The organism is Acidimicrobiales bacterium, from assembly GCA_022452145.1.
In the GTDB taxonomy this organism is placed as follows: Bacteria; Actinomycetota; Acidimicrobiia; order Acidimicrobiales; family MedAcidi-G1; genus UBA9410.
Genome location: JAKURY010000016.1, coordinates 1 through 52,866 on the forward strand (window position 1 = coordinate 1; position 52,866 = coordinate 52,866).

General features: G+C 69.9%; 54 protein-coding genes and 1 tRNA gene. 27 read left to right on the forward strand and 28 right to left on the reverse strand.

Annotated features, from left to right (window positions below; translation table 11 throughout):
* The 3 genes from MK177_07180 to MK177_07190 form a co-directional block, all read right to left on the reverse strand.
* Window positions 1-1,156, reverse strand: a 1,156-nt coding sequence (locus tag MK177_07180) for a biotin/lipoyl-binding protein (GenBank protein ID MCH2427101.1), incomplete at its 3' end; no start/stop codon positions are given.
* A gap of 55 nt (window positions 1,157-1,211) precedes the next feature.
* Window positions 1,212-1,973 carry a hypothetical protein gene (locus MK177_07185; GenBank protein MCH2427102.1) on the reverse strand — a complete coding sequence of 254 codons (762 nt, stop codon included), beginning with the start codon at window positions 1,971-1,973 and terminating at the stop codon, window positions 1,212-1,214.
* On the reverse strand, window positions 1,973-2,839 hold the full coding sequence (locus MK177_07190) for a hypothetical protein (GenBank protein ID MCH2427103.1): 867 nt from the start codon (window positions 2,837-2,839) through the stop codon (window positions 1,973-1,975). The genes MK177_07185 and MK177_07190 overlap by 1 nt, the downstream gene beginning before the upstream one ends.
* Window positions 2,840-2,954: 115 nt before the next feature.
* Between MK177_07190 and MK177_07195 the strand changes: the two genes are divergently transcribed.
* Window positions 2,955-4,187, forward strand: a complete 1,233-nt coding sequence (locus tag MK177_07195; protein ID MCH2427104.1) for a hypothetical protein — start codon at window positions 2,955-2,957, stop codon at window positions 4,185-4,187.
* Window positions 4,188-4,260: 73 nt separating this feature from the next.
* Here MK177_07195 and MK177_07200 read toward each other — a convergent pair.
* The 6 genes from MK177_07200 to MK177_07225 form a co-directional block, all read right to left on the reverse strand.
* A tRNA-Ala gene (locus tag MK177_07200) sits at window positions 4,261-4,334 on the reverse strand.
* 61 nt (window positions 4,335-4,395) lie between these two features.
* Window positions 4,396-4,866: a hypothetical protein gene (locus tag MK177_07205; protein MCH2427105.1), complete on the reverse strand. Its 471-nt coding sequence runs from the start codon at window positions 4,864-4,866 to the stop codon at window positions 4,396-4,398.
* A 120-nt stretch (window positions 4,867-4,986) separates the two neighbouring features.
* Complete coding sequence (gene moaC, locus MK177_07210; protein MCH2427106.1) at window positions 4,987-5,418, reverse strand: cyclic pyranopterin monophosphate synthase MoaC; 432 nt, start codon at window positions 5,416-5,418, stop codon at window positions 4,987-4,989.
* A gap of 53 nt (window positions 5,419-5,471) precedes the next feature.
* Complete coding sequence (moaA, locus tag MK177_07215; GenBank protein MCH2427107.1) at window positions 5,472-6,455, reverse strand: GTP 3',8-cyclase MoaA; 984 nt, start codon at window positions 6,453-6,455, stop codon at window positions 5,472-5,474.
* Between the two features lie 57 nt (window positions 6,456-6,512).
* Window positions 6,513-7,712: a molybdopterin molybdotransferase MoeA gene (locus MK177_07220; GenBank protein MCH2427108.1), complete on the reverse strand. Its 1,200-nt coding sequence runs from the start codon at window positions 7,710-7,712 to the stop codon at window positions 6,513-6,515.
* Between the two features lie 13 nt (window positions 7,713-7,725).
* Window positions 7,726-8,301: a glycerol-3-phosphate acyltransferase gene (locus tag MK177_07225; protein MCH2427109.1), complete on the reverse strand. Its 576-nt coding sequence runs from the start codon at window positions 8,299-8,301 to the stop codon at window positions 7,726-7,728.
* A 107-nt stretch (window positions 8,302-8,408) separates the two neighbouring features.
* Between MK177_07225 and MK177_07230 the strand changes: the two genes are divergently transcribed.
* The 3 genes from MK177_07230 to MK177_07240 all read left to right on the forward strand — a co-directional run bounded on the left by MK177_07230 (window position 8,409) and on the right by MK177_07240 (window position 9,348).
* Window positions 8,409-8,846, forward strand: a complete 438-nt coding sequence (locus tag MK177_07230) for a zinc ribbon domain-containing protein (GenBank protein ID MCH2427110.1) — start codon at window positions 8,409-8,411, stop codon at window positions 8,844-8,846.
* A 92-nt stretch (window positions 8,847-8,938) separates the two neighbouring features.
* The gene (locus MK177_07235; GenBank protein MCH2427111.1) at window positions 8,939-9,157 is read left to right on the forward strand and encodes a hypothetical protein; all 219 of its coding nucleotides are present in this window, start codon (window positions 8,939-8,941) and stop codon (window positions 9,155-9,157) included.
* On the forward strand, window positions 9,121-9,348 hold the full coding sequence (locus tag MK177_07240) for a hypothetical protein (GenBank protein MCH2427112.1): 228 nt from the start codon (window positions 9,121-9,123) through the stop codon (window positions 9,346-9,348). The genes MK177_07235 and MK177_07240 overlap by 37 nt, the downstream gene beginning before the upstream one ends.
* Window positions 9,349-9,382: 34 nt before the next feature.
* Here the strand turns inward: MK177_07240 and MK177_07245 are convergent, their stop codons facing one another.
* From MK177_07245 to MK177_07255, 3 genes are read right to left on the reverse strand one after another with little or no spacing between them, the layout of a single operon-like run.
* Window positions 9,383-10,195 (reverse strand): undecaprenyl-diphosphate phosphatase, encoded by an 813-nt coding sequence (locus tag MK177_07245; protein MCH2427113.1) that lies wholly within the window; start codon window positions 10,193-10,195, stop codon window positions 9,383-9,385.
* 19 nt (window positions 10,196-10,214) lie between these two features.
* Window positions 10,215-11,555, reverse strand: a complete 1,341-nt coding sequence (locus tag MK177_07250) for a TldD/PmbA family protein (protein ID MCH2427114.1) — start codon at window positions 11,553-11,555, stop codon at window positions 10,215-10,217.
* 1 nt (window position 11,556) lies between these two features.
* Window positions 11,557-13,038: a TldD/PmbA family protein gene (locus MK177_07255; GenBank protein ID MCH2427115.1), complete on the reverse strand. Its 1,482-nt coding sequence runs from the start codon at window positions 13,036-13,038 to the stop codon at window positions 11,557-11,559.
* A 34-nt stretch (window positions 13,039-13,072) separates the two neighbouring features.
* Between MK177_07255 and MK177_07260 the strand changes: the two genes are divergently transcribed.
* From MK177_07260 to dxs, 3 genes are all read left to right on the forward strand, one after another.
* Window positions 13,073-13,453: a thioesterase gene (locus MK177_07260; protein ID MCH2427116.1), complete on the forward strand. Its 381-nt coding sequence runs from the start codon at window positions 13,073-13,075 to the stop codon at window positions 13,451-13,453.
* A gap of 35 nt (window positions 13,454-13,488) precedes the next feature.
* Window positions 13,489-14,313 (forward strand): phosphatase PAP2 family protein, encoded by an 825-nt coding sequence (locus MK177_07265; protein ID MCH2427117.1) that lies wholly within the window; start codon window positions 13,489-13,491, stop codon window positions 14,311-14,313.
* Between the two features lie 115 nt (window positions 14,314-14,428).
* Window positions 14,429-16,258, forward strand: a complete 1,830-nt coding sequence (gene dxs, locus MK177_07270) for a 1-deoxy-D-xylulose-5-phosphate synthase (protein MCH2427118.1) — start codon at window positions 14,429-14,431, stop codon at window positions 16,256-16,258.
* A 28-nt stretch (window positions 16,259-16,286) separates the two neighbouring features.
* Here the strand turns inward: dxs and MK177_07275 are convergent, their stop codons facing one another.
* Window positions 16,287-16,931 carry a NifU family protein gene (locus MK177_07275; GenBank protein ID MCH2427119.1) on the reverse strand — a complete coding sequence of 215 codons (645 nt, stop codon included), beginning with the start codon at window positions 16,929-16,931 and terminating at the stop codon, window positions 16,287-16,289.
* Between the two features lie 72 nt (window positions 16,932-17,003).
* On the opposite strand from MK177_07275, the gene MK177_07280 reads away from it, so the two are divergent.
* The 6 genes from MK177_07280 to MK177_07305 all read left to right on the forward strand — a co-directional run bounded on the left by MK177_07280 (window position 17,004) and on the right by MK177_07305 (window position 24,753).
* Entirely contained in the window at window positions 17,004-17,720 is a 717-nt protein-coding gene (locus tag MK177_07280; protein ID MCH2427120.1) for a crotonase/enoyl-CoA hydratase family protein, read from the forward strand.
* A 41-nt stretch (window positions 17,721-17,761) separates the two neighbouring features.
* Window positions 17,762-18,787 (forward strand): ferrochelatase, encoded by a 1,026-nt coding sequence (gene hemH, locus MK177_07285; GenBank protein MCH2427121.1) that lies wholly within the window; start codon window positions 17,762-17,764, stop codon window positions 18,785-18,787.
* 55 nt (window positions 18,788-18,842) lie between these two features.
* A complete protein-coding gene (locus MK177_07290; protein MCH2427122.1) occupies window positions 18,843-19,157 on the forward strand; it encodes a hypothetical protein in 315 nt (104 codons plus the stop codon).
* Window positions 19,158-19,308: 151 nt separating this feature from the next.
* On the forward strand, window positions 19,309-21,726 hold the full coding sequence (locus MK177_07295) for a DNA topoisomerase 4 subunit A (GenBank protein ID MCH2427123.1): 2,418 nt from the start codon (window positions 19,309-19,311) through the stop codon (window positions 21,724-21,726).
* A gap of 2 nt (window positions 21,727-21,728) precedes the next feature.
* Window positions 21,729-23,915, forward strand: coding sequence for an ATP-binding protein (locus MK177_07300; GenBank protein MCH2427124.1), 2,187 nt, complete (start codon window positions 21,729-21,731; stop codon window positions 23,913-23,915).
* A gap of 10 nt (window positions 23,916-23,925) precedes the next feature.
* Entirely contained in the window at window positions 23,926-24,753 is an 828-nt protein-coding gene (locus tag MK177_07305) for a PD-(D/E)XK nuclease family protein (protein ID MCH2427125.1), read from the forward strand.
* A gap of 10 nt (window positions 24,754-24,763) precedes the next feature.
* Here the strand turns inward: MK177_07305 and MK177_07310 are convergent, their stop codons facing one another.
* Window positions 24,764-25,024: a hypothetical protein gene (locus MK177_07310; protein MCH2427126.1), complete on the reverse strand. Its 261-nt coding sequence runs from the start codon at window positions 25,022-25,024 to the stop codon at window positions 24,764-24,766.
* 47 nt (window positions 25,025-25,071) lie between these two features.
* Window positions 25,072-25,905, reverse strand: a complete 834-nt coding sequence (locus MK177_07315) for an AAA family ATPase (GenBank protein ID MCH2427127.1) — start codon at window positions 25,903-25,905, stop codon at window positions 25,072-25,074.
* Between the two features lie 97 nt (window positions 25,906-26,002).
* Here MK177_07315 and mutM point away from each other — a divergent pair, with 97 nt between their 5' ends.
* Together mutM and MK177_07325 are read left to right on the forward strand one after the other, a co-directional pair.
* Entirely contained in the window at window positions 26,003-26,824 is an 822-nt protein-coding gene (gene mutM / locus MK177_07320; protein ID MCH2427128.1) for a bifunctional DNA-formamidopyrimidine glycosylase/DNA-(apurinic or apyrimidinic site) lyase, read from the forward strand.
* A 54-nt stretch (window positions 26,825-26,878) separates the two neighbouring features.
* Window positions 26,879-28,501, forward strand: coding sequence for a DUF3048 domain-containing protein (locus tag MK177_07325; GenBank protein MCH2427129.1), 1,623 nt, complete (start codon window positions 26,879-26,881; stop codon window positions 28,499-28,501).
* Window positions 28,502-28,549: 48 nt separating this feature from the next.
* Here the strand turns inward: MK177_07325 and map are convergent, their stop codons facing one another.
* Both map and MK177_07335 read right to left on the reverse strand, forming a co-directional pair.
* Window positions 28,550-29,491 carry a type I methionyl aminopeptidase gene (gene map, locus MK177_07330; protein ID MCH2427130.1) on the reverse strand — a complete coding sequence of 314 codons (942 nt, stop codon included), beginning with the start codon at window positions 29,489-29,491 and terminating at the stop codon, window positions 28,550-28,552.
* Between the two features lie 50 nt (window positions 29,492-29,541).
* Window positions 29,542-29,997, reverse strand: coding sequence for a MaoC family dehydratase (locus MK177_07335; protein ID MCH2427131.1), 456 nt, complete (start codon window positions 29,995-29,997; stop codon window positions 29,542-29,544).
* Between the two features lie 142 nt (window positions 29,998-30,139).
* Between MK177_07335 and MK177_07340 the strand changes: the two genes are divergently transcribed.
* Window positions 30,140-31,048 (forward strand): cation diffusion facilitator family transporter, encoded by a 909-nt coding sequence (locus tag MK177_07340; protein ID MCH2427132.1) that lies wholly within the window; start codon window positions 30,140-30,142, stop codon window positions 31,046-31,048.
* On the forward strand, window positions 31,045-31,773 hold the full coding sequence (locus MK177_07345) for a GDSL-type esterase/lipase family protein (protein ID MCH2427133.1): 729 nt from the start codon (window positions 31,045-31,047) through the stop codon (window positions 31,771-31,773). The genes MK177_07340 and MK177_07345 overlap by 4 nt, the downstream gene beginning before the upstream one ends.
* A gap of 50 nt (window positions 31,774-31,823) precedes the next feature.
* Here the strand turns inward: MK177_07345 and MK177_07350 are convergent, their stop codons facing one another.
* Window positions 31,824-32,528, reverse strand: coding sequence for a VIT1/CCC1 transporter family protein (locus tag MK177_07350; protein ID MCH2427134.1), 705 nt, complete (start codon window positions 32,526-32,528; stop codon window positions 31,824-31,826).
* A 64-nt stretch (window positions 32,529-32,592) separates the two neighbouring features.
* On the reverse strand, window positions 32,593-33,291 hold the full coding sequence (locus MK177_07355) for a hypothetical protein (GenBank protein MCH2427135.1): 699 nt from the start codon (window positions 33,289-33,291) through the stop codon (window positions 32,593-32,595).
* Between MK177_07355 and MK177_07360 the strand changes: the two genes are divergently transcribed.
* A complete protein-coding gene (locus MK177_07360; GenBank protein ID MCH2427136.1) occupies window positions 33,269-33,658 on the forward strand; it encodes a hypothetical protein in 390 nt (129 codons plus the stop codon). The two genes, MK177_07355 and MK177_07360, sit on opposite strands and share 23 nt — an antisense overlap.
* A 2-nt stretch (window positions 33,659-33,660) precedes the next feature.
* Here the strand turns inward: MK177_07360 and MK177_07365 are convergent, their stop codons facing one another.
* The gene (locus MK177_07365; GenBank protein MCH2427137.1) at window positions 33,661-34,563 is read right to left on the reverse strand and encodes a DMT family transporter; all 903 of its coding nucleotides are present in this window, start codon (window positions 34,561-34,563) and stop codon (window positions 33,661-33,663) included.
* Window positions 34,564-34,712: 149 nt separating this feature from the next.
* Here MK177_07365 and MK177_07370 point away from each other — a divergent pair, with 149 nt between their 5' ends.
* Window positions 34,713-35,882, forward strand: a complete 1,170-nt coding sequence (locus MK177_07370; GenBank protein ID MCH2427138.1) for an acyl-CoA dehydrogenase family protein — start codon at window positions 34,713-34,715, stop codon at window positions 35,880-35,882.
* Window positions 35,883-35,920: 38 nt separating this feature from the next.
* On the opposite strand, the gene MK177_07375 is transcribed toward MK177_07370, so the two are convergent.
* From MK177_07375 to MK177_07395, 5 genes are read right to left on the reverse strand one after another with little or no spacing between them, the layout of a single operon-like run.
* On the reverse strand, window positions 35,921-36,589 hold the full coding sequence (locus tag MK177_07375) for an aquaporin (GenBank protein MCH2427139.1): 669 nt from the start codon (window positions 36,587-36,589) through the stop codon (window positions 35,921-35,923).
* Between the two features lie 43 nt (window positions 36,590-36,632).
* Window positions 36,633-37,553 carry an NAD(P)-dependent oxidoreductase gene (locus MK177_07380; GenBank protein ID MCH2427140.1) on the reverse strand — a complete coding sequence of 307 codons (921 nt, stop codon included), beginning with the start codon at window positions 37,551-37,553 and terminating at the stop codon, window positions 36,633-36,635.
* A gap of 11 nt (window positions 37,554-37,564) precedes the next feature.
* Window positions 37,565-39,196 (reverse strand): citramalate synthase, encoded by a 1,632-nt coding sequence (gene cimA, locus MK177_07385; GenBank protein MCH2427141.1) that lies wholly within the window; start codon window positions 39,194-39,196, stop codon window positions 37,565-37,567.
* Window positions 39,183-40,103: a branched-chain amino acid transaminase gene (locus MK177_07390; GenBank protein MCH2427142.1), complete on the reverse strand. Its 921-nt coding sequence runs from the start codon at window positions 40,101-40,103 to the stop codon at window positions 39,183-39,185. The genes cimA and MK177_07390 overlap by 14 nt, the downstream gene beginning before the upstream one ends.
* A 43-nt stretch (window positions 40,104-40,146) precedes the next feature.
* Window positions 40,147-41,151, reverse strand: coding sequence for a 3-isopropylmalate dehydrogenase (locus MK177_07395; protein MCH2427143.1), 1,005 nt, complete (start codon window positions 41,149-41,151; stop codon window positions 40,147-40,149).
* A 216-nt stretch (window positions 41,152-41,367) separates the two neighbouring features.
* On the opposite strand from MK177_07395, the gene MK177_07400 reads away from it, so the two are divergent.
* Together MK177_07400 and MK177_07405 are read left to right on the forward strand one after the other, a co-directional pair.
* The gene (locus tag MK177_07400; protein MCH2427144.1) at window positions 41,368-41,841 is read left to right on the forward strand and encodes a transcription elongation factor GreA; all 474 of its coding nucleotides are present in this window, start codon (window positions 41,368-41,370) and stop codon (window positions 41,839-41,841) included.
* Window positions 41,841-42,722 carry an alpha/beta hydrolase gene (locus MK177_07405; GenBank protein ID MCH2427145.1) on the forward strand — a complete coding sequence of 294 codons (882 nt, stop codon included), beginning with the start codon at window positions 41,841-41,843 and terminating at the stop codon, window positions 42,720-42,722. The genes MK177_07400 and MK177_07405 overlap by 1 nt, the downstream gene beginning before the upstream one ends.
* 179 nt (window positions 42,723-42,901) lie before the next feature.
* Here MK177_07405 and MK177_07410 read toward each other — a convergent pair whose 3' ends face one another.
* The gene (locus MK177_07410; GenBank protein MCH2427146.1) at window positions 42,902-44,389 is read right to left on the reverse strand and encodes a hypothetical protein; all 1,488 of its coding nucleotides are present in this window, start codon (window positions 44,387-44,389) and stop codon (window positions 42,902-42,904) included.
* A gap of 130 nt (window positions 44,390-44,519) precedes the next feature.
* Between MK177_07410 and MK177_07415 the strand changes: the two genes are divergently transcribed.
* From MK177_07415 to MK177_07425, 3 genes are all read left to right on the forward strand, one after another.
* Window positions 44,520-45,437, forward strand: a complete 918-nt coding sequence (locus MK177_07415) for a LysR family transcriptional regulator (GenBank protein ID MCH2427147.1) — start codon at window positions 44,520-44,522, stop codon at window positions 45,435-45,437.
* Window positions 45,434-46,783 carry a methylmalonyl-CoA carboxyltransferase gene (locus MK177_07420; protein MCH2427148.1) on the forward strand — a complete coding sequence of 450 codons (1,350 nt, stop codon included), beginning with the start codon at window positions 45,434-45,436 and terminating at the stop codon, window positions 46,781-46,783. The genes MK177_07415 and MK177_07420 overlap by 4 nt, the downstream gene beginning before the upstream one ends.
* A gap of 253 nt (window positions 46,784-47,036) precedes the next feature.
* A complete protein-coding gene (locus tag MK177_07425) occupies window positions 47,037-48,305 on the forward strand; it encodes a citrate synthase (protein ID MCH2427149.1) in 1,269 nt (422 codons plus the stop codon).
* Window positions 48,306-48,335: 30 nt separating this feature from the next.
* Here the strand turns inward: MK177_07425 and MK177_07430 are convergent, their stop codons facing one another.
* Both MK177_07430 and MK177_07435 read right to left on the reverse strand, forming a co-directional pair.
* Window positions 48,336-49,319, reverse strand: coding sequence for an NAD(P)H-quinone oxidoreductase (locus tag MK177_07430; GenBank protein MCH2427150.1), 984 nt, complete (start codon window positions 49,317-49,319; stop codon window positions 48,336-48,338).
* Entirely contained in the window at window positions 49,319-50,506 is a 1,188-nt protein-coding gene (locus MK177_07435) for an acyl-CoA dehydrogenase family protein (protein ID MCH2427151.1), read from the reverse strand. Before MK177_07435 ends, MK177_07430 begins: the two co-directional genes overlap by 1 nt.
* A gap of 65 nt (window positions 50,507-50,571) precedes the next feature.
* On the opposite strand from MK177_07435, the gene MK177_07440 reads away from it, so the two are divergent.
* The 3 genes from MK177_07440 to MK177_07450 all read left to right on the forward strand — a co-directional run.
* A complete protein-coding gene (locus tag MK177_07440) occupies window positions 50,572-51,765 on the forward strand; it encodes a M20 family metallopeptidase (GenBank protein ID MCH2427152.1) in 1,194 nt (397 codons plus the stop codon).
* 2 nt (window positions 51,766-51,767) lie between these two features.
* Window positions 51,768-52,577, forward strand: coding sequence for a thioesterase family protein (locus MK177_07445; GenBank protein MCH2427153.1), 810 nt, complete (start codon window positions 51,768-51,770; stop codon window positions 52,575-52,577).
* Window positions 52,578-52,685: 108 nt separating this feature from the next.
* The coding region (locus MK177_07450) for a hypothetical protein (protein ID MCH2427154.1) at window positions 52,686-52,866 on the forward strand (181 nt) is incomplete at its 3' end.

Here is a 52,866-nt window from a genome sequence, read left to right on the forward strand (position 1 = left end):
CCTCGGTGACAATCCCGAGGCTGACGAGACGCTCCTCGACCGTGGTCACCAGGTCGTCCTCAGTAGAAAGGCTGGCTACGTCGTGGGCCTTATCTTCTATGTCGTCGACCAGGTCGTCGACCCGCATCAGAAGGTCGTCTATCTCCTTACGAGCGTCGTAGACGGCGAGCGTCTGAGATGCCACGCCGGCTAGCAATTCGAACCCGCCGCTGATCGCCACCTTCATGTCCTCATAGGGCTCGCGGTCGTCGTCCAGCAGCGTCACGACCTCGACCGTCACCGACAGCCGGCCCGCCGGCAGCACGATCGTGTCGTCGAGGCCCACATAGTCATCGTCGACGGTGACGTCGCCGGAGACGGTGATCGGAATCTCCAGGTCGGCGGTCGGGGCCACGTCGGCGGTAACCGTCACGAAGACCGGGCTTCCCTCTTCGACGACTACGGCTCCGGTGCTGAGCGAGACGGTCGGCACGGGGGCTTCGGCAGCCGACACGGCATCCACCACCAGGGCCGCCTCGGCGATGACCTCGGCGACCTGGCCGCCCTGGAGCCCGACGGTGGAGCGAACCGCCGGACCGATACGCACCGACACCGCGTTGACCGGACCCACCGTATAGCCGGCGGGGTTGCCCTGGAGTGAGACGGTCACCACCTCGTTGACCTCGGCGGTGGTTCCGCCGTAGCCGTGGTCGGCCTGCCAGGCCGACAGGCCCGACCTGGTCTCCTCGGTGTAGAGCCCGTCCACGTCTCCCACGTCGTAGCCGGCCCCGTCCAGGACCGCCTCGAGCTGGAGAACGTCGGGCCCGTCCGAGCCGACGTCCAGCTGCCGGTAGAAGGCGAAGTCGCCGGCGACCGCCACGGCCTGCCGACCGTCGACGGTGAACAGTGCGTCGCCCTCGGCCACCACCTCGCCGGCCTCGACCCTGATGCCGCTGATCCGGCCGTCGGTCGACGAGTTGATGGACTGCAGTTCATCGCGGCGCAGTTCGCCTCGGATGGTGATCTCATCGGTGAGGGTTCGGATGGTCACCGTCTCGGCGATGGCACGGTCCACACCCGGATTGGCAGATTCGACCTCCCTGTCCCACGGCCGCACGGTGAGGAGCCCGGCGGCTACCCCTCCGAGGAGGATCAGGATGGTCAGGATCTTCTTCATGGGTGGGATCTCCGGATCGGGAAAGAGAAGGCCGCAGCGGCCATGGGACCTGCGGTCATTGGTCGGCGGCCAGGTTCAGCTCGCTGATGCAGGAGCGGATGTCGCCGATGTCCAGGTCGCCGTCCGGCCCGCGGAAGTCCTCGCCGGGACCCAACGAACCGTCGGCATCGGGCATCGGGTCGCTGACCGTCCATCCCTTCCGGCGGAGGCACTCCGCGAGGGCTATGAACTGCTCGTTGTCCTCCCTGATCTTCTCGGGGCTGCGTCCCACACGCGACTTCTGGAACTCCTGCATGGCGGTGACGATCCCGGAGCGTCCTGCGCAGAGGGTCAACGCCTCGATGTAGGCGGGCTGGTTCACCGGATCGCCGGCCCCGAGGTCCGCATTCGGTGCACCGATGAACTCGACGCCTTCGTCGGCAAGGCAACCGTTGAACTCCTCCAGGGCATCCATCATCTGGATTCCCGGAGGAACCTTCTCCTCGGCCAACGGGATGGTCTCCTTGACAGGCTCAGCTGTCGTGGTCGTGGACGTGGACGAGGACACGGCCACGTCGTCGGTGTCGACGCTGGTCTCCGACGCCGTCTGGACGCTGGTCTCCGACGCCGTCGTCCCATCCGAGGCAACTGCGATGGTCGTGGGAGCAGCCGATGTCGTCGACGTCGTGGAGGTCGTCGACGTCGTGCTGACCACGATCTCGGTCGGCGCGTCCTCGGCGAGCAGCGTCACCTTCTGCGTCGTCTCCGACTGTGCGCCACCACAGGCCGTGACCACCACCAGCATCCCGACCAGCGTCGCCCGCAGGATTCCCGTCATCATTCCTCCCCTGCCCGTTCCAGCCCGATCTCGCTGATGCAGTCCCGGATCTCATCGCTGTCTATGTCGCCGTCGGCGCTCGAGAACTGGTCGCCCGGGCTGAGCAGCCCATTCTCGTCGGGGCGGAGCTCGCCGATCTCCCATCCCCTGGTGCGCAGGCAGTCGGCTAGTTCTATGAAGTCCTCGTTCGCCTGCCTTATCTCGTCGGGCGCCATGTCCGAACGGGATGTCTGGAAGTCCTGATAGGCATTGGCTATACCGGTCCGGCTGTTGCAGAACTGGAGGGCCTCAAGGTAGCCGGGTTGGTTCACAGGGTCGTTCGCCCCGAGGTCGGCATTGGGGAAGCCGATCCACTGGTAGCCCTCGGCCGCCAGGCAGGTGTTGAAGTCGTCGAGTGCCCCCATGAGCTTCAGGCCCGGGTTGATGTCCTCCTCGGCCAACGGGATGGTCTCCTTCACCGGAGCGACGGTCGACGTGCTGGTCGTCGACGTCGTCGTCGGCACGTCGTCCGACACCGGTTCGGGGGAGGCCACCTCGTCAGAGGCCTCTCCGGCCTGAGCGACGCTCGAAGCTGGGACCGTGGTCTCGGACGCCGTCGCCTCCTCGGAGGACGCGCCGGCCGACGAGGCGACGGACTCGGGAGCTGAGGGCTCGGGGGCAACGGCCTCGGGAGCTGAGGGCTCGGGAGCGACGGAGGTCGAGGTGGTGGTCGGGGCCTCGCCGAACCCTGCCGGCACCACGATCTGGGTGGCCTGGTCGGCCGACAGGACCACCACCGTCCTGACGCCCTCCGCGCTCGTGCCGCCCGCGGTGCAGGCAGGTAGGAGCGCGACGAGGCCACAGGCCACTAGGAACAGACGATGCATCGTCGGCAACGATAACGGTGGCTCCGTGTGGGGTAGGTGTTGGGACAGTTAGCACCCTGTGAGCCGGCGACCGCCGACCATGGCCCGTCCGGTTCCCGGCTCCTAACCTTGGCCCGTGGCCGACTTCTTCCAGAACGGCGTCATCGCCACGCTCCATGACCTCGGACGGCGATCCACCGAGGACCTGGAGCGCGAGCTGAAGGCGTGGAGCGGTGAGACGCCGATGTCGCTGATCATTCCCTGCCTGGTGGCCGATCTGGACGCACCGTCCCTGGAGCGGATAGTCAGACAACTGGCCGCCGTCCCCTACCTTGACGAGGTCGTGGTGGGCCTGGACCGGGCCGATGCCGATGGCTTCGCCCGGGCCCGCGGCATCTTCTCGCGACTCCCCCAGCACCACCGGATCCTCTGGAACGACGGACCCCGCCTGCGGGCCATCCGGGATGAGCTGGACGCCCACGACCTCACCACCGGCCTCCCCGGCAAGGGTCGCAACGTCTGGTTCTGCCTCGGCTACTTCCTGGCCGCGGGCAGGGGCCGGATCGTCGCACTGCACGACGCCGACATCCGCGACTACGACCGGTCGCTGCCGGCCCGCCTGCTCTATCCGGTGGCCCACCCGTCCACACGCTTCGGCTTCGCCAAGGGCTACTACCACCGGGCCTCACGTGGGGCCGTGGACGGCGACCGCCTGTACGGGCGGGTGACGCGGCTGTTCGTGACGCCCCTCATCCGGGCCATGGCGGTCACGTTCGGTGAACGCGGCTACCTCGACTACCTCGACAGCTTCCGCTACCCGCTGGCCGGCGAGTGCGCCATGACGCTCGACGTGGCCGAGACCCTGCGGGTGCCATCGGACTGGGGCTTCGAGATCGGCGTGCTGGCCGAGGTCTACCGGCACCTCCCCACGACCCGGGTCTGCCAGGTCGACGTTGCCGACACCTACGACCACAAGCACCGTGACCTCTCGGCCGACGATCCCGACAGCGGTCTCCATCGGATGAGCGCGGACATCGCCAGGGCGATCTACCGCAGGTTGGCGATCTCCGGCGTTGTCCTCTCGGCTGAGGGATTCCGGTCGCTCGAGGCGGCCTACGACCGAACGGCGCTCGACCTGATCGACCGCTACGAGGCTGACGCCGCGTTCAACGGCCTGAACTACGACCGACACGGCGAGGAGGTGACCATCCAGGTCTTCGCCCGGGCCATCGTCCGGGCTGGCGCCGAGTTCCTGGAGGATCCGTTGGAGTCCACGTTCATCCCCAGCTGGTCACGGGTCCGGTCCGAGCTCCCCGACCTGGCGGAGCGCCTGGTGGCCGCCGTGGAGGCCGACGCGACCTCCCAGTAACGACGCGCCCCACGCCCCGGCCGTGGGGAGCAGGTGGTTCGGGCCGTAGGAACCACCAGGGCCGGTGCTGCGGTGGAGGTGATGAGAATCGAACTCACGACCTCTACGTTGCGAACGTAGCGCTCTAGCCAACTGAGCTACACCCCCGCGATCGCCGACGAGCGTAGCGGGATGCTCCGGCGCCGGAACCCCGGTCAGGCGTTGTCGATCAGTTGGCCCGACGGCTCAGCACCGCCTCGTCGCTCATGGCCACGGAAGCGCCCAGGCCGCCAAGCAGCGAACCGCTGGACCGGAACGGAATGACCATGGCCTCACGCTCGACCTCGAGCTGGTGGCGCTGGGTGACGAGCACCGCATAGCAGACGAGCACCAGGTCGACGAGGAAGTGGGCCATCCACACCGCTCCGCCAACGGCGACGCCGGAGAGGAAGGTGAAGGTTGCCATGCCGCCGAGGGCGATAAGCAGGTCACGGCGGCGGCGGCGGGCCGATCGGACGTCGGCGGGCACCGCTGTGGCGGCGGCCCGGATCGAGCGGAGGTGGCTGGCGTCGAACCGGCCGGCACCGCGTCCGACGGCCACGAGGGCGAGAACCGGACGCCCGAGGGCGCTGCGATGGCGAATGATCGGCGGCAGCAGCACCGCCATCCACAGAACTCCGAGCCCCAGGAGGATCAGCAACGGTTCTTACCTCTCCACAGACCGTGACGCACGACGGCACCGTAGTTCCGGATCGTTGCAAAATGGTGGACTTCCTCGCGCTCTGGGCGCGAACACTCGCGCGCAGTGCGCGATCCGAGTTCAGTCGCCTCTACGCCAGTTGCCGGACCGGCCGCCCGACTTCTCGAGGAGACCCAGCGACTCCACCTGCATCGACCGGTCGCTGGCCTTGCACATGTCGTAGACGGTCAGGGCCGCCACCGCACAGGCGGTAAGGGCCTCCATCTCCACCCCGGTCCGATCCACCGTCTCGGCTGTGGCCTCGATGTCCAGCCAGGACGGGCCGGGGACGAGGTCCACCTGCACGGAGCTGAGCATCAGGGGGTGGCAGAGCGGGATCAGCTCCGAGGTCCGCTTGGCCGCCTGGATGCCGGCCACGCGGGCGACGGCCAGGACATCGCCCTTGGCCACCGTCCCGGCGGCCAACGCTTCGGCCGTGGCAGCCTGCATGGCCACACGGGCCCGGGCCACGGCCCGACGCCGGGTCACCGCCTTGTCACCCACGTCGACCATGCGGGCCCGACCCTCGGCGTCGAGGTGGGTGAAGCCCTCTCCCGCCACGGGGGTCAGCCGCCGATCTGGGACATCGACCGGTTCGGTCGGACGAAGTCGACCGAGGCGATCCCGTGGCCCGCCCACTTGGCGGCCACCGCCCCCTGCAGCAGGTCTCCGACCTCGTCGTCGGACGCTCCCGAGCGCAACAGCGACCGGAGGTCGAACTCCTCCACGGCGAACAGGCAGTTCCGGAACTGGCCGTCGGCGGTGAGGCGGATCCGGTCACACGAATCGCAGAAGCTGCGGGTCACGCTGGCCACCACGCCGATCCCGCCGGCGCCGTCCACGTACCTGTAGCGCGTCGCCGGAGCCGAGGTCCGGTCCACCGGCTCCAGCGGGAAGACCTCACCTATCCGGGCCACGATCTCGTCCTGGCCCACCACCGCACCCTCGGACCAGGAGCGGTCGGCGTCCAACGGCATGAACTCGATGAACCGGACCTCCACGCCCCGCTCGCGGCCGAAGCGTGCCAGGTCGACCAGCTCGTCGTCGTTGACCCCCCGCATCACGACCACGTTTACCTTGACCGGGTACAGGCCCGCCTCGATCGCCGCATCGATCCCGTCCAGCACCCGGGGCAGCTCGTTGCGGAGCGTGAGTTCCTCGAACCGGTCGGCACGCAGCGAGTCCAGCGAGACGTTGATCCTCTTCAGCCCCGCCGCCGCCAGCTTGCCGGCCACCAGCCGGAGCGTCATCCCGTTGGTGGTCAGCGACAGGTCGACCGGCAGGTCGGCCAGCATCCCCACGAGGGTCGGCAGGTTGGCCCGCACAGTCGGCTCGCCACCGGTCAGGCGGATGCTGTCCACGCCGTGGCGTTCCACCATCAGCCGTGCAACCCGTTCGATCTCCTCGAAGGTGAGGAGGTCCTCCCTGGGGAGCCACTCGAGCCCATCGGCCGGCATGCAGTAGGTACAGCGGAAGTTGCACCGGTCGGTGACCGAGATGCGCAGGTCGCGGTGGACCCGCCCGAAGGTGTCGATCAGCTGTCGGACCACGACGCCAAGCGTAGGGCACCGAACAGCCGACCGGCAGGGTCGACCGTCTCGGCAAGGTCAGCCCAGCAGGATGACCTCGACCTCGTCGCCGTCGCTCATCCCGTCACCGTCGGGCAGGATCGCCAGCCCGGTCGCCGTGGCCATGGCGGCCAGCTGGTGCGACCCCTGACCTCCAGCCGACCACGCCAGGTACCGCCCGTCCCGGTACTCCACGACGACCCGTCCGAAGTGGACCTTGCCGTCAGCACGACGGCGGAGCTCACCTACCACCACGGCCTCCACCCTGGACCGGTCGAGGCCCCGGTGTCCCGACATGGCACGCAGTGCGGGGCGGGCGAACAGCTCGAAGGACACCATGGAGGAGACAGGATTGCCCGGCAGCCCGAACACCGGCACGCCGTCGACCAACCCGAATGCCAACGGTTTGGCCGGCCTGATGGCGACCTGCATCCAGCGCATCTCGCCGATCCGATCCAGCACCACCTTCACGTAGTCGAAGTCCCCCATGGAGACTCCACCGGAGGTCAGCACCGCATCACAACCGGCCACGCCGCCCAGGAGCGCTCCGGCGATCGCCGCCTCGTCGTCGGCCACCCGACCGAGGTCGACCGGCACCACGCCCATCTCGTCCAGGAGGCCCAGCAACGCCGGACGGTTGGCGTCCCTGATCTGGCCTGCCATCAGAGGCACCGAACCATCCACCAACTCGTCACCGGTGGACAGCACCCCGACCCGCAACCGCCGGAACACAACCACCCGCTCCACACCGATGCTGGCCAGCACGCCCAGGTGACCCGGGCCGAGGGTGGTGCCGGCCCCGACGACCTCGTCGCCCGGTCGCAGGTCATCCCCTGCAGAACGGACGTGGTTGCCCACCGGAACCTCCACGGCGACGGTCACCACGGACCCGTCGTCGGACACGCTTGTCCGCTCGACCTCGACCACCGCATCGGCGCCGGGTGGCATCGGGGCCCCGGTCATGATGCGGATCGCCTCACCGACACCCACCTCGACGTCCGGTGCGACCCCGGCGGGCAGCGTTCCGACGATGCCCAGGTCGACCGGAGGGACCGCTGTGTCGGCGGCCCGTACGGCGAAACCGTCCATGGCCGTGTTGGCGAACGGTGGCACGGCCTCGGTCGCCACCACGGGTGCCGCCGTGACAAGCCCCCGGGCCTCTGCCAGGGGAACCTCGGAGACCACCGGCCCGGGGCATCGGTCCAGCACGTGGGCCCGGGCTTCGGCGAGGGAGATCACCGAACGAGGATACTCATCGCTTCCACGAGCCTTCATCGCCGGCTATCAACCGCTGGATGTTGGCAAGGTGGCGTAACAGCACGAGGGCGCTGATGCCGGCAGCCACCAGCGACTCCCCGACACCATTGCCGGTGGCGGCAACGGCGGTAGGGAGGGCCACGGCGATGGCGATGGATCCCATCGAGGCCTTGCCGGACACGCGGGCCACAAGGGCGAAGAGGACGATCGACCCCACGGCCAGCACCGGGAACAGGACGATCGAGCCTCCACCGCCGGTGGCCACGCCCTTGCCTCCCCGGAACCGGCGGGTGACCGGCAGGACGTGGCCCACCGTCGCCGCCACCCAGCAGGCCAGGGCCAACGGACGACCGGCGACCGCCATGCCGAGGGCGACCGCCGCGATGCCCTTGCCCACGTCGGCGGCGAAGACGACCAGCCCCGCCCGGCGGCCGGCGGTCCGGAAGACGTTGGTGGCGCCCGGATTCCCCGATCCAGCCGACGTCGGATCCACGCCGGACCGACCGGCCACCAACTGGGCCGATGGCAGGGTCCCGAGCAGGTAGGCGACGGCCACCAGGAGGTAGTTCACCGGACCAGCATCACCGACGGCGGGTCACCCGGGGCGGACCGCCGGTAGGATGCGCCGTCGACCAGCCATGGGGCGACCGCTCCACGACACCCGGCGACACAACCACCATGCCTACTTACCAGTACCGCTGCCAGTCCTGCAAGGACGAGTTCGAGGTCCGTCAGTCGTTCGCCGACGAGGCCCTCACCGCCTGCCCGGACACCGACTGCGGTGGAAGCGTGAACAAGGTGTTCAGCGGCGTCGGGATCTCCTTCAAGGGCGACGGCTTCTACAAGAACGACCACGGTTCGGTGGCCAGGGGGCGAAAGGCCGACGCCGGTTCGACGAAGAAGTCCGAATCGGGCTCCGCCGACACGAGTTCGTCCAACGGCTCCGGGTCCGACCCGTCGGGCGGTTCCAGCGACTCGAGCAGTTCCAGCAGTTCCAAGGATTCCGGCGGTTCCAGCAGTTCCAAGGATTCCGGCGGTTCCAGCAGTTCCAAGGATTCCGGCGGTTCCAGCAGCACGAACGGCTCCGGGGACAAGGCCACCGCCTCGGCCAGCTGAGCCGGGCCACCCCGGGGTCGTCGACCCGCTTCCCCCATCTCCCCCGCAACGCCCTTCTCCAGTCCTCCGTCCGAGGACGTCCGGGAGGACACGTGTCCTACCTGTTGGCCCGGCTCCGCCTCTGGGCCGCCCACCACCGTGTCATCTGGTGGACCTGTGCCGCCGCCCTCGCCGGGCTCACCGGCGTCACCGTGCGGGCGGCCACGAACGCCGAACCATGTATGGCCGCCCCGGAGACCAGCCCCGCAGACGGCCCACTGGCGACGAGCGGGGCGTGGCGCTGGGGCGCGGCGCCGACCCCCTGCCATTAGAGGTGGGCGACATGCTGGACCTCTGGTCGGTGGACGACCTCACGGCCAGGGGCCACCTGGTGGTGGCGGGTGCCCGGGTGCTGGACCACCACGACCGGACGGTCACCGTGGCCATCCCCGCCGAGCGGGTCGGCGACGTGGCCGCCGCCCTCGGCAGGGGCGACCTGCTGACGGCCCTGGTGCCCGACTAGGCCGGGCCGACGCCGGGTCGCTCCGTCAGCGCACCTACGAGGCCAGGAGCCCTAGCACCCCCAGGCCGACTACCACCCGGTAGACGGCGAAGGGAGCCAACCCCACGCGTGCCACCAGGCGCAGCAGCAGGTGGACGGCCATCCCGCCACTCACGGCGGCGGCAGCCATTCCGACGAGGATCGGACCCCACCACCCGGCGGGAACCGAGAGGTCGACCGCAGCGATCAGCCCCGCGCCGGCGATCACCGGCAGGCTCATCAGGAACACCAGCCGGGCTCCGGCCTCCCGTTCGAGCCGCATCCCCCTGGCCAGGGACAACGTGATGCCCGAACGGGACACCCCGGGCTGAAAGGCCAGCCCCTGGGCGACGCCGAGGGCGACCGCCTCGCCGAACGACAGGTCGTCGAACCCCCGCTCGCCAGGTCGGCGATCGGAGATCCAGAGCACGACGCCGAAGGCGATGAGGCACACCGCGACCAGCCACGTGCGATCGCCGAGGTCGCCGGTCGTCGACACCACTACCAGGCCCAGCAGGCCGGTCGGGACGGCGGTGGTGGCCAGCAGCCAGGCCGTGCGGGCATCGCCCACCAGCGGTCCCCTGGCCGCCAGCCAGCCGATCCCGGCCGATCCGTACCGGACCACGTCGGCCCGCAGGTAGACCACGGCACCCAGCAGGGTCCCCAGGTGGAGTGCAACGTCGAAGGCGTTCTCCAGGGACCCGTCGCCGCCGAAGTGGTCCCAGCCGAACAGCCACGGCACCAGCGCCAGGTGCCCGCTGGAGGAGACCGGCAGGAACTCGGTCAGGCCCTGGACCAGTCCCAGCAGGATGGCGTGGAGGATCGGCACGGCCCGACCGACGGCGTCCCTAGACCCCGGACACCGTGAGCTCGCCGATGACCAGGGTGACCCCGGCCGCCCGCATCGGCAGCCACTGGACGTCGTCTCCAATGGCCGTCACGTTGTGGAGCATCTTCTGGATGGTCGAGGCGATGGTGAACTCGCGGACCGGCTCGGCCAGCTCCCCATCCCGAATCCGCAGGCCCTCGGCGCCCGTGGAGAAGTCCCCGCTCACCGGGTTCACCCCGGAGTGGAGGCCGCTGACCCCCTGGACCAGCAGGCCGTCCCGGATCCCGGAGATCAACTCGGCGGGCGACCGGTCGCCAGCCACGACGGCTACCGCACGGACACCCACGCCCGGGGTGGAGGAGTAGCCACGAACCGCCGAACCGGTCGACGAGGTACCCGCCCGGCGGGCCGTCTCGCTGTTGTGGACGAACCGCTCCAGGCGACCGTCGGCCAGCAGGACGTTGCGGCGCGTGGCCAGGCCCTCTCCGTCGGTCCCTGTCGCCGTGTAGGCCGCAGGATCCGTGGGATCGTCGATCAGCGTGAGAATCGGGGCGGCGACGTCCTCCCCGAGCCGTTCGGCGAACAGCGATCGGCCCTTCTGGACGGCCTCGCCGCTGAGCGTGCCACCCACGATCCCCAGGAACTGGGCGCTGACCCAGGGGTCGAGCACCACGGTCATCCGGCCCGAGGGAGGCTTCACCGCTCCCAGCATCCGGGTGGAACGCTCAGCCGCCTCGGCCGCCGCCGCTGCCACGTCCAGGTCGCCGGGCTGGCGTCCCAGCGAGAAGCCGAAGCCGGTCTGGGTCTCGCCGTCCTGCTCGGCCAGGGCGTAGGCCGCCAGGAAGCACCCGGTCTCGCGGCTGGTGGAGCGGATCCCGGTGGTCGTGGCCACCGCGCTCTCCGAGATCGAGTCGGAGTACTCGGCCGACTCCACCCCGCTGATGCGATGGTCGGCCGACCGGGTCAGGCGCTCCAGGTCCAGGGCCAGCTGCACCTTGGCGTCGGTCGGGTGGTCCAGAACCGACGCCCTGTAGAGGTCCATCTCGGCCGGTGCCACGCCGTCCGGCTCGGCCAGGGCGCAGTGCTCGTCGGGGGTGGCGAAGCCCAGGTTGTCCCGAGCCTCCCGCAGCACCTCGGCCAGGGCATCCGGGTCCAATGTGCCCGCGTATGCGAAGCCCTGGCGCCCGTCGCGGACCACCCGGACCCCGACACCGCGGGACTCGGCGGCTGTCAGCGACTCCACCTCACCCTCGTAGGCCCTCACCTCGGTCTCGCGTTCGTGAACGACCACTGCCTCGACCTGCTCGCCGGACTCGGCCCATCCGACGATCCGCCCGGCGATGTCCAGCAACTCGGACACCTCAGGCCGCCGTTCCGCCGACCGTCAACCTGGCCACCCGGAGCGTCGGGGTCCCGTCCCCGACCGGGACTCCCTGGCCGTCCTTGCCGCAGGTTCCCGGCGAGCCCATGGCGAAGTCGCCGGCGATGGCGTCGATGTCTCTCAGTACCGCCGGACCGTTGCCGATCAGGTTTCCGTCCCGGATCGGGGCGGTGAGACGACCGTCCTCGATCAGGTAGGCCTCGGTCATGCCGAACACGAAGTCGCCGGTGGCCGTGTTCACCTGACCGCCGCCCAGCTGGGCCACGTACACGCCCCGGTCGGTCCCGGCGAGGATCTCCGCCGGGTCGTCGTCACCGGCCTCGAGGTAGGTGTTGGTCATGCGAACCATGGGGAGGTGCCGATAGCTCTGACGGCGACCGTTCCCCGAACTCTCCCGACCCTCCTTCCGGGCACGCAGGCGATCCCACATGTAGTCGGCGAGCACGCCGTCCCGGATCAGGACGTTGCGCTGGGCCGGCCGGCCCTCGTCGTCGATCGCGTAGCGACCCCACTCGCCGGCCATCGTGCCGTCGTCGACGAGGCTGACCATCGGAGCGGCAACCACCTCGCCGCGGCTGCCCGCGAACACGGACGCCGCCTTTGCGATCAAGTCAGCCTCCAAGCCGTGCCCGCACGCCTCGTGAAAGAGCACACCCCCACCACCCGGTCCGACCACCACCGGCATCTCGCCACTGGGTGCCGGCACCGCATCGAGCTTGGTCAGCGCCCTCCCGGCAGCCAGCCGAGCCAGCTCCTCCACGTCGATCCGGTCGAACAGCTCGAAGCCGACGGTGTGGCCCACCGACTCCCGGCCGGTCTGGAGGCCCGAGTCGCCACTGGCCACACACGACACCGAGAAGAGGGTGCGTATCTGTCGATCGCCTGTGAGGAGGCCGTCGCTGTTGGCGACCTGGATGCGCCGCTGGCTGTCGGCGTACCGGGCGGTGACCTGCGTGATGGCGCCGTCGCGTGACCGCGCCGCGTCGTCGGCCCGGGCCAGCAGGGCCACCTTCCGGGCCTTGGGCACGTCGGACGGGAAGACCTCGACCACCGCCGGCCCAGGACCGGTGGCGGCGTCCAGTGCGACGACGCGGATGCCCACTCCCCCGCCACGCGCCGCCGCGGACGCAGCGGTGGCGGCGGCCCGCAGACCGGTCTGCGACACGTCGGCGGTGTGGGCGAACCCGGTGGTCTCCCCCACCACCACCCTGATGCCGGCCCCCCGATCGCGACCGCTGGTCAACTCCTCGATGCGACCGTCGTCGAGCACCGCCGAGGTGGACCGGCGGTCCTCCACGAACACCTCGGCGAACTCGCCCCCCGTAGCCAGGGCCACACCCAACGTGTCCTGGAGGAGTCGGGGGTCGAGCATCGGCTCGGCGCCGCCGGTCCTGTCCGTCACCTGCACCATCGTGCCCTCCAACGCCCCGTCGATCATGTCAGCCCGGTCTCCCGCGGGCACCGGACGGATGCGTAGGGTACCCGTCGTGCCCCCGATGCCCGGGTTGCGCGGCCGGGCCGCGCACACCGTGACCGACGCCGACACGGCCATCGCCCTCCGCTCCGGTGAGGTCCCGACGCTCGGCACCCCGCGCCTGGTGGCCCTCCTCGAGGAGGCAACGGTCGCCGCACTGGCGGGAGAACTAGGCGATGGCGAGACCAGCGTGGGCATGCGGATCCACATAGACCACCTGGCCCCCTCCGGCCCAGGCACCGGCGTGTCCGCCGAGGCGGTCCTGGAGGCGGTCGAAGGCCGACGGTTGACCTTCGCCGCCACGGCAACGGTCGGCGACGCCGTGGTGGCCACGGCCAGCATCGTCCGGGTGGTCGTCTCGACCGAGCGGTTCCTGGGTCGCGTCGGCGGAGAGGCCGACTGATGTCGGCCACGGCGTCGCCCACCGGACGATACGACGTGACCGACCGACCCCCGACGACAGCCGGCCCAGGCCGGCTCGGCCGGTCCGCCGGCGCCGGGACCGGGCTCTACTGGTGGGCCGAGATCATCCTGGTCCTGGCCTTCTACGTCGTCTACTCGGCGGTACGGAACCGCTTCGGTTCGGAGTCGGTCGAGCCAGCCGAGGCGTTTGTCAACGCCGAGCGGGTCATCGACCTGGAGGAGGCGATGGGCCTCTACCTGGAGCCGGGGCTCCAGGCGGCCTTCCTGGACCACCGGTGGTTCATCCAGTTCTGGAACCTCTTCTACGGCACCTTCCACTTCGGCCTCACCGTGTTCGCCCTCATCTGGATCTACCGGCGCCACCCGCACCTCTACGCCCGCCAGCGATCCACCTTCCTGTGCACGACGGGCCTGGCCGTGGTCGGCTTCGGGCTCTTCCCGCTGATGCCCCCCAGGCTGCTCTCGGACTGCGGAGAGTTCGGTGCCTGCCTCGCCGCCCTCTACCCGTTCGTGGACACGGTTTCCGACATCGGCGGCCTGTGGTCGTTCGACTCGGGCACGATGCAACGGGTCAGCAACCAGTACGCGGCGATGCCCAGCCTCCACTTCGCCTGGGCCGCCTGGTGCACGGTGGCGTTGTGGCCGGTCGTGGTGTCACGCACCGGCCGAGTCCTCGTGGTCGCCTACCCCCTGGCCACCCTCTTCGCCGTCGTGGTCACCGGAAACCACTTCTGGATCGACGCGGTGGGGGGCCTCGTGGTGCTGGCCGCGGGCCACGTGCTGTCCGGCCTGCTGGTGGTCAGCTGGAGGCGCTGGCAGACCCCGGCCCGAATGCCCTGAGAGCCGCGGGTGCACCGAAATGCACCCGGCTAGCGTGGACCCCTGGTTCCACCCCGGAACCCGACGTCTCGATCCGGATCCACCGGACCCGTCACCCCGATCGGACTGGGCGCCCATGCGACTCGACTCAATCCGGACTCCCACCGACCTGCGCGACCTCGGACCCGACGAGCTCGGTGCCCTGGCCGCCGAGATCCGCGAGCGAATCGTGGAGACGGTGGGCCGCACCGGCGGCCACCTCGGGTCCAATCTGGGAGCAGTAGAGCTGACGCTGGCCCTCCACAGGGTGTTCGACAGCCCACGGGACGTCATCCTCTGGGACACCGGCCACCAGACCTACGTCCACAAGCTGCTCACCGGCCGGAACGTCGGATTCGACGGCCTCCGCCAGGCCGGCCTGATGTCGGGATACCCGTCGCGCGCGGAATCCGCCCACGACTGGATCGAGAACTCCCACGCCTCGACCGTGCTCGCCTACGCCCATGGCCTGGCCACGGCCCAGGCCACGACCGGCGAGGGACGTCGGGTGGTGGCCGTGATCGGCGACGGCTCCATGACCGGGGGCATGGCATTCGAGGGACTGAACAACCTGGGCCACAGCGGCCTCCGAGTCACCGTCGTGCTGAACGACAACGGCCGCTCCTACGCTCCGACGGTCGGCCGTCTGTCGGACAGCCTCATCAGGATCCGCTCCAACCCGACCTACATGCGCCGCCAGCGTCGGCTGGAGGACCTGGCCGAGAGCCTCCCGTGGGTGGGTGAGCTGGTCGAGCGGAGCATCAGCGCCACCAAGGCCGCCCTGCGTGAGATGTTCGAGCCCACCGCCTTCTTCGAGGCCCTGGGCGTGCACTACCTGGGCCCCTTCGACGGCCACGACATCGCCGAGATCGAGGCAGCCCTCACCAACGCATCCGAGTTCGACGGCCCGGTGGTGGTCCATGTGCTCACCCAGAAGGGCCGCGGCCACGCTCCGGCCGAACAGGACCCGATCAAGCACATGCACGACACCGGGGGTGTGAGGGCGGGGAGCTACACCGCCGCGTTCACCGAGTCGATCCTGAAGGCCGCCGAGTCACGACCCGAGGTCGTGGCGATCACAGCGGCCATGCCGGACTCAACCGGGCTGCTGCCCTTCAGGGACCGGTTCCCGGACCGTTGCTTCGACGTCGGCATAGCCGAGCAGCACGCCGTCACCGCAGCGGCCGGCATGGCCATGGGCGGGCTGCGTCCGGTCGTCGTGCTCTACGCCACGTTCCTGAGCAGGGCCTTCGACCAGGCCAACCTGGATGTGGGCCTCCACGGCCTACCGGTGCTGTTCTGCCTCGACCGGGCAGGCATCACCGGCGACGACGGCCCCTCCCACCACGGCGTGCTGGACATGGTCCTGTTGTCCAAGGTCCCCGGCATGACGATCCTGGCGCCATCCTCCTACCAGGAGCTCCAGCAGATGTTCGAGGACGCCATGTCGATCACCGACGGACCGGTGGCCATCCGCTGGGCGAAGACCCCCGCCCCCCACGTCGGCTGGGACGAGGTCGGTAGGGGCCTCTCGGCCCGCCGGGTGGTCGCTGCCGGGGACCGGACGGTCTGCCTGCTGGGCGCCGGCAAGATGCTGGCTGCCGTCGTCGAGGCCGCCGGAATGCTGGCCGCCGACGGCGTCGACGCCACTGTCTGGGATCCCCGCTGCATCCGCCCGCTGGATCCGGTGATGCTGGAAGACGCCGCCGACCATCGACTCGTGGTCACGGTGGAGGACGGCTTCCGGGAGGGCGGCTTCGGCGCCGCGGTCCTGGACGACCTCTCCAGCCGGTCGCCGGCTACGGAGGTGGCCGTGCTGGGGGTGCCGGTCGCCCACCACGCCCACGGGAAAGTCGACGACCTGCTGGCGTCTTTCGGCCTAGACGGTCGGGGGATCGCCGAGACGGTCAGGAGCCGACTGGGCTGAGTGCTTCAGGCGGGGGTGGACCCCTGCCTCAGGTGAAGAAGGGGTTGTCCCCGGCCGCGTGGTCGGTGGCGTCCACCACCTCGACGATCTCCGGAATGGCCTCGAGGATCGCCCGCTGAATGCCCTCGGTGAGCGTGGCCTGGCTCATGGCACAGCCCTGGCAGCCCCCGCCCATCGTCACGTAGGCGGTGTGGCCGTCCACGCCGACCAGGGTGGCGAAGCCCCCGTGGGAGGCCAGCATCGGGTTCACGTTCTGCTCGAGCAACTGGGCGATCCGCTCGGGCACCTCGCCCTCCAGGACCAGCTCGCCGACGTCACCCAACGGGTTCGGGCGGTTCGGGTTGCGGATGATCAGGCCCCCCTGCGCCGGATTGCTCGGCAGGTCGAGGGTTGCTCCGGCGAGCTTGGTCCGGCTCTCGTCGCCCACCGCCATCTGCAGGTCACCGACCTCCCAGCGGTGGCTGTCGGCAGGCAGCTCGTCCACCGGGGTGAACGCCAGGTCGTACACGTAGTCGACCCCGGAGACGCCGGTCACCTCGATATGGAGGGCCAACTCCGCAGGATCGTCCTCGCCGTCACGGACCTCCAGGACCTTTGCCAGCGCGGCGTCGGTGACGACCATGACCGGCTCGGCCGTGACTTCTCCAGCTTCCAGGGTGGACTGCTCGCTCATGGCCTCAGGATAACCGGAAGGGCCGCTCCGCGCTTCGGCCTTCCCAACATGCGGGGGATAGGTTCTCCGGCCATGAACGACACCGGGCCCACCGCCTCTCCTGTCACCGTCCGTCGGGACGGCGATGTGGCCGTCATCGACCTGGACGACGGCAAGGCCAACGCCCTGGGCCACGTGGCGATCGCCGCCCTGCTCGCCGCCCTGGACGCCGTCGACGCCGACGGAGCCGATGCTGTGGTCCTGGCCGGTCGACCCGGCCGGTTCTCCGCGGGTTTCGACCTCAAGGTGATGCAGTCGGGCCCCGAGGAGGCCCGCAGGATGCTCGCCGCGGGCGTCGACCTCTTCCTGCGGACCTACATGTTCCCCCGTCCCGTGGTGGCGGCCTGCACCGGACACGCCATCGCCGCCGGCGCCATCATCCTCATGTCGACCGACCTGCGCGTCGGCGCCGCCGGCGACTTCAGGATCGGCCTCCCCGAGGTGACCATCGGCATGCCGCTGCCGTTCTTCGCCACCGAGCTGGCCCGGGACCGCATCTCGAAGCGGCACCTCTCACAGGTGTTCCTGGGCCGCATGTACGACCCGGAGGCCGCCACCGACGCCGGCTTCCTGGACCAGGTTGTCGACGCCGACGCCGTGGTCGACGCCGCGGTGGATCGTGCCCGGACGCTTACCGGGGTCAGCCGTGGCGGCCTGAGACGCACCCGTGTCACCTCGCGCGGGGCGGTCGCCGAAGCCATCCGGGCGGGCCTCGACGACGACCTCTCCCACTTCTCCGTCGAGGGCTAACCGGGCCGGAACCGGTGATCGAACGGGCCACGGACACCTCGATGACCGACCCCTACGACGGGATCCTGCTGGTGGCCTTCGGCGGCCCAGAGGGACCTGACGACGTCGGACCGTTCCTGGCCCGGGTGACCGCCGGGCGCTCCATACCTCCCGACCGCCTGACAGAGGTGACTGACCGCTACCTGTCGGTCGGTGGGCGGTCGCCGCTCAACGGGCGGATGCGCTCCCTGCTCTCCAGGCTCCGAGGCGAGCTGGCCTCCCGCGGCATCGACCTCCCGGTCTTCTGGGGAAACCGGAACTCCGCCCCCCTGCTGGCCGACGCCGTGGCCGAAATGGCCGACGCCGGGGTACGGCGGGCCCTGGCGTGGATCGCCTCGCCCTACGCCTCGTACAGCACGTGCCGACAGTACGGAGAAGACCTGGAGGCGGCTCGGGCGGCGGTGGGCCCCGGCGCACCCGCCATCGACCGGATCCGGCGCCACCACGACCACCCCGGCCTGATCGGGCCGGCCGCCGATCGCCTCTCGGAGGCACTGGACCGCCTGCCGGCCGACCGCCGGGATCGGGCCCACCTCCTGTTCAGCGCCCACAGCATCCCGACCCGCATGGCCGCCACATGCGACTACGTAGCCCAGGTCCAGGAGGTGGCGCGGTTGGTGGCCGGGCGGGTCGATCCGGCCGGCCGGCACTCCCACGAGGTGGTGTGGCAGTCGAGGAGCGGAGCACCGCAGGTCCCCTGGCTGGAACCCGACGTCGGCGACCGAATCGAAGCCCTCGCGGCCGACGGCGTGAATGCGGTGGCCGTCTCGCCCGTCGGGTTCCCCGTCGAGAACTTCGAGATCGCCTGGGACCTGGACACCGACGCGGCCCGCCGGGCCGACGGAGTCGGCGTGGCCTTCGCCCGCGCCGCTGCCGTCGACGACGACCCGCGGTTCGCAGGCATGGTGGCGGACCTCGTCGTCGAGCGCCTCGGAGGGCCGACCAGCGGCAGTCGACCGGGCCTGGGCACCCTGGGCACGCCACCCGACACCTGCCCAAAGGACTGCTGCCCGGATCTCCGACGCTGAGGCCAGCCGGGGGGATCCCCGAATGCCAGTGGCCTGACGGGTATTTTCGATGGTGATGAACCACGCGCGGATCGCCACCGAAGCCCTCCGCTTCCGGCTTGGCACGCTGGCCACCAGGGTGGATGGCCCGCAGGGCCTGAACCCCGAGGAGGCCGGGGACATCCTGGTCACGTGCGGCGACCCGGGCGTCGACCAGGCGCTGCGGATGCTCGGCCAGACCTGGCAGCAGGCCGGGCTCGTGCCCGAGGCCATCGACCTCCCATGGTCGGCGGGCGATGCTGCCCGGCTCCGCTCGGTGGGTGGCATGGCACTGCTGGACGCCCTCGACGAGCTCGTCACCGGCGTCTCCCGCTGCCGCTTCCGGGACTGATCCGGCCACCCGGACGCCGGCCGGGACGGTGCCGCGGCGCGGCCGGCGGGCCGCAGTACGGTCCACCCGAGGCCCCGGCGGGCGCTGTCGCACCCGTGCGCCATGCTCGTCGGATGGCGACCGACCTGACCACGAGCGACCACCGAGCCCCATGAGCAAGCAGCAGAAGCTCCTCCCCGAAGACCAGTCATTCGCCCGCGAGGTGATCGAGGTGCCGGTCGCCGAGGAACTCAAGGAGTCCTTCCTCGCCTACTCTCTGTCGGTCATCACCGCCCGTGCGATACCCGACGTGCGCGACGGCCTGAAGCCCGTGCAGAGGCGGATCCTCTACTCGATGCTCCGAATGGGAATCCGGCCCGACACCCCGCACCGCAAGAGCGCCCGGGTGGTCGGCGACACCATGGGTCGCTACCACCCCCACGGCGATGCCGCCATCTACGACGCCCTGGCACGCATGGGCCAGCCCTTCTCCCGGGGCATGACCCTGATCGACCCCCAGGGCAACTTCGGCTCGCTGGACGACCCGCCGGCCGCATCCCGCTACACCGAATGCCGCCTGACCGCTGCCGCCATGGCCATGGTCGGGGAACTCGACGAGGACACGGTCGAGTTCCGACCCACCTACGACGGCGAGGCGACCGAGCCCGGATACCTGCCCGCCCTACTACCCAACCTCCTGCTCAACGGCACCACCGGAATTGCCGTGGGCATGGCGACCAACATGCCCACCCACAACCTGGCCGAGGTCCACGCCGCGATCACGCTCACGATGAACAAGCGACGGCCGAAGCCCACGATCGACGAGATGCTGGCCGTGCTCCCCGGTCCCGACTTCCCCAGCGGCGGCATCGTGGTCGACGACGGCATCCGCGAGGCCTACGAGACCGGCCGCGGGACCATACGCATCCGGGCCCGGGCGCACGTGGAGGACATCGGCCGGGGCCGCCAGGCCATCGTGGTCACCGAACTCCCGTACCTGGTGGGGCCCGAGCGTGTGATCTCGAAGCTCAAGGAGCTGAACGAGGCGGGACGGGTGACGAGCATCGCGGACTTCAAGAACCTCTCGGATCGCCACACAGGACTCCGCCTCCAGGTGACGGTCAAGCCCGGCCACAACCCCCAGGCCGTCCTGGGCGAGCTGTACCGCCTGACGCCGCTGGAGGAGACGTTCGGCATAAACAACGTCGTCCTGGTCGATGGCGAGCCCCGCACACTCGGGATCCACGAGATGTGCCGTCACTACATCGACCACCGCCTCGACGTGGTGGTGCGCCGCACACGCCACCGGCTGGCCAGGGCCGAGGAGCGACTCCACCTGGTGGCCGGCCTCCTCATGGCTCTGGAGGTCATCGACGAGGTGGTGGCCATCATCCGCGGCTCGGAGGACGCGGCGACGGCGCGCGACGGCCTCATGGATCGTTTCGACCTCAGCCGGCTCCAGACCGACCACATCCTCGACATGCCCCTGAAGCGGCTCACCGCACTGGAGACCCGTCGCCTGCTCGACGAGCGGGACGACCTGGAGGCCTCCATCCGCGACTTCACCACGCTCCTCGGCTCCGAGAAGCGGCAAAGGACGCTGGTGCTGGACGAGTTGGCCGAAGCCGTGGAGTCGTTCGGGCGTCCCCGCCGGACCGAGATAGTCCATCCGGACGACCTGCCGGTGTTCGACTCCGTGACAACGACTGAGGACGTCGACGACGAGCCGTGTGTGGTCACCCTGTCGACCTCGGGCCAGATAGCGCGGTCGCCGGTCGACGGCGCGAAGCGTGCCACCCCTGGTCGGCACGACGTGCTGGTCGCCTCGCTGCTCACCCGCACGACGGCCACCGTCACCGCGGTCACCTCCGACGGCCGCGCCCTGCAGGTCGCGGCCGCCGAACTGGCCGACGGCGCCGGACGAGCGCGCGGAGCCGGGGCCGCCCAGGCGTTCGGAACGAACCGCGGCGAGGTCATCCACACCGTGGTAGCCGAGGGCGATGAGCACCTGGTGGTCGTCACGGCCAACGGCGTCGCAAAGCGGCTCACCCAGGACGAGGTCCGGGCCACCAGGAGCGGCAAGCCGCTCCTGAAGCTCCGGCCCGGAGATCGGGTGGTGGCAGCCTTCACCGCCCACGACGGCGTCGACCTCGTCATAGTCGCCTCCGACGGCCAGGCCCTCCGTACGCCGGTCGACGCCGTCAGCGTCCAGGGTCGGGGCGCTGCAGGCGTGGCCGGCATGAAGCTGCGGAGCGGAGTCGTCGTCGTGGGAGCGGCACCTGTCCTCAGCGACGACACCCTGATCACGGTGACCGACACCGGCGGTATCAAGGCCACCCCCCTCTCGGAGTTGGAAGCCAGGGGTCGGGGCGGCATCGGCGTCCGGGTCTCGAAGCTGGCCGACGGGTCGGCCTTGTCATTGGCACACATCGGGCAACCCATGGGCCTGCTCGCCATCATGGGCACCGACGAAGACCCGCGCAGGCCCGACCCGAACCCCGTCCCCCTGATCCTGGAACCCACCAGGCGGGACCTCGTGAGCACCGCCTCGGAACGCCAGATCCTCGCCATCGGCCCAGCCAGGTGGTGATGGTGCCCCCCGCAGCAACCCGAAAGGCCGCCAGGAAGAAGCAGCCGGCAGCAGCGGCCGACGGTTCGACCGCCGGGAGGAAGCCCGCCGCAGCAACCCGGAAGGCCGCCGGGAAGAAGAAGCCGACAGCAGCAACCCGGAAGGCCGCCGGGAAGGGCGGCAACGGCTACGACGCCGACGCCATCCAGACCCTGGAGGGCATGGAGGCGGTCCGCAAGCGTCCCGGCATGTACATAGGCGGCACGGGTTCGCCGGGGTTGATGCACCTGGTCTGGGAGCTGGTGGACAACGCCGTCGACGAGGCGGCAGCCGGCTTCGCCAACCGCATCGAGATCACCCTGCACCGCGACCACTCGGTCGAGGTGGCAGACAACGGCCGTGGCATCCCGATCGACCGGCACACCAAGCGCAAGGTCTCGGCTCTCGAGGTCGTGCTCACCGAGCTGCACGCCGGCGGCAAGTTCGGCGGCGGCGCCTACGGCGCGTCGGGCGGGCTGCACGGGGTCGGCGCATCGGTGGTGAACGCCCTCTCCGCCAAGCTGGTGGCACAGGTGGATCGTGACGGGTCCACCCACGAGCTGGCCTTCCGGGAACGGGTAGCGGGCCATTTCTCCGGGTCGTCGTTCACGGCGGGCCACCAGCTGGAGAAGGTCAAGCGGATCTCCAAGAACAAGACGGGCACGCGCATCCGCTTCTGGCCGGACCGCGAAATCTTCGACTCCGAGGCACGCATCGACGCCGACCAGGTCCGGGCGCGGGTCGTCCAGGCCTGCTTCCTGGTGCCCGGCGTGAAGATCCGCGTTGTCGACAAGCGGGCCGGGGGCTCGGCGGATCCGTTCGAGTTCGTGTCCCGTGGCGGCCTTGCCGACCTCGTCGACCACCTCTCCACCGGCGGCAACGCCTGCGAGGTGATCACGCTGTCGGGCATCGACACCTTCGAAGAGCGGGTGCCTGTGGACGGCAAGATGAGCGACGTCGAAAGGGAGTGCATCGTCGAGGTGGCCCTCCGGTGGGTGAAGGGCTACGAGACGAGGGTGGAGTCGTTCGTGAACACGATCCCCACCAGCCAGGGCGGCACGCACACCGCTGGCTTCGACCGAGCCCTCACCAGGGCCGTGAACGACGTCCTGTTGAAGGACACCCGCAAGTTGGCCAAGCTGGCCAGGGAGAACAACCACCGGGCCACCAGGGAGGACGTCCAGGAGGGCCTGGTTGCCGCCTGCAAGGTCGTGTTCCCGGAACCGCAGTTCCGTGGCCAGACCAAGCAGGAGCTGGGCACACCGGCCATCGAGAAGATCGTCTACGACGTGGTCAAGCGGGGCATCACGGACTGGTTCAGCGGTAGCGGCCCCAAGACGCACATCACCGCCGTCCGGGACAAGCTGGCCAACGCGGTCATCAACCGGGTGAGCTCCAGGCAGCTGCTGGAGACGCGCCGCAGGGCGGCGAGCATGGGCTCGACGGGCATGCCCGACAAGTTGGCAGACTGCCGGACCCACGGTCCGGACTCCGAGCTGATCATCGTCGAGGGCGACTCGGCCGCCGGGCCGGCCAAGGCCGGACGCAACGCCGAGTACATGGCCATCCTCCCGCTGCGAGGCAAGGTCGTGAACGCCGGCAAGGCGACCCTAAAGCAGGTGCTGGACAACGCCGAGGCCCAGGCCCTCTTCACGGCGATCGGTGCCGGTTCCGGAAAGGACTTCGACCTGGACGCCGCCCGGTACGGCCGAATCGTGATCCTCTGCGACGCCGACGTGGACGGCAGCCACATACGGTGCCTGCTCCTCACCCTGATCCACGAGTACATGCGACCCCTGTTGGAAGCCGGTCGCGTGTACGCGGCCCAGCCGCCCCTCTACTCCTGCCGTATGGGCGACACCATCTACCGGGCCTTCTCTGACGAGGAACGCGACGAGATCACGGCCAGGTTGACCAAGGGGGGACGCAAGGCCGAGAACCTGAGGTGGAACCGCTTCAAGGGGCTGGGCGAGATGAACGTCGAGGAGTTGGCAGAGTGTGCCCTCGACCCCGAGACCCGCATCCTCAAACGCCTGACCATGGCGGAAGGCGCGGCCGCCAAGCGGGCCTCCGAGCTCTTCGACATCCTGATGGGGACCGACGTGGGCAGGCGCCGCGACTACCTGGTCGCAAACAGCGCCCTGCTGGATCCCGGCGTCCTCGACATCTAGGACGCCGACCGTGCCCGACCTGCCCCGCTCCTTCTCGCCCTCCTCTGCCGGGACCTGGAACCAGTGCCCCCAGAGGTGGCGCTACCGCTACATACAGAAGCTCCCCGACCCGCCGGGTGAACCGGCCCTGCTGGGAACGTTCGCCCACCGCGTGCTGGAACTGCTGTGTGCCGAGCCGGCGGCTGACCGTACCGTCGAACGCGCCAGGGAACTGGCTGGACAGGCGTGGCCGGAAACGGCGGACAACCCCGAGTTCCAGGCCCTCGGACTCGACGACGACGCCCAGCGGGCCTTCCGCTGGCGTGCCTGGACGGCCATCCACGGACTCTGGTCGCTTGAGGACCCCGCCGGTGTCGACGTCCGGGCCACCGAACAGAGGGTCTCGGCCGACGTGGCCGGCGTGCCGTTCTTCGGCATCGTGGACCGGTTGGACGCCGACGAGGACGGCCTGGTCATCACCGACTACAAGTCGGGTAGGACACCACGACCCCCGGAGCGGTCGAAGTCCCTGGACCAGGTCCTGCTCTACGCGGCTGCCGTTGAGGACAGCACCGGCGAGCGCCCACACCGCGCCCGGCTGCTCTACCTTGGCAGCGAGATCATCGAGACCGCCGTCACCATCGACGCGCTCGGCGCCACTACCGGCAGGTTCTCCGAATCGTGGCGTCAGGTCGGCAAGGCATGCGCCGAGGACCGGTTCGAGACCCACACCGGGCCGCTCTGCGGTTGGTGCCCGTACGTCGACCGCTGTGAGGATGGGGGACGTGAGGTGAGGCGCCGGGTGGCCGCCGGCCGGATGCGGGAGGATGCTCCCGCCAGGGTCCTGCTCGGCCTCTGACCGCCGGCGTTCAGTCGGCCCTGCGGCGTCGGCGCCACATGGCCAACACCAGGGCAAACACCGCAACCGCACCGAGCACCCCCAGCCTGTGCAGCAGGTCGGCACGTTCGTCGGTCATCTCGACCGGTGGCGCCTCGAAGGGCCTGAGTCCATCAGCTGGATCAGGCATCGGGGTCCCGTTGCCGGCCGCCGGTGCCTCACTCCCAGCCGCCGCCGGGTCCGCCTCCCGATCCGGCACGGCCTCCAGCAGGCCGTCCACCGGACTGTCCACCGATGGCGAGGGTCGGGTCCGACGAGCCTGCGGGTCATAGGTGGGCATCAGGTGGGGCTCCCCGGCATCGGCGACTTGGTTCCGGGCCGTGACCGGGATCCCGTCTGCGGGAGTCGGTCGAGCAGTACATCGAACTCGGCGGCCGCCTCGGCCGCTCCAGGGCGTCGACCCAGGGCATGAATTGGCAGTGATTGGGCAGCCGCCTCGGCGACCGCGGCTCGGAGGCGAATCGGTGGCAGGCACGTACCCGGATAGGCCTCCTCCAGCTGCTCGTTCCAGTAGCGGCCGTCACGGGTCCGGCCCAGGCGGTTCACGGCGATACCCACCACCTCCGGGCGCCCGTCGGTTCGTCGGAGTCGTATCCGCTCGACGGTCTGGAACATGCGGGCCACGCCGTCGACGGCCCACGCCCCGGGCTCGGTGACCACCAGCACCGCGTCAGCCGCGAACAGGGCGTTGACGGTGAGCAGTCCGAGCGATGGCGGGCAGTCGATCAGCACCAGCGGCCCCTCGCCACCGGTCAAGGCCCGGAGGGCCATGGCGAGACGGTCCTGGGCTCCCAACGGGTCCGTGGCGAGCTGCGGCTCCAGAACCGCCAGAGATGGCGACGACGGTACGAGATCCGGTACCGGCCCGAGGTCAGCGGGCCACCCGCTGGGTTCGACGACCGTCGCAAGGCCTCCCAGCCGTTCCTCGGTCAGGACGTGGTCGACGCCCGGACCGGGTTCGAACACCCCCAACCCCGTCGTGGCGTTCCCCTGCGGGTCCAGGTCAATGACGAGGGTCGTCACGCCACGGGCCGAGGCCGACGACGCCAGGCCCAGCACCACGGTGGTCTTACCGACCCCGCCCTTCTGGTTCACAACGGCGATCGCGACCATGCGGGCAACATAACCCACCGCAACCGGGCGACCGGGCCGGGCGGGACCGCCGTACGGCCCCGGCCAGCGCCACCGTGGCGACCGTTACGCTGCGCTGGTGCCCGAGCTCCCTGAGGTCGAGATGGTACGCCGCCAGCTCGAACCCCTGGTGTCCGGCGTGGAGATCCTGGGCGGCTGGTCCCATCCGTCCGAGAAGTTCGCCTCGGCGCCGGAAGCCGCCGGCCACCGCATCTCCGAGGTCTCGCGCCGGGGCAAGTACCTGCTTTTCGGCCTGGAAGGCGTGGCGAACCACCTGGGTACCGAACGCGAGCTGGTGGTCCACCTGGGAATGACCGGCTCCCTCTACGTCGACCCGACGCCGCCCGACGACGCCTATGTCCGGGCCCGGTGGCTGCTGGGCGACGGCCGGCACCTCTGGTTCCGCGACGTGCGACGGTTCGGCCGGATCGCGGTCGTGCGCCGCGGTGACCACCGGTCCCTTCCCACCCTCCGGGACCTGGGCCCCGAGCCGTTCGACCGGTCGCTGACAGGTACGACCTTCCACCGGTCGCTAGCCACCAGTCGACGACGGATCAAGACCAAGCTCCTGTCACAGCGACCGATCGCCGGCATCGGAAACATCTACGCCGACGAGGCGCTCTGGCGGTCGGGCATCCACCCCGGCGCCCGCCGGCTGGGTACGGAGCGGTCCGACCGCCTCCTCGGACACCTCCGGGACGTGCTCACCGAGGCGCTGGACAACGGCGGCACCACGTTGCGGGACTACCGCACGCCGGACCGGGGCACGGGTCGGAACCAGCACCGCCTGGACTGCTACGGGAGGGCGGGTCGACCCTGCCGGACCTGCGGCGACGTCCTCACCTCGAGGTCCATCGACCAGCGCACCGCCACCTGGTGCCCGACCTGCCAGGCCCGGTGACCGACCGTCGGGGGTGCCCCGACCGTCGGTATGCCGACCTCTACGCTCGACGCCGTGAGCCAAACCCGCCGACGCCGCATCGCGCTCCCGATCGCGGTGCTGGTGGTCGGCCTGGCGACGGTCCCTGCCGTCGCCGGTCCGTACGACGACGAGATCGCCGACCTGAGAACCGACATCGTGGGCCGGGAAGCCGAAATCGCCGACCAACGGGACCGCATCGAGGACCAGCACGACCTCATCTCCCGGTATGAGGACGACCTGGTCGGCCTGGACCAGCAGATCGTCGACACCGATGCGCTGATCGGTGCCGAGGACACCGAACTCCTGATCCTCCCCGTGCGCATGGAGCTGCTCGCCGACCGCTTCATCCACGTGCTCGCCTCCCGTACCGAGCCGGCGATGCTCCACCAGACCATGGCCATCGACGCCTACCTCAGGAACAACGAGCGCATGAACGCGGTGCTGACACAGTCCGCCCACCTGGCCGCCGACTCCCTCGACGGGGTACGCGACCGGATGCTCTACGACTCGGTGATCGAGGAGTCCCAACGCCGCCTCGACCTCATCGACGCCGAACTGCGGCTGTCGGCCGATGCGGTCCGGGGCCTACGGGTGCTCGTAGACGAAGCCGAGGAGAGACGACTCCAGGCCGTCGACGCCCGCTCCAACACCGTGGACTCGAAGCCGGCCATCCGGGTGGCGATCGGTGATGCCCGGACGGCCATCGCCGATGCCCGGACGGCGATCGGTGGGTACGAGGCGGAGATTGGTGGGTACGAGGCGGAGATCCTCCGGCTGGAACGGCTGGCGGTCGCCCGCACCTGGACCGGGGTCCAGGGCATCGACCTCGAACGCCCGGCCCTTGCCGTCAAGATCGACAACGTCACCCGGGCCCACCCCCAGTCTGGCGTAAACGTCGCCGACGTCGTCTACGAGGAGATCGTGGAGGGCGGGGTCACCCGGCTGGTCGCCGTGTTCCAGTCCACGTCGGCCGACATGGTCGGGCCGGTCCGGTCGGCCCGGACGTCCGACCCGCCACTCCTGGCCGCCTTCGACCATCCCCTCTTCGCCTACTCGGGAGCCAACAGGGGCACCCGGACGGAGCTCGCCGAATCCACGATCACCGACGTCGGCTACGACACGCTCACTGACGAGTACTGGCGGGACAGGAGCCGCCGTCCACCGCACAACCTCTACACCTCCACCGATGCACTCTGGGCGCACCACAGCGGACGCACCGCGGTCCCGCCGGCGCCGTTCATCCACCGCTACCCGGAGCAACCCCTCCACCCTTCGGCCGAGTCGGCAACCGGTGTCAGCATCGACTTCGGCCTGACCGAGGTCGACTACGACTGGAACGGCACCGGATGGGCCCGTACCCACGGCGGCAACCCGCACGTGGACGACGAGGGCGTGCGGGTGGCGCCTGCCAACGTGGTCGTGCAGTTCGTCGCCTACGGCTGGAGCAAGGCCGACTCCCGCTCTCCCGAGGCGAGGACCACCGGAACCGGCATGGCGTGGGTGTTCACCGACGGCCACGTGGTCGTGGGCGAGTGGAACCGGCCCGACGAGTCCCTCCCGGCCACCTTCTCCGCCGACGGCGAGGCGATCCGGCTCTCACCCGGCAACACCTGGGTAGCTCTGGCCAGGAAGAACACCGCCACCTGGCGGGACTGAGCCCGGGATCGCCGGATACGTTCGACGCGTCGTGTCGAACGGTTCGGCTCAGGCGGGTGCGACGAGGGCGAACACGTCGGCCGGGACCGTGCCGTCGGAGGTCACCGTCAACACCTCGATCCCTTCCCCGGTGACCAGCACCGTGTGCTCGAACTGTGCCGTCCGTCGACCATCCAGGGTCACCGCGGTCCAGTCGTCGTCCCACATCCCACACGCCGGGTCCCCGAGGGTCAGCATGGGCTCCACGGTGAACGTCATCCCCGGCTCGAGCACCGTCCAAGCACGGGGGTCGTGGTAGTGCGGAACCTGCAACCCGCTGTGGAACTCGGTGCCGATGCCGTGGCCGATGAACTCCCGCACGACTCCCAGCCCGTGTCGGTATGCGTGCCGCTCGATGGCCCGTCCGATGGCATGGACGGGCCTGCCCGGACCGGCCGCTGCGATCCCGTCGTCCATGGACACCCGGGTCTCGGCCACCAGGCGTCGATCGTGGTCCGAGACCTCGCCCACCGGGAACGTCACGGAGGTGTCACCGTGCACCCCGTCCAGGTAGATCGTGACGTCGACGTTCACGATGTCGCCGTCCGCCAGCGACCGGCTGTCCGGAATCCCGTGGCAGATCACCTCATTCACCGACGTGCAGACCGACTTCGGGTACCCGCGGTAGTTCAACGGGCTTGGGTAGCCGCCACGGGCGATGGTGGCCTCGTGGACGATCTCGTCCAGACGGTCGGTGGTGACGCCCGGCGCCACGTGGGGCCCGACCTCCAGCAGAATCTCCGCGGCGGCATGACAGGCCCGGCGCATCCGCTGGATCTCACCGGGGGTCCGGACCGACGAGGAGGTCGATGGGCCCGGATCGCCAGTGAGGGCGTAGGGCGGCCGGCCGATGGACGCCGGAACGGCACGGGTCGGACTCAGCAGCCCGGGGCGGACGGGAGGCTCCGACCGGGGAGCGAGGGGTGCCTGTCGGCGCTTCCGCTTGGCCACCGGCCGATGCTACCGGCGGCCGCAGGATGGGATAGCCAGCCGTTCGTCGGTCAGCGGAGGAACCTGCTGACGCTGTCGACCACGCAGGCCGGACGGTCGGAACCCTCGACCTCCACGGTGATCCGGATCACCGCCTGGTAGCCACCCGACACCTCGTCGACCTGGACGAGTTCGGCTCCACCCCGGACCCGGGATCCGACGACGACCGGAGACGGGAACCGGACCTTGTTCGTGCCGTAGTTGATTCCCATCGAGATGCCGTCCACGCGGACGAGGTCGGGGAGCATCTGGTTGGTCAGCGCCAACGTGAGGTAGCCGTGGGCGATGGTGGCCCCGAACGGACCGGCCGCCGCCCTCACCGGATCCACGTGGATCCACTGGTGGTCGCCTGTGGCCTCGGCGAACAGGTCGATCCGGTCCTGGTCGACCGTGATCCAGTCGCCGTACCCCAGGTGGGTACCCACGGCGCCGGGGAGTTCGTCGGGGCTTGAGAAGACGGTCGTCATCACTGTTCTCCATCTCGAATCGGCGTCGGACGATGCGTCGTCGGTCGCCATGCCGGCCGCATCCACGATGGTGGCCGACACTACGCTTCGCGTCGACCGAGTGGCCCGACGGGCTGCGCCGAGAGCGCTAACAGGAGGTGCCATGGCCGCATCCGGTGGTGTCCGGGCCATCCTCGCCGCCCTGGTCGCCAACGTCGGCATCGCCGTCGCCAAGTTCATCGGCTTCCTGGTCACCCGGTCCTCGGCGATGCTGGCCGAGAGCATCCACTCGGTCGCCGACGTCTCCAACCAGCTGCTGCTGCTCCTCGGTGGCCGCCGTGCCCGGCGGGCTCCGACGGCAACCCATCCGTTCGGATTCGGCCGGGAACGCTACTTCTGGTCGTTCGTGGTCGCCCTCGTGCTCTTCTCGGTCGGTGCCGCCTTCGCCGTGTTCGAGGGCATCCGAAAGGTCCGGGACCCACACGGGCTAGACGACGTCGGCTGGGGAGTGGCGATCCTCGTCTTCGCCATCGGGCTCGAGACCTGGTCGTTCCGTACCGCCGTGGTCGCCGCGACGCCCGAACGCGGTGACCTCACCTGGAGGCAGTTCGTGGTCAAGACCCGGAACCCGGAACTCCCGGTGATCCTCCTCGAGGACGCTGGAGCCCTGCTCGGCCTGGTGATCGCCCTGACGGCCATCGGGCTGGCTTCGGCCACCGGTGAGCCACGCTGGGACGGCGTGGGCACGATCCTGATCGGCCTCCTCCTCGGTGCCATAGCCACGGTGCTGGCACGCGAGATGAAGAGCCTCCTCGTCGGCGAGTCCGCCGGTGAGGCCGACCACTCGGCCATCGTCGAGGCCATCACCACCACCCCCCAGGTGGTCTCGCTGGTCCACCTCCGGACCCAGCACCTCGGCCCCGACGAGATCCTCGTCGGGGCGAGGGTGGCCTTCGACCCCGACCTCGACACGGCGGGCGTCGCCGCCGCCGTGGACGTCGTGGAGGAACGCGTCCGGCGGGCCGTTCCGACGGCCCGACCCATCTACGTCGAACCGGCGGATCCGACATGACCGGCACTGCCGACGATCCCCTCCGGGTTCCCGCCGAACCGACGAACGGCCGGTACCGGGACGGGCGCACGGCACGAAGGCTGCTCGGCGCCGTCGTCGTCGCAGCCTCCTGGGCGGCCTTCGACACCATCCTGGGGGCCCGTCGGATCTACAGGGCAATGGTCTCGAACCGTCGATCCCGAGCCCGGTCGATCCAACGGGCGTTTCCTATCGAGACCGGAGACACGGTCATGCTGGGCGACAGCATCACCGCCGAGGGGGACTGGTCCGCAGCCCTTCCCGATCTCCGGATCCGCAACCGTGGCATCGGTTCGGACACCTCGGCCGACGTTCTTGAACGCCTGGACGACTCGCTGACCGGCCCACCCGGGCTGCTGCTCCTCATGATCGGCACGAACGACCTGGAGTTCGGGGTGGCCCACGCCCAGACGGTCCGCAACGTGTGCCTGATCCTGGACCGGGTGTCGGCGGCAGCCCCCGACACCCGGGTGGTGGTCCACGCGGCCCTCCCCCGACGCGACCGCTACCACCCCCTGGTGGCACCGCTGAACGCCGCCCTGGCCCGGGTGTGTGGCGAACGGGACCTCGAGTTCCTCGACCTGACCGTGCACTTCGCCGATGCCGATGGCATGTTCGACACGACCATGACCGATGACGGACTGCACCCCAACGGCCAGGGCCACCGACGGTGGGCCGACCTGTTGCGCCCAGTACTCGAGTCGTGAGAGCGGACCCGTAGAGCAGCCGACCGGAGGTCCCGGCGGACCGGGCCGGCTCAGGCCACGGAGGCCCCGAGCACGCCACCGATGGCGTAGGTCGCCATGCAGGCGCCTCCGGCCACCAGCAGCTGTCGGACCACCGTTCGGACGACGGAGCGTTCGGTCAACCTGGCCAGCAGGCCTCCCACCAGGGCGGCGGCGCCCACTCCGGACACCGCCGATGCCCACACTGCGCCGGTCCCCGATCCGACTAGCCACGGGACCAGCGGCACGAAGGCACCGACGGCGAATGCCAGGAAGCTGGCCGTCGCCGCCGCCACCGGGTTCCCCAACTGGCTGGGATCCACGCCCAGTTCCTCCCGGGCATGGACCTCCAGGGCCACCTCCGGGTCCGACATGAGCTCCGCGGCCACCCGTCCCGCCTGCTCGGGGTCGAGCCCACGCTCCACGTAGATGGCGGCCAGCTCGGCCTCCTCGGCCTCCGGGTTCTCGGCGATCGAGATCCGCTCGATCTCCAGCTCTCGCTCCACCAACTCCGCCTGGGCCTTCAACGACACGTACTCGCCGGCAGCCATCGAGATGGCACCGGCCAGCAGGCCCGATACGCCGGCCAGGCGGACGAATGACGGATCGGTGCTGGCACCGGCTATGCCGAGGATGAGTGCCACGTTGGATACCAGCCCGTCGCTGATCCCGAACACCGCAGCCCGGGCGGTCCCTCCCTGGACGTCCCTGTGCCTGTGCACCATCGATGCAGCCATGGCACGACGGTAGCCCGACCGGCCAGGTCGATCGGCCCTGGTCAGGAGGTGCGACCAGCCACGTTCACGAGGATCCACCGACGGGCGCCGGGTCGTCGCACGGGTCCACCTCGTAGAGCGGGTCCAACCGCCAGGGGCCGTCCTCCCATCCCGCCTCTGGCTCCAGACCGGCGTCACCCAGAATCGCCGCGGCGGCGAGGCCGGCCGCCACCTCGGTGCCCTCCCGGCAAAGGTGGACGCCGTCGACCTTGCGGATCGGCCATGCCACGCCGAGGCGATCCACGTGGTCCACGTACCGGCCCTCGGCGTCGGTGAAGCCGGGGGTCAGATCGACCACCGACATGCGGTCGTCGCCGGCCGCCAGAGCGACCAGCAGCCGGTTCAATCGCCCTGTGTGCCCGGGATCCGGTGACGGCAGCATCGTCAGCCAGTAGACGTGCGCCCCATCCGCGGCCAGCACGTCGAGCGCCACCCCCACGAGAAAGGAGTACTGGGCCTCCCAGTCCGGATCCTCCGGCCTGGGGAGGCGTCTCTCGCCGCCGTACACGGCCTGGACGTCCCAGATCCCGGCCTGGAGCACCACTGCCTCGGGCCGGACCTCGTCGAGGAACGGCGGCCATACCTCCCACCAGTGGAAGATCGGCCACTGGCTGAGGCCGAAGCCCATCTGCGTCCGATTGGCGGACACGACCAGGCCGGTGTGTTGCAGCGCGGCGGTCAGGCCCGGCTCGATCTCATAGGTGACGCTGTCACCCAGCACCATCACCCGCAGGGGCTCCAGGGCGGTGGGACTTCGCAGGATCCTGGCCGGTGGGACGGTTGTGGCCGTGGGCGGGACCGTCGTCGTGGCCGTGGCCTCGACGGTCGTGGGCGAGACAGTCGTCGTGGGCGGGTCCGTCGTAACGGTGGCCGGACCGGAGGCCGACTCGACGCCGGTCGATGGCTCCAAGGCGGTCGACGTGCCACCGGGCACGGTGCCTACCGGCACTGGAACCGTCGCGGCTCCACACGCCGCCACCAGCAACAGGGTCGCCGTCCATCCCGCCATCCATGCGGTGGTCCCTCGGCCCACACCCGCCATGGCTGCCGGAGCCGACGGGTCCTTGCTCCGACGTGCGTTTCCCATCTGAACTCAGGGACCCGACCGGGTGGTCAGCCAGGCACCCCCGACCAGGACCAGCGCTCCGGACACCTGCAGGGCGCCAAGGGTCTCGCCCAGGACGGTCACGCCCAAGACGGCGGCCACCACCGGGACCACGTAGGTCACCGCGGACATCCGCACCGGTCCGACCCGCCCGATGAGCGAGGCCGCGGCCACGTACGCGATGCCGGTGCCGCCCACCCCCACGGCCAGGTTGGCCGCCACGGCCGACCAGGCGAAGCCGGAGCCAGCCAGGCCGACAAGGCCCCATGGCGTGGTCGCCAGGCTGGCCACCACCAGCACCCGCAGGAGCACGGCGGGCGAGCCATACCGTCGTTGGAGAGGTCCGGCGATGTTGGCGGCGACCCCGTAGCAGGACACGGCCAGGATGACCAGAAGGACCCCTACGGCGCTGGTGTCGCCCACGGAGGCCGTAGGGATGCCGATCATGAGGAGTCCGACGATGCCGACCGCCACACCCACCACCTGCACCCGATGGGTGGCCACGCCGAAGAGGGTCGCGCCGGCGATCAGGGTCGTTACCGGCATGCCGCTGTTCATCATCCCGGCGATCGATGAGTCGATCCACGTCTGGGCCAACGGGAACATGCTGAGGGGTACAGCCATCCACAGGAGGCCCAGGAGGAACAGCCTGGGATTGTCGGACCGGTCCACGGGGCGCCGCGCCGACGGCACCCCGGCCATGAACGCCAGGCCCAGGAGGGGCCGCAGCCATGCCACCAGGCCGGGGTGCTCGGCATCCAGGGCGATGTCCATGAACAGGAAGGAGGAACCCCAGATCCCCGCCGCCGTCACCAGGAGCAACCAGTCGAACGGTGCCATCGGGCGCTGCTCAAACGATGGCGCGTCCGGTGGGGTCATCGGCTCGGGCATCGCCGCACGCTACCGGCGACCCACCGGTCGGACGGATCCAGCCCATGACAGGTCCGTCCCGATTGGGGACAGGGCCCGGGCCGTCCCTAGTTTCAGCACCGCTGTTCCGATCCCGCTCCTGGCACCGCCCGACCAAATCCGAGGAAGCCGTGTCATCCATCTCCGAAGCCGACGTTCGTTCCAGGATCGACCGACTCCTCGAGGCCGACCCATCCGACCGCCGGGGCTTCCTGGGTGCCCAGTTCGACCTGGGCCTGGCCTGGGTCCACTTCCCCGAGAACTGCGGTGGTCTGGGCGCAGACCGGGAGTTCCAGCGCCTGGTCCACGACGCCGTCGTGTCCGCGGACGGACCACACCCCTCCCATGACATCGGCTACGGAATGGCCGCCCCGACCATCGTGGCCTCGGGGACCGACGGGCAGAAGGCCCGATGGCTGCGACCGCTCTTCACCGGCGAGGAGGTCTGGTGCCAGCTCTTCTCCGAGCCGGGAGCCGGATCGGACGTGGCAGGGCTGTCCTGCCGAGCCGTGCGGGACGGCGACGAGTGGGTGGTGAACGGCCAGAAGGTATGGACGAGCAACGCCCACCTGGCCCGCTGGGGCCTGCTGGTCACCCGGACCGACCCCGACGCCCCCAAGCACAGGGGCCTGACCTACTTCGGTATCGACCTGGACCAGCCCGGGGTGGAGATTCGACCGCTGCGCCAGATGACGGGCCAGGCGGAGTTCAACGAGATCTACCTGACCGATGCCCGGGTGTCGGAAGCCGACCGCATGGGCGACGTCGGCGACGGTTGGAGGGTGGCTCTGACGACGCTCATGAACGAGAGGGTGGCGATCGGCGGGGGCACCCGGGAGACCGGGAAGACGACCGTGGACTGGATGCTGGAGGCCTGGAACGACCATGGCCACGACGATCCTGCCCGACGGGACGAGATGATGAGGTTGTGGGTGCGCAGCGAGGTGCTCCGCCTCAACAACCTCAGGGCCGAGGAGGCCCGGACCACCGGCACACCGGGCCCCGAGGGATCGATCGGCAAGGTCCTATCGGCAGAGTTCAACAAGGACGCCTTCGCCTTCGCCTTGGGCCTTACCGGCATGGATGGAACCCTGTTCGACGGCGGCTACGAACTGGACCGGACCCGGCCCATCCTGGACTACGAGACGCTGGCCGAGTACTTCCTGCGGGTGCGTGCCAACTCCATCGAGGGTGGGACAACCGAGGTGATGCGCAACATCCTCGGCGAGCGAGTGCTCGGCCTTCCTGGTGACGTCCGCGTGGACAAGGACCTGGCCTGGAAGGACGTTCCCAGGAGCTGATGCCCGACGCCGGGACGACGGGCGGTAAGCGGGCCCACTCAGTCCCCGGTGGGAAAGAGCGCCCTCAGGAGGACCACCGCCACGCCGGCGCCGACGACCTGCACGACTACGAACATCGGTGCACACGTCGGGTCGATCCCGGTGAAGGTGTCCGAGAGGGTGCGTCCGACGGTCACCGCCGGGTTTGCGAAGCCGGTCGACGACGTGAAGTAGTAGGCCCCGCCTATGTAGGCGCCGACCGCATAGGGCAGGTGGCTCGTCCGGGTCGTGCGCACCAGGCTGAACACGACAAGCAACAGACCGACGGTGGCCACCACCTCGGCCAGCCACAGGTGCCAGCCCGACCGGTCGGTGGTCGACAAGCCGACGGCGGGCAGATCGAACATCAGGTTGGCCAGGATCGTGCCGCAACACGCCCCGACCAGCTGTGCGACGACCATCGGTGCCACGTCGCGACCGGCCCGGTGGCCCAGCGCCCAGGCGCCGAGCGTGATCGCCGGGTTGAAGTCGGCCGAGATGGTCCCGAAGATCGAGATGATCGCCACGAGGACGGCGGCCGTCGCCGCGGCGTTCTGGAACAACTGGAGGCCCGTGTCGCCGGGGTTCAGCCGGGCGGCCATGATCCCCGAGCCGACCACGCCGATCAGCAGGAACATGGTGCCGACCGCCTCGGCCAGGAGCAGGCGGGACCTAACGGGGTTCGTCACTGACCCGAGGATAGGTACCCATGACACGCAGCAGGGGCGGGGCTCAAGCGAACAGGTCCGGGTGGCGGTCCTCTGCCATCCTCCGTAGGCCGGTGCGCCAGTCCACTGCGCACGCTCCCACGAGCGCCATCTTCCGGGTGGTGTCGACGGCCCGGCTGGACACCCCGTCCGAGGTCGGCGCCACCTCGAGCTCCAGGCCGGTCAGTCCGGCGAGGTGGCCCAGGTAGGTTCGGGTCTCCACCGCCTCGTCGCCCGACCAGTTGACGATGGTGGCAGGAACCTCGGCGATGCCGAGCATGGTGGGTACCTGGGCGTCGATGTCGTCCTGGTGGATCAGGTTGAACCACGCCGGCCGGTCGTGGATCGGGATCGGCATGCCGGCCCTCATCATGTCCAGCTGGTAGGCGGGCAGGCCGCCGTTCGGACCGTACGACATGTTCATCCGGGCGATGGTCGTGGGCAGGCCGAGCATCCGTGCCATGGAGCGGGCCACCGCCTCCTGGGAGTTCTTGGCGATCCCGTACGTCGGGGCGAACGACTGCTCGTGCCCACCCAGCGGGTCGCCTTCCGCGAGCCGATATTCGGGGTCGTCCACGTCCCGGTAGACGGCGCTGCTGGACATCACCAGCACCGATCGGGCATTGGAGAACCTCTGCATGAGCAGGCCGGTCCCCTCGGCGTTGACCGCCAGCGCCCGGTCGTAGTCGTCGCCGATGATGAACGCCGCCAGGTGGACCACGTGGTCGAACCGGTCGGGAAGGCCTGACCAGTCGGGTTCGGCGAGGTCTACGACCACCGTGCGACAGCCGGTGGCCTCGACCCGCTCCCGGGAGCCCTCGCCCGAGAATCGGGCGATCCCCCAAACCTCGTTGTCGGAGGCCAGCGACCGGACGATCGGGAACGCGATCTGGCCGGCCGGACCTGTGACGAGGATGCGTCGGTCGGTCAGCGGTTCGTCGGCCATGGCCGACGAACCTAGGCGTCGGTGTGGAGGATCCCGAAGACCAGCGAGTCGACGAGGGCCTGCCAGGAGGCCTCGATGATGTTCTCCGAGACGCCGATAGTGGTCCAGGTCTGCTCACCGTTGGTGGTGTCTATGAGCACCCTGGTCACCGCTCCGGTCCCCTGGCGGGTCTCCAGCACCCGGACCTTGAAGTCGGTCAGGTGCAGCCTCTCCAGTTGCGGGAAGCTGTCGTCCAGGGCCTTGCGGAGGGCGGCGTCCAGGGCGTTGACCGGGCCGTTGCCCTCACCTGTGGCTACCATGCGCTCGCCGTCCAGCTGGAGCTTGACGGTTGCCTCCGTCTCGACCTCCACCGCCACGTCATTCCAGGCCCGGCTCCCGCTACCCGACCGGTGGCCGACGTTGACCGAGAATGACTCCAGGACGAAGTAGTCGTGCGACCAACCCGAGGCGGCACGCATCAGGAGCTCCAGGGAGGCATCTGCCGCCTCGAAGTGGTAGCCGGCGTACTCGAGTTCCTTCAGGGTCTCCACGATCTCGCCGAGTACCTCGCCGTCAAGCTCGATACCCAGCTGTTCCGCCTTCAGAGCGATGGTCGAGCGGCCTGACATCTCCGACACCAGGAAGCGGGTGCCGTTGCCCACCAGGCCCGGGTCGATGTGCTCATAGGCGTCGCTCCGGCGGGCGATGGCGCTGGTGTGCAGGCCGGCCTTGTGGGCGAACGCCGTGGTGCCGACGTAGGGCTGCTGGGGATCGACGGTGAAGTTGACCAGCTCGGCCACATGGTGGGCCACCGATGTCAGTTCGGCCATCCGACCCTCGGGCAGCGTCTCCACGCCCATCTTGAGGCTGAGGTTGGCGATGATCGGCACCAGGTCGCAGTTGCCCACCCGTTCCCCGTAGCCGTTGATGGTTCCCTGCACCTGGGTGGCTCCGCCGGCCACCCCGGCCAGGGCGTTGGCCACCCCGCAGCCGGTGTCGTTGTGGAGGTGCACGCCTACAGCGCAGTCCACGGCGTCTACAACGGCGCGGACCATGGCCTCGACCTGGTCCGGCAGCGACCCGCCGTTGGTGTCGCACAGCACCAGGCAGTCGGCACCCGCCTCGGCCGCTCCCCGCAGTACCCGTAGCGAGAACTCCGGGTCGTCGCGGTACCCGTCGAAGAAGTGCTCGGCATCGAAGAACACCTTGCGGCCCCGAGACTTCAGGTACGTGACGGAGTCGGCCACCATGGCCACGCCCTCGTCGAGGCTGGTTCGCAGCGCCTCGGTCACGTGGTACGCCGAGGCCTTCCCGACTATGCAGACCACGTCGGTCTCCGCCGCCAGCAGGTTGGCCAGGGTCGGGTCCTCGGCGGCATCACCGTTCACCCTGCGGGTCGACCCGAAGGCCACCAGCTGGGAGCGTTCCAGGGCCAGCTCGCTCCTGGCCCTGGCGAAGAACTCCTCGTCCTTGGGGTTGGCACCCGGCCAGCCGCCCTCGATGTAGTGCACGCCGAGGCGGTCCAGCTGCTCTGCGATGCGCAACTTGTCCGCGACGGTGAGCGAGATGCCCTCCAGTTGGGCGCCGTCGCGCAGCGTCGTGTCGTAGATCTCGACCGCCGCCGGGAGCACGACGGACCGGTCCGCCGACTCAGGCGTCGACATGGTCGTTCCATTCCGAGTACTCGGGGCGCTGACCACGAACCGCCTGGAAGAAGACCTCCTGGACCTGCCGGGTGATCGGGCCGGGATCACCGATGACGCGGTCGTCGACGGAACGGATCGGCACCACCTCGGCCGCTGTGCCGGATAGGAAGGCCTCGTCGGCCGTGTATAGGTCGCTGCGGAGGAGGTTTCCCTGGACGTAGGGGATCCCGAGGTCCCCTGCGATGCGCCGGACGCAGTCCTGTGTGATGCCCGCCAGGGCACCGGCGCTTGTCGGCGGCGTCACGATGGTTCCGTCACGGACCACGAACAGGTTCTCACCGGTGCACTCCGAGACGTGGCCCTGTGGCGACAGGAGGATGGCCTCGTCGTAGCCGGCCTTCACGGCCTGCACCTTGGCCATCTGGGAGTTGATGTAGTGGCCGCATCCCTTGGCCGCCGGCGGCATGGCGTTCGGGTCGTGGCGCTGCCAGGACGAGATCATCATGTCGACGCCAGTGGTCAGGCCCTCGTCGCCGAGATAGGTCCCCCACGGCCAGGTCGCGATCGACACGTCGACCTTGCAGGGCAGCGGGTTGAGGCCCATCTCGCCGTAGCCGAGGTACACCAGCGGGCGGATGTAGCAGGAGAGGTGTCCGTTCACCCCGACGGTGTCCCTTGTCGCCGTGACCAGCTCGTCGACCGAGTACGGAATATCCAGGAAGAGGATCTTGGATGAACGGAAGAGCCGTTCTATGTGGTCGCGGAGCCGGAACACGGCCGGGCCGCGGTCGGTCTCGTACGCGCGTATGCCCTCAAACACGCCGTTGCCGTAGTGCAGCGTATGGGTCAGCACGTGGATCGTGGCGTCGTCCCAGTCGACGAGCTCGCCGTTCATCCAGATCTTGGAGGACTTCTCGATCGGCATCTCGGTTCCTTCGGTTCTGTCTCGGGTCGTTCTTCTCAGGTTGTCAGGTCTCGTGTCGGCGGTCGGCCCGGGACACCAGGGCGGCGACGGCATCCCCGATGGCCGTGGTCCCCTCGATGTCTGTGGACGGATCGGCACAGGCCGCCTCGATGCGCGCCGCTGCTTCGGGCTCCCCGAGGAAATCCAGCATCATGGCCCCGGAGAGGATGGCCGCCTTCGGGTTGGCGAGCCCGAGGCCGGCGATGTCAGGCGCCGAGCCGTGGACCGGTTCGAACATCGACGGGCCGGTGCGGTCCGGGTTCAGGTTGGCCGACGAGGCCAACCCGATGCCACCGGAGATGGCCCCGCCCAGGTCGGTGAGGATGTCGCCGAACAGGTTGTCGGTGACGATGACGTCGTACTGCTGGGGTGACTGCACGAAGTAGATGCAGGCCGCATCGACGTGGTTGTAGGCCGTCTCCACCTCGGGGTACTCGGCGGCCACCTCGTTGAAGGTCCGTTCCCAGAGGTCGCCGGCGAACGTCAGCACGTTGGTCTTGTGTACCAGGGTGAGGTGCCGACGACTGGTCATGGCCAGGTCGAACGAGTACCGGATGACCCGCTCGACGCCGTGTCGGGTGTTGACCGAGCCCTGGGTGGCGATCTCGTGGGGGGTGCCACGACGTAGGAAGCCGCCCTCGCCGGCGTACGTCCCCTCGGTGTTCTCGCGCACGACCCGGAAGTCGATGCCGTCGGTCGGATGCGCGAACGGCCGGAGGTTGACGTAGAGGTCGAGGGCGAATCGCATCTTGAGGAGCAGGCCGCGCTCGATGACACCAGGAGGCACCTCGGGGGTCCCGACGGCGCCAAGGTAGAGGGCGTCCAGGGAGCGCCACTCCTCGATGGTCTCGTCCGGCAGCACGGTGCCGTCACGTCCGTAGCGAGCGCCACCCAGGTCGTATCCGACCGTCTCGAGCTCGACCCCCGCCGCGCCGATCACCTTCAGGCCCTCGGCGATGACATCGGGCCCGATGCCGTCGCCGCCGATGATGCCTATGCGGTGGGTCACGACTGGATTCTCCTGATGGGGATGGGAACGAAAAAACCGTCCACCGAGGTGGACGGTCGGGGCGCACACCTGAGGTGGTGTGCGCTAGCCAATGATGATCACCTGCGGTCGGAAGGTCACGTAGCGAAGTGTACCAAGCACCCCCGGGGCCCAATCAACCGGGTTGTGCGTCGGGCCGACGGTCGGTCCACCGGGCGCTCTGGCTACCCTCTCGGCATGGCCGAAGCACAGCAGCTCTCCCAGGAGGCCCACAACCGGCTCGTTGCCGAGTTCCAGGACCTCACGACACGTGGACGCATCGACATCGCCCGCAAGATCGAGACGGCCCGCGAGCTCGGCGACCTCTCCGAGAACGGCGACTACCACGCCGCCAAGGAGGAGCAGGGCAAGATGGAGGGCCGGATAATGCAGCTAGAGAGCATCCTGGAGAACTCCGAGATCGTCGAGATTGCCACCGGCACCGTCGACCTGGTGGCACCGGGAACCGTGGTGGCCATCGTCTTCGAGGGTGACGACGAACCGGAGCGCATGCTGGTCGGCTCCATCGAGGAGAAGCGCGACGACGTGGGCGTCGTGTCGCCGGGTTCACCCCTGGGCGAGGCCCTGCTGGGCGCGGCGGTCGGCGACACGGTCTCCTTCGAGGCGCCCGGGGGCACCCTGGCCGTCGAGGTCGTGGCCATAGAACGGTGATGATCGACGCGCCCCCATGGCGTGAGGTCCACCTGCCGGGCCTCGGCAAGATGCACATCAGGGACTCAGGCCCGCCCGAGGGCGACCCGGACGCCCCCACCGTCCTGCTCCTCCATGGTTGGACGGTCAGCGCCGACCTGAACTGGTGCCGAACTTACGGGCCCCTGGCCCGGCGCGCCCGGGTGGTCGCCTGGGACCAGCGCGGGCATGGTTCCGGCGGCCTCCGTACCCGGGGACGCATGCGCATCGAGTCGCTGGCCGACGACGCCGCTGCCGTGGTCAGGGTCCTGGACCTCGACCGGGCGACCGTCGTCGGCTATTCGATGGGTGGGGCGGTCGCCCAGGCGATGTGGCACCGTCACCGGGACCTGGTGGACGGCCTGGTCCTATGCGCCACGGCCATGGCGTTCGGCCTCACGGCGACGGAGCGACGGGACTTCGCCGTGATGGGGGCATCGTCGCTGCCGGCCCGCCTGCTGTCCGCCATGGGACACGAGGAGCGCTGCTGGCGGGCGGCCAGGCGTGCCAGCGAACGCCAGGCCGGCGGGTCGATGGGCACAGGCGATGCCGAGTTCGACGGTTGGGCATGGGACGAGACGCGGGCCGGATCACTGGACCGGGTGCTGCGGACGGCCTGGAACCTCGGCCGGTTCGACGCCAGCAGCTGGATCCATGAGGTGGACGTGCCGCACGCCGTCGTGGTCTGCGGTGACGACGACGTCGTTCCGACGGCACGACAACGCCAGCTGGCCCACGCCCTTCCGGATGCGGCGATCGTGGAGATCGACGCAGACCATGCGGCCTGTGTCATCAGGCCCGACCTGTTCATTCCTGCGCTGTGCAGCGCCCTCGACTCGGTGTGCCGGCCGGTGCTCCGATGACCGACGGGTCGCCGCCACATTCAGCCGGTCCATCGATGCCGACGTGGTGGCGGGTGCTCTTCCTTACCGGAGCGGTGCTGCTGGCCGCCGGCCTGGTGGCAACCCTGTGGGTCACCGACGATCGGGGTCCGGTACCGGTCAGCGGCAGCGGCGCCGACAGCGGCGACTGAACCGGACGCTCAGCCGAATCGGCGCCGGCAGCCGTCGCCCGCCCACATCAGGAGGATTCTTCCCGTATCCGAGGTCTTGCCCACCGCTCCGAGGATGCCGTAGCCCAGAAGCGGCTCCGTGTCGAACCAGCCGGCCGGGTCCTGATCCGAAGGCTGCTCCAGCGTCAGCTGGTCTCCATGCGCAGCCAGAAGGTCGGCCACCGTGGAGCCGATACCTATGCGCTCCAGCGTCCAGAGCGACGTCGTGGTCGAGTCCTCACCGGTCAGGTACCACTGGGCCAGGAGCGTAGGACCGCCGGCCGCCCCGCGGCTCAGGACCACCTCCAGATCACCCCATCCGAGACGTCGGACCTCCGGCGGAGTGCAGCGGGCATCGGCTCCCCATCCGGGGTCGCCCACCGGCTCGCCCAGCACCGTGGTCAGGTCGGCCAGGGCGGCTTCGCCGTCGTCGCCGAAGGCCCACAGTCGCTCGGTGTCCGTGGTGGCATCCAGGGTGAAGCCGACGCCCGACAGCGTCACCGTGCCCAGCCGGGGCGGCGAGGTGGTCGTGGAGGGCGTGCCGTCCCCGGGTTCACCCCCGCCGGGTTGTTCCTCCGCCGCCGGTTCCTCCGAGGGAGCCGGGGCCGGGCGAAGGACCTCGCCGCTCACCGGGTCCACAGCCACCAGCGGCTCCTCGCCGGTCACCGGGTCCACGGCCACCAGCGGTTCCTCGCTGGTCGGCGGGGCGATGGTGGTCGGGGCCGGGGAGGTCGTGGACACCACCATGGTGGTGGGCGCCGGGGTCAGCGTGGTGGTGGGCGCCTCGACGACCGGAGCCTGCGGGGCGGTCGTCGCCACGACGGTGGGTGGTGGTGCAATGGGGCGGTCATCGCCCCGGAGGATCAGGAGGGCGGCGAACGCCCCCAACACCAGGACGGCCAGGACGAACAGGAACGAGGTGGGCAGTCCACGGCGGCGGCCCGACCTCGGTTCGTCGTCCTCGAAGACGGTCCGGGGACCGACCGCCACCACCGACGGAGCGGAAGGGAGGCGATCGGGACGCGACGCGTCGACGCCCAGGTCCTCGCGGGTGACGATCGGCTTCGGGCCGGTCGGCGCATCGCCGCTGCGGTGCCAGAACAGCCCACCGAGTGCCGGAGCCAACGAGCGGTCGATCCCGGCCGGCCCATGGGCGGCCAGAGCGGCTACCGCACGAAGCTCGTCCAGCACGACCGGTACCGGTACCCGGGCCCGGCTGGCGGCCTCACCTAGCGTGGCATCGTCGGCTCCCACGTCCGGCCTCACGACGATCAGCTCGTCGGGCACTGCGTCCACAACACGGACGCACCGGGCCTGTGCAGTGGTCAGGATGCGCACCAGCCCGGGCCCGTCTGTCGGCGCGGGGGCTGGGAGGTCGGCCCGACCGTCGCCCAGAGCCAGGACGTCGATCCGGCCCCCGACGGAGACCGCGGCGTGGACCGAGGCGCCTCCTATGTGCAGTGCGAGGACGGTCGTCATCTGGGGAATCGGTCGATCCGGTGGGTGGCTGGCGTCAACGGCGACCCTACGACCTCCGCGGTCCTGCGGACTGCCATCACAGGTCCATCGACGAGACGGATGTGCTCATGGCGTGGCATCATTCCGGGCGATGGACCTGCGCCAGCTGAACCACCTCATAGCGGTCGCCGAGCACCGGAGTTTCTCGGCCGCCGCGCGGGCCCTCCACACCGTGCAGTCGAACGTCTCGACACACGTCGCCAAGCTCGAGAAGGAGCTCGGAGCGGTGTTGGTCGACCGGCACACAATGCAACCCACCTCCGAGGGTCATGCCGTCCTGGACCGGGCCCGTCGGATCCGTACCGAGCTCCAGGCAATCAGCGACGACATCGTCTCGATGCGCCACGAGGTGGCCGGAGAGGTCCGGATCGGGTGCATCGGCACGACCGGCCGCTGGATGGCCACACCGCTGTTAAGGCGGCTCGAGGAGCGCCACCCTGCCCTCCACCCCGTCCTCGTGGACGCCACGACGACATCGCTCACCCCGAGGGTGCTGAACGGCGACCTGGACATGGCCATCGTGAACACGCCCGTGGTGGAGGCCGGCCTCGAGTCCGAACCCCTCTTCGACGAGGAGCGGATCATCGTCGCGCCCGAGGGCCATCCGCTGGCCGGGCAGGGCACCATCAGCATCGAACAACTGGCCGGGCATGCCGTCATGCTCACCCCACGGGGTACCACGTTCCGCGACGCCATAGACCAGGAGTTGGCGGCATCGGGGGTGCGCCTGACAGCAGCGGCAGAGGTGGACGGGCTCCGCCTCCTGGCCTCGCTGGCCTACCAGGGCTACGCCCCCGCCCTGCTCCCGGCCAGCGCCGTGTCCGGCTATCCCGCGGGCGGCTGGTCACTCGTCCACGTCGAGGGGCTAGCCCGTCGATCAGTGGGACTGGTCCGCAACCGGCGTACCACCCCGTCCATGCCGACCAGGGCGGCCACCGACGTCATCCTCGACGTGATCCGTGAGATAGCCCCGCACCAGCCCGGAATCCATGTCACGCTGGATGGGTGAGCGGAGTGCCTGACCTCGAACTCCGTAGCCGGACCGGCGGGTCGGTGGCCTTCGCCGTGCGGGACCTCGGGGGCCGCAGTGTTGTGGTGGTCGACATTGCCGGCGAGGACCGCGGCGCGCTGCGACCCGCCGACGGCGAGAATCTGGCGATCGCCGCCCGCACCGCCCGGGACCAGCGCCTTCCCCTGGTCTGCTTCGTCGAGTCCAGCGGTGCCGCCATCGACGAGGGGGTGGGCGCCGTCCACGGCTGGGGCACGGCGGCCCGGGAGTTCGTGGCCTGTTCCGGTGTGGTGCCGACCATCTTCTGCGTGACCGGCCCCACGGTCTCGGGGCCGGCGCTGCTGCTGGGCCTGGCCGACCTGGTGGTCATGATCACCGACACCTACGCCTTCGTGAGCGGCACCCACATGGTCCGCCAGTTCACCGGCGAGGAACTCTCCAACGAGGGCCTCGGCGGGGCTTCGATGCACGAGCGCACCTCCGGGGTCGCCCACTTCACGGCGGCCGACCGGGCCGAGGCCGAGGACCTGATCTCCGAGCTGCTCTCGTTCCTCCCCGACCACACCGACCAGGTCCCGACCGGCTGGCCGTGCTCCGATCCCGTGGACCGTCCGACGCCCGAGGCCGGCGACCTGATACCCGAGACGCCTACCGGCAGCTACGACGTCCGCGACGTCCTGGCCTGCGTGGTGGACGACGGACACCTGCTCGAGCCACGGGCCCAGTGGGCACCCAACCTGGTGACAGCCTTCGCCTCCATCGGTGGCCGACCGGTCGGGCTGGTGGCCAACCAACCCCAGTCGGTGGCCGGCACGCTCGACATCGCGGCGTCGCAGAAGGGTGGCCGGTTCGTGTCCTTCTGCGATGCCTTCAACCTGCCCCTGGTCACCTTCGTGGACACCTCGGGCTTCTACCCGGGAAAGGACCTGGAGTGGCGGGGCATGATCCGCTACGGCGCCCAGATGGCGTTCGCCTACGCCCGGGCCACCGTCCCCCGGGTCTGCCTGACGCTTCGCAAGTCCTACGGTGGCGCCTACATCGTCATGGACTCCCGCTACATGGGCAACGACCTCATGCTCGCCTGGCCGACGGCGGAGATCGCGGTCATGGGGGCCAAGGGCGCCGTGGAGATACTCCACCGGCAGGCGGACGAGGCGGAGCGGGAAGACCTGGTCGCCGCCTACGAGGAACGCCTCCTGAATCCCTACATCGCAGCCGAGCGCGGCTCCGTGGACCGGGTCATCGAGCCGGCCGACACCCGCTCGGAGCTGGCAGCCGCCCTGGACGTCCTGTCAGGGAAGCGGGAGCGCCTGCCGCGCCGACGGCACGACAACACACCCCTCTGAGCCGAGCGCCGACCTCGACACAGGTCAGCGATTCTTTTGGCGAGAAATCAGCCTGAGCATCCGGCAGAGCGCGCAGGTTCTACAAATTTAACAGTTCTTTGAATACTCCCGACGGCGACAGGTGGACCTCCTGCCCGGTACCTTCGTAGACAGAACGAGGATTCGGACGTCGACGAGGACCCCCGAACCGACCGCAGCCGCCGGCCCGACCCACGGGCGCAGGCCGGCACGATCAGGCAGGAGGGATGGCACCGTGGCCGACAGCATCATGATCACCGACAACCGGACCGGCGAGACCATCGAGATCCCCCTCGTCGACGGCACAGTGTCGGCCAAGGCCTGGAGCTCGCTGCTCCCCGGCATCTGGTTCGATGACCCGTCGTTCAGCGCCACCTCGGGTGCCGACAGCGCCATCACCTACCTGGATGGCGAGGCCGGCCTGCTGCGCTACCGCGGCTACCCGATCGAACAGCTGGCCGAGCGGGCCACCTTCCTCGAGGTGGCCCACCTCCTGGTCCGAGACGAGCTCCCGGATGCTCCCAAGTTGAAGGCATGGCAGGAGGAGATCGCCGAAGCCGCCCCCATCCACGAGAACTTCCACAAGCGGATCCTCGAGGGCTTCCGGGACGACGCCCACGCCATGGGCGTCCTCGTCTCGTCGATCGCAGCCATGTCGACCTTCTGGCCGGCCAGCAAGGACATCGAGAACCCGGACCAGCGCCGCGACGAGATCGTCCGCCTCATCGCCAAGATGCCGACGTTGGCGGCAAGCGCCCACCGCCGCAGCGTCGGGTTGCCGTACGTCTTCCCCGACCCGGAACTCGACTACACGTCGAACTTCCTCTCCATGATGTTCAAGATGGGCGACTCGCCCTACGAGATCGACCCGGTGCTGCGCGACGCCCTGGACATGCTCTTCGTCCTGCATGCCGACCACGGGCAGAACTGCTCGACCACGACGGCGCGGGTGGTCGGCAGCGCCCACTCCGACCCGTACGTCACCGTGGCCGCCGCCGCCGGCGCCCTATACGGCCCGCGCCACGGCGGAGCCAACGAGGCCGTTCTGCGCATGCTCGAGGAGATCGCGGAGTTCGACGACGTCGACGACTTCGTCGCCGGGGTGAAGACCGGCGAGCAGAAGCTCATGGGCTTCGGCCACCGGGTGTACAAGAACTACGACCCCCGGGCCCGGATCGTGAAGGACACCGCCCACCGGGTCTTCGACATCACCGGCACCAACCCGCTGCTGGACATCGCCCTGAAGCTCGAGGAGGTGGCGCTGGCCGACCCCTACTTCGTGGACCGCCGGCTCTACCCCAACGTCGACTTCTACTCGGGCCTCATCTACCAGTCCATGGGCTTCCCGGTCGAGATGTTCACCGTGCTGTTCACCATCGGCCGCACCCCCGGCTGGCTGGCCCACTGGGACGAGATGCTCTCGCTGGACTCCAGGATCGCCCGACCGCGCCAGCGCTACACCGGCCCAGCCACCCGGGACGTGCCCTCCATCGACGTCCGCTGAACGGCTCCTCCGGGCCTGGCGGCCCGCAGGTCAGCCGGCGGCAATGTCCAGGACGATCTTGCCCACGCTGGCGTTGGTCTCCATGTAGGCGTGCCCCTCGGCGATGTCTGCCAGCCGATACCGGCGATCGACCACCACATCGAGGCTCCCGTCCTCGAAGCCCGGCACGACCTCGTCCTCGAAGGCCCGACTGAGGGCGACCTTCTCGTCCAGCGACCGGGCCCGCAGGGTGGTGCCGACCAGGCTGGCCCGCTTGGCCAGCAGCTTGCCCAGGCCGAAGGTGGCCGCACCGCCACCCATCAAGCCGACCTGCATGATCGTCCCGCCCACGGCCAGGGCATCGGCGTTGCGATCCAGGTAGTCGCCCCCGATGACATCCAACACCACGTCGGCACCGCGCCCGTCGGTCAACTCGTCCACCACAGCCACCCAATCCTCCGTGGCGTAGTCCACCGCACGGTCAGCCCCCAGATCCAGGCACCGGGCCACCTTCCCGGCCGAGGCGGTGACCACGACGGCGGCTCCCAGCCTGCGGCAGAGTTGTATGGCCGCCGTACCGACGCCCGACGCGCCGGCGTGGACGAGCGCCGTACCGCCCTCGCACAGGCCGCCCTGGAGGACCAGAGCGTCCCATGCGGTGATGAAGACCTCCGGTAGCGCACCGGCGACATCCAGGGGGGTCCCGTCCGGCACACGAACCGCCTGGTCCGCGTGGATGACCAGGCGTTCCGCGTGGGCCGCTCCGCCCGTGATGCCCATGACGGTGTCGCCCTCGGACCACCGGGACACCCCGTCACCGAGGGCTGACACCCGGCCGGCGAACTCCAGGCCCGGAACCTCGTGCTCCATGGGTGGGCCCGGGTAGAGGCCCATGCGCTGGAGCAGGTCGGCACGGTTCAGGGCACTGGCCACGACATCGACCATGACCTCGCCGTGTCCGGGAGTCGGCTCAGGCACGTCCATGACCCGCAGGACCTCCGGCCCGCCATAGCCGGTTATGACGGCGGCACGCATCAGCGGCTCTTCCTGAGGTCGCAATAGGCCACGTCCTTGTCAACCCGCGGCCCGCCGGGAAGGCTCAGGATGCGCTCGCCGACGATGTTCCTCTGCACCTCGTCGGTCCCTCCACGGATCGACATCGAGGGGGCGGTCAGGAACTCGAGGTGCCCGGGCGAGTCCGACAGCATCCCGGCGGCACCCTCGAGGTCCTTGCCCAGGTAGGCCCGGGCCTTGAAGGCGGCCACGCCGCGGAGCTTGGCAATCGACCCCTCCGGACCCGGAGCCCCACCGTCAGCCATGGCGGCGGCCCGGGCCGTGGCCAGCTGGTTCACGCGGTGCAGCACGTACGCCCGCATGGCCGCCTGGCGGGCGACCGGTCCGACCAGTCGGCCTGCTGCCCTCCACTCCTCCAACCAGGACGGCAGGCCGACCTCCTCGGCGTCGCCGCCGCCGAACGCCCGGCCCCCGATGGTGACCCTCTCATGGGCCAGGGTCTCCACCGTCAGGCCCCACCCCGCCCCCAGGTCACCGATCCTGTCGCCGTCGGGAACCCGGAGGTCGGATACGAACACCTCGGTGAAGTGGCGGTCACCGTTGATCTGGTCCAGCGGACGGACCTCGACCCCAGGCGACGACATCTCGACGGCGAACATGGTCAGGCCACGATGCTTGGCCACCGAGGCATCGGTCCGGGCCAGGCACATCCCCCACCGGGCGTACGCGCCGCGCGACGTCCACACCTTGGAGCCGTTCAGAATCCACTCGTCGCCGTCGCGCTCGGCCCGCATGCCGGCGTTGGCCAGGTCCGAGCCGGCGTCCGGCTCGGAGAACATCTGGCACCAGATCTCCGACCCGTCGGCAATGGGTCGCAACCACCGGTCCTGCTGCTCGGGGGTGCCCCGGTCGAGTAGGACAGGTCCCACGAGGTTCAGGCCCACGCCGTACGGGTACAGGTCGGCCACGTCGTAGTCGGCCATGGCGGAGTCGATCAGCGCCGCCTCGCCTGCGTCCGCGTCGCGGCCTCCGTGGCGGGCCGGCCAGGTCGGCACCATCCAGCCGCCCTCGACGAGGGACTCGAGGAAGCGGCACCCCGCCTCGAGGTCGTCGCTTCCGGCACCCAGCACCGTGGACGATCCGGTGGGATCACGACGATCCAGCAGGCCGCCCAGCGCCTCGTGGATCTGGTCGACGGTGGGTGGCACGGTGGCAGTCTGCCCGTTCGGTTCCGGGTCATGTGCACCCGGCGGCCCTGGGCAATGATGGGGCAATGCACGAACTCCTCGAAGCGGCCGGCACGGTCATGGACGACGTGGTCGCGCTGCGCCGCGACCTCCACCAGAACCCCGAGTTGGGCCTGGACAACCCCCGCACGCAGGCAATGGTGCTGGCAGCGCTGGACGGCCTCCCCGTGGACGTACGCACCGGCGATGGCCTGACCTCGGTGGTGGCCGACCTGACCGGGACCACCGATGGCCCGACGGTGCTACTGAGGGCCGACACCGACGCCCTCCCCATGACCGAGGACACCGACCTGGACTTCCGCTCGGCCGTCGACGGCCGGGCACATGCCTGTGGCCACGACGCCCACACCGCCATGCTGGTCGGCGCCGCGAAGGTGCTGGCCGCCCGACGCGACGAGGTCGCCGGCCGTGTCCGCTTCATGTTCCAGCCCGGTGAGGAGGGCTTCGCCGGCGCCCGGGTGATGATCGACGAGGGCGTGCTGGACGGGGTGGACCGGGCCTTCGCCCTCCACATCAGCCCCAACCAGCGGGTGGGTACCGCGTCGTGCCGGCCCGGACCCCTCCTGGCCGGCGACACGTCGATCACCGTCACCATCCGGGGGCGTGGCGGGCACGCCTCGGCCCCGCACCACGCCACCGACCCGATCCCGGCCACCGCGGCGATCATCACCGCCCTCCAGACGGCGGTAACCCGGGAGGTAGACGTCTTCGACCCGGCTGTCCTCACCATCGCCCACGTGGTGGCGGGTACCACGACCAACGTCATCCCCGAGACGGCGTTCTTCGAGGGAACCATTCGTTGCGTCTCCGAGCACACCCGGACCCGGATCCGCGAGGCGGTGGCCAGGACGGTCCGGGGCGTGGCCGAGGCCCACGGCTGCTCGGCCGACATCGACATGGTCGACGGCTACCCCGTCACGCTCAACGACGACAGCGAAGCCGCCCGGTTCGCCGAGGTGTGTCGCACCACGCTCGGAGAGGAGAGCCACCGCGTCCTTCCGGCACCCGCCATGGGCGGTGAGGACTTCTCCTACGTGCTCCAGCAGGTACCCGGTGTGATGGCGTTCCTCGGCGTGTGTCCGGCTACCGAACCGGATCCGCGGTCGGCACGGCCCCTCCACTCCAACCGCATGCTCCTCGACGAGGACGGGCTGGTGCACGGGATCGCCCTCCACGCTGCCATGGCCCTCCACCGAGGACAGGTCGCCGACCGGACCTGACCATGGCCTGGGAGGTTTCCGACTTCGCCACGCTGATGGCGCTAGAGGCCCACGGCCCCGACGTGTACGTGGGCGTCAGCCCCGAGTACCCGTGGGGCCGCGTGTACGGGGGCCAGGTGGTAGCCCAGGGCCTGCGGGCCGCCCAGGCCACCGTCGGCGCCGACCACCACGTGCACTCGCTGCACGCCTACTTCATCCGGGGCGGCACCAGCAACGAGCCCATCCGGTACGAGGTGGACCGCATCCGCAACGGCCGCTCCTTCGTGACCCGACGAGTGGTGGCCCGCCAGTCCGAGGGCGCCATCCTCAACCTGTCCTGTTCGTTCCAGGTGCACGAGGACCAGGCCGACGTCCAGGAGTCGGCCCTACCCGCCGACGTCGGCGCAGCCGGTAGTGGCGAGGTGGAGGACTGGGGCCTGCTGGGCCGACGGGTAGCCGGGCAGGCCACCGGTAGATCGTCCCTCTGGCTGCGGGTACTGGACGACCTGGGCGACGATCCGCACATGCAGGCATGTGCGCTCGCCTACACCTCCGACGACATACCGACCAACGCCGTGGGCAGCACCCACCCGCGAATCGGAGAGGTCCGCGACGACGCGACCACCTACGGGGAGGTATTCATCGGCGCCAGCCTGGACCACGCCATCTGGTTCCACAGGCCACTGCCCCCCGACGAATGGCTGCTGCACGACCACCGGTCGCACGGCCTGGCCAGCGCCAGGGGCCTCAGCGTGGGCGAGGTGTTCGCCCCGTCAGGCGTGCACGTGGCCACCGTGGCCCAGGAGATCCTCATCCGCGAACGGACTCGCTGAGCCGATGGCCCGGCAACCGGGACTAACCGGGATTCCGGCCGCGGACGCTGCTCTTCGCCTCCGCCGGGACCCCGGTGCCCACCACACCCCGTGACAGACTCGGCGACGATGGCTGAGCCAGGAAACGCCACCCCCGTCCTCGTCCACCTGTGGGGCAACCACTTCCCCACTCCGGACATCAGGGAACGGTTTCCTGAGGTGGAGTTTTTCCACGTCCCAACCGACGGGCCGGTGGGTGACGGCGTGTGGGGGGAGGCGTGCCTCACTCAGGCGGCCCACACCGAGAACT

Coding starts and splice junctions, on each gene's coding strand:
- MK177_07290 (MCH2427122.1), top strand. CDS start 18,843: ATGAACCACGCGCGGATCGCCACCGAAGCCCTCCGCTTCCGGCTTGGC.
- hemH (MCH2427121.1), top strand. CDS start 17,762: ATGACCGACCCCTACGACGGGATCCTGCTGGTGGCCTTCGGCGGCCCA.
- MK177_07415 (MCH2427147.1), top strand. CDS start 44,520: ATGGACCTGCGCCAGCTGAACCACCTCATAGCGGTCGCCGAGCACCGG.
- MK177_07355 (MCH2427135.1), bottom strand. CDS start 33,291: ATGGTGCTGGGTGACAGCGTCACCTATGAGATCGAGCCGGGCCTGACC.
- MK177_07430 (MCH2427150.1), bottom strand. CDS start 49,319: ATGCGTGCCGCCGTCATAACCGGCTATGGCGGGCCGGAGGTCCTGCGG.
- MK177_07350 (MCH2427134.1), bottom strand. CDS start 32,528: ATGGCTGCATCGATGGTGCACAGGCACAGGGACGTCCAGGGAGGGACC.
- MK177_07260 (MCH2427116.1), top strand. CDS start 13,073: ATGCCCGGGTTGCGCGGCCGGGCCGCGCACACCGTGACCGACGCCGAC.
- MK177_07280 (MCH2427120.1), top strand. CDS start 17,004: ATGAACGACACCGGGCCCACCGCCTCTCCTGTCACCGTCCGTCGGGAC.
- MK177_07445 (MCH2427153.1), top strand. CDS start 51,768: ATGGCCTGGGAGGTTTCCGACTTCGCCACGCTGATGGCGCTAGAGGCC.
- MK177_07390 (MCH2427142.1), bottom strand. CDS start 40,103: ATGCCGATCGAGAAGTCCTCCAAGATCTGGATGAACGGCGAGCTCGTC.
- MK177_07335 (MCH2427131.1), bottom strand. CDS start 29,997: ATGACGACCGTCTTCTCAAGCCCCGACGAACTCCCCGGCGCCGTGGGT.
- MK177_07410 (MCH2427146.1), bottom strand. CDS start 44,389: ATGACGACCGTCCTCGCACTGCACATAGGAGGCGCCTCGGTCCACGCC.
- MK177_07340 (MCH2427132.1), top strand. CDS start 30,140: ATGGCCGCATCCGGTGGTGTCCGGGCCATCCTCGCCGCCCTGGTCGCC.
- MK177_07405 (MCH2427145.1), top strand. CDS start 41,841: ATGATCGACGCGCCCCCATGGCGTGAGGTCCACCTGCCGGGCCTCGGC.
- MK177_07185 (MCH2427102.1), bottom strand. CDS start 1,973: ATGACGGGAATCCTGCGGGCGACGCTGGTCGGGATGCTGGTGGTGGTC.
- moaC (MCH2427106.1), bottom strand. CDS start 5,418: ATGGTCGACGTGGGTGACAAGGCGGTGACCCGGCGTCGGGCCGTGGCC.
- MK177_07440 (MCH2427152.1), top strand. CDS start 50,572: ATGCACGAACTCCTCGAAGCGGCCGGCACGGTCATGGACGACGTGGTC.
- dxs (MCH2427118.1), top strand. CDS start 14,429: ATGCGACTCGACTCAATCCGGACTCCCACCGACCTGCGCGACCTCGGA.
- MK177_07400 (MCH2427144.1), top strand. CDS start 41,368: ATGGCCGAAGCACAGCAGCTCTCCCAGGAGGCCCACAACCGGCTCGTT.
- cimA (MCH2427141.1), bottom strand. CDS start 39,196: ATGTCGACGCCTGAGTCGGCGGACCGGTCCGTCGTGCTCCCGGCGGCG.
- MK177_07365 (MCH2427137.1), bottom strand. CDS start 34,563: ATGCCCGAGCCGATGACCCCACCGGACGCGCCATCGTTTGAGCAGCGC.
- MK177_07345 (MCH2427133.1), top strand. CDS start 31,045: ATGACCGGCACTGCCGACGATCCCCTCCGGGTTCCCGCCGAACCGACG.
- MK177_07190 (MCH2427103.1), bottom strand. CDS start 2,839: ATGCATCGTCTGTTCCTAGTGGCCTGTGGCCTCGTCGCGCTCCTACCT.
- MK177_07275 (MCH2427119.1), bottom strand. CDS start 16,931: ATGAGCGAGCAGTCCACCCTGGAAGCTGGAGAAGTCACGGCCGAGCCG.
- MK177_07295 (MCH2427123.1), top strand. CDS start 19,309: ATGAGCAAGCAGCAGAAGCTCCTCCCCGAAGACCAGTCATTCGCCCGC.
- MK177_07380 (MCH2427140.1), bottom strand. CDS start 37,553: ATGGCCGACGAACCGCTGACCGACCGACGCATCCTCGTCACAGGTCCG.
- MK177_07315 (MCH2427127.1), bottom strand. CDS start 25,905: ATGGTCGCGATCGCCGTTGTGAACCAGAAGGGCGGGGTCGGTAAGACC.
- MK177_07230 (MCH2427110.1), top strand. CDS start 8,409: ATGCCTACTTACCAGTACCGCTGCCAGTCCTGCAAGGACGAGTTCGAG.